Source organism: Kitasatospora cinereorecta (genome assembly GCF_024172095.1).
Taxonomy (GTDB): domain Bacteria; phylum Actinomycetota; class Actinomycetes; order Streptomycetales; family Streptomycetaceae; genus Kitasatospora; species Kitasatospora cinereorecta.
Map to the genome: position 1 here is coordinate 283,868 of NZ_JAMZDX010000007.1, position 56,891 is coordinate 340,758.

At 73.4% G+C, this 56,891-nt stretch carries 51 protein-coding genes and 1 riboswitch (2 of these 52 running past the window's edge); of the genes, 29 read left to right on the forward strand and 22 right to left on the reverse strand.

The genetic code is table 11. The features are described 5' to 3' along the window. The 4 genes from FHR36_RS34060 to FHR36_RS34075 form a co-directional block, all read left to right on the forward strand. Positions 1-477, forward strand: the 3' end of a protein-coding gene (locus FHR36_RS34060; RefSeq protein ID WP_253803696.1) for a ferritin-like domain-containing protein. Its footprint begins 708 nt before the window's first position; 477 of the gene's 1,185 nt are visible here — the last part of the coding sequence; its start codon lies beyond the left edge, outside the window; its stop codon occupies positions 475-477. Next, positions 474-827, forward strand: a complete 354-nt coding sequence (locus tag FHR36_RS34065; protein ID WP_253803697.1) for a putative quinol monooxygenase — start codon at positions 474-476, stop codon at positions 825-827. The genes FHR36_RS34060 and FHR36_RS34065 overlap by 4 nt, the downstream gene beginning before the upstream one ends. A 128-nt stretch (positions 828-955) precedes the next feature. Continuing rightward, positions 956-2,185 carry a GNAT family N-acetyltransferase gene (locus FHR36_RS34070; protein WP_253803698.1) on the forward strand — a complete coding sequence of 410 codons (1,230 nt, stop codon included), beginning with the start codon at positions 956-958 and terminating at the stop codon, positions 2,183-2,185. 216 nt (positions 2,186-2,401) lie between these two features. After that, positions 2,402-3,355, forward strand: a complete 954-nt coding sequence (locus tag FHR36_RS34075; RefSeq protein WP_253803700.1) for an RCC1 domain-containing protein — start codon at positions 2,402-2,404, stop codon at positions 3,353-3,355. A gap of 61 nt (positions 3,356-3,416) precedes the next feature. On the opposite strand, the gene FHR36_RS34080 is transcribed toward FHR36_RS34075, so the two are convergent. Next, positions 3,417-4,310, reverse strand: a complete 894-nt coding sequence (locus tag FHR36_RS34080) for an endonuclease/exonuclease/phosphatase family protein (RefSeq protein WP_253803702.1) — start codon at positions 4,308-4,310, stop codon at positions 3,417-3,419. Positions 4,311-4,518: 208 nt separating this feature from the next. Between FHR36_RS34080 and FHR36_RS34085 the strand changes: the two genes are divergently transcribed. The 3 genes from FHR36_RS34085 to FHR36_RS34095 all read left to right on the forward strand — a co-directional run bounded on the left by FHR36_RS34085 (position 4,519) and on the right by FHR36_RS34095 (position 9,221). Next, the gene (locus FHR36_RS34085; RefSeq protein WP_253803704.1) at positions 4,519-6,063 is read left to right on the forward strand and encodes an FMN-binding glutamate synthase family protein; all 1,545 of its coding nucleotides are present in this window, start codon (positions 4,519-4,521) and stop codon (positions 6,061-6,063) included. A gap of 373 nt (positions 6,064-6,436) precedes the next feature. Beyond that, on the forward strand, positions 6,437-8,047 hold the full coding sequence (locus tag FHR36_RS34090) for a carbohydrate binding domain-containing protein (RefSeq protein ID WP_253803705.1): 1,611 nt from the start codon (positions 6,437-6,439) through the stop codon (positions 8,045-8,047). A 409-nt stretch (positions 8,048-8,456) separates the two neighbouring features. Next, a complete protein-coding gene (locus tag FHR36_RS34095; protein WP_253803707.1) occupies positions 8,457-9,221 on the forward strand; it encodes a maleylpyruvate isomerase family mycothiol-dependent enzyme in 765 nt (254 codons plus the stop codon). Between the two features lie 466 nt (positions 9,222-9,687). On the opposite strand, the gene FHR36_RS34100 is transcribed toward FHR36_RS34095, so the two are convergent. The 4 genes from FHR36_RS34100 to FHR36_RS34115 form a co-directional block, all read right to left on the reverse strand. Then, on the reverse strand, positions 9,688-9,969 hold the full coding sequence (locus FHR36_RS34100) for a hypothetical protein (protein WP_253803709.1): 282 nt from the start codon (positions 9,967-9,969) through the stop codon (positions 9,688-9,690). Continuing rightward, positions 9,966-10,307: an SMI1/KNR4 family protein gene (locus FHR36_RS34105; protein ID WP_253803711.1), complete on the reverse strand. Its 342-nt coding sequence runs from the start codon at positions 10,305-10,307 to the stop codon at positions 9,966-9,968. Before FHR36_RS34105 ends, FHR36_RS34100 begins: the two co-directional genes overlap by 4 nt. Positions 10,308-10,391: 84 nt before the next feature. Next, the gene (locus tag FHR36_RS34110) at positions 10,392-13,181 is read right to left on the reverse strand and encodes a SpoIIE family protein phosphatase (RefSeq protein ID WP_253803713.1); all 2,790 of its coding nucleotides are present in this window, start codon (positions 13,179-13,181) and stop codon (positions 10,392-10,394) included. Positions 13,182-13,300: 119 nt separating this feature from the next. Beyond that, positions 13,301-13,924 carry a sigma-70 family RNA polymerase sigma factor gene (locus FHR36_RS34115; RefSeq protein ID WP_407660879.1) on the reverse strand — a complete coding sequence of 208 codons (624 nt, stop codon included), beginning with the start codon at positions 13,922-13,924 and terminating at the stop codon, positions 13,301-13,303. A 284-nt stretch (positions 13,925-14,208) separates the two neighbouring features. Between FHR36_RS34115 and FHR36_RS34120 the strand changes: the two genes are divergently transcribed. The 6 genes from FHR36_RS34120 to FHR36_RS34145 all read left to right on the forward strand — a co-directional run bounded on the left by FHR36_RS34120 (position 14,209) and on the right by FHR36_RS34145 (position 22,350). Then, complete coding sequence (locus FHR36_RS34120; protein WP_253803715.1) at positions 14,209-18,702, forward strand: LamG domain-containing protein; 4,494 nt, start codon at positions 14,209-14,211, stop codon at positions 18,700-18,702. Positions 18,703-18,768: 66 nt separating this feature from the next. Beyond that, entirely contained in the window at positions 18,769-19,272 is a 504-nt protein-coding gene (locus tag FHR36_RS34125) for a hypothetical protein (protein WP_253803717.1), read from the forward strand. A gap of 58 nt (positions 19,273-19,330) precedes the next feature. After that, positions 19,331-19,474, forward strand: a riboswitch (SAM riboswitch). Positions 19,475-19,673: 199 nt separating this feature from the next. Continuing rightward, entirely contained in the window at positions 19,674-20,387 is a 714-nt protein-coding gene (locus FHR36_RS34130; RefSeq protein WP_253803719.1) for an IclR family transcriptional regulator, read from the forward strand. A gap of 82 nt (positions 20,388-20,469) precedes the next feature. Beyond that, positions 20,470-21,057 carry a hypothetical protein gene (locus FHR36_RS34135; RefSeq protein WP_253803721.1) on the forward strand — a complete coding sequence of 196 codons (588 nt, stop codon included), beginning with the start codon at positions 20,470-20,472 and terminating at the stop codon, positions 21,055-21,057. Positions 21,058-21,159: 102 nt separating this feature from the next. Beyond that, on the forward strand, positions 21,160-21,822 hold the full coding sequence (locus tag FHR36_RS34140; RefSeq protein WP_253803722.1) for a hypothetical protein: 663 nt from the start codon (positions 21,160-21,162) through the stop codon (positions 21,820-21,822). A gap of 228 nt (positions 21,823-22,050) precedes the next feature. Beyond that, on the forward strand, positions 22,051-22,350 hold the full coding sequence (locus tag FHR36_RS34145) for a hypothetical protein (RefSeq protein ID WP_253803723.1): 300 nt from the start codon (positions 22,051-22,053) through the stop codon (positions 22,348-22,350). A gap of 98 nt (positions 22,351-22,448) precedes the next feature. Here FHR36_RS34145 and FHR36_RS34150 read toward each other — a convergent pair whose 3' ends face one another. Both FHR36_RS34150 and FHR36_RS34155 read right to left on the reverse strand, forming a co-directional pair. Next, positions 22,449-23,540, reverse strand: coding sequence for a vWA domain-containing protein (locus FHR36_RS34150; protein WP_253803724.1), 1,092 nt, complete (start codon positions 23,538-23,540; stop codon positions 22,449-22,451). 167 nt (positions 23,541-23,707) lie between these two features. Further along, on the reverse strand, positions 23,708-24,301 hold the full coding sequence (locus FHR36_RS34155; RefSeq protein WP_253803725.1) for a TetR/AcrR family transcriptional regulator: 594 nt from the start codon (positions 24,299-24,301) through the stop codon (positions 23,708-23,710). A gap of 81 nt (positions 24,302-24,382) precedes the next feature. Between FHR36_RS34155 and FHR36_RS34160 the strand changes: the two genes are divergently transcribed. After that, the gene (locus tag FHR36_RS34160) at positions 24,383-25,492 is read left to right on the forward strand and encodes an FAD-dependent oxidoreductase (protein WP_253803726.1); all 1,110 of its coding nucleotides are present in this window, start codon (positions 24,383-24,385) and stop codon (positions 25,490-25,492) included. Between the two features lie 45 nt (positions 25,493-25,537). On the opposite strand, the gene FHR36_RS34165 is transcribed toward FHR36_RS34160, so the two are convergent. The 4 genes from FHR36_RS34165 to FHR36_RS34180 all read right to left on the reverse strand — a co-directional run bounded on the left by FHR36_RS34165 (position 25,538) and on the right by FHR36_RS34180 (position 30,041). Beyond that, on the reverse strand, positions 25,538-26,662 hold the full coding sequence (locus FHR36_RS34165; RefSeq protein WP_253804133.1) for an MFS transporter: 1,125 nt from the start codon (positions 26,660-26,662) through the stop codon (positions 25,538-25,540). 222 nt (positions 26,663-26,884) lie between these two features. After that, on the reverse strand, positions 26,885-27,727 hold the full coding sequence (locus FHR36_RS34170) for a PIG-L family deacetylase (RefSeq protein WP_253803727.1): 843 nt from the start codon (positions 27,725-27,727) through the stop codon (positions 26,885-26,887). Positions 27,728-27,939: 212 nt separating this feature from the next. Next, positions 27,940-28,962: a polyprenyl synthetase family protein gene (locus FHR36_RS34175; RefSeq protein WP_253803728.1), complete on the reverse strand. Its 1,023-nt coding sequence runs from the start codon at positions 28,960-28,962 to the stop codon at positions 27,940-27,942. 164 nt (positions 28,963-29,126) lie between these two features. After that, positions 29,127-30,041, reverse strand: a complete 915-nt coding sequence (locus tag FHR36_RS34180; RefSeq protein WP_253803730.1) for a LysR family transcriptional regulator — start codon at positions 30,039-30,041, stop codon at positions 29,127-29,129. A 354-nt stretch (positions 30,042-30,395) separates the two neighbouring features. Between FHR36_RS34180 and FHR36_RS34185 the strand changes: the two genes are divergently transcribed. The 7 genes from FHR36_RS34185 to FHR36_RS34215 all read left to right on the forward strand — a co-directional run bounded on the left by FHR36_RS34185 (position 30,396) and on the right by FHR36_RS34215 (position 37,943). Next, complete coding sequence (locus FHR36_RS34185) at positions 30,396-31,121, forward strand: DUF4142 domain-containing protein (protein WP_253803732.1); 726 nt, start codon at positions 30,396-30,398, stop codon at positions 31,119-31,121. Between the two features lie 668 nt (positions 31,122-31,789). Beyond that, positions 31,790-32,518, forward strand: coding sequence for a DUF1996 domain-containing protein (locus FHR36_RS40405; protein ID WP_407660883.1), 729 nt, complete (start codon positions 31,790-31,792; stop codon positions 32,516-32,518). A 305-nt stretch (positions 32,519-32,823) separates the two neighbouring features. Then, on the forward strand, positions 32,824-33,465 hold the full coding sequence (locus FHR36_RS34195) for a ferric reductase-like transmembrane domain-containing protein (RefSeq protein WP_253803734.1): 642 nt from the start codon (positions 32,824-32,826) through the stop codon (positions 33,463-33,465). Continuing rightward, a complete protein-coding gene (locus FHR36_RS34200) occupies positions 33,462-34,898 on the forward strand; it encodes an NADH-quinone oxidoreductase subunit NuoF family protein (protein WP_253803735.1) in 1,437 nt (478 codons plus the stop codon). Before FHR36_RS34195 ends, FHR36_RS34200 begins: the two co-directional genes overlap by 4 nt. Before the next feature lie 178 nt (positions 34,899-35,076). Next, positions 35,077-36,090, forward strand: a complete 1,014-nt coding sequence (locus tag FHR36_RS34205) for an SCO0930 family lipoprotein (RefSeq protein ID WP_253803736.1) — start codon at positions 35,077-35,079, stop codon at positions 36,088-36,090. Next, the gene (locus tag FHR36_RS34210) at positions 36,087-36,593 is read left to right on the forward strand and encodes a hypothetical protein (protein ID WP_253803737.1); all 507 of its coding nucleotides are present in this window, start codon (positions 36,087-36,089) and stop codon (positions 36,591-36,593) included. The genes FHR36_RS34205 and FHR36_RS34210 overlap by 4 nt, the downstream gene beginning before the upstream one ends. 519 nt (positions 36,594-37,112) lie before the next feature. After that, positions 37,113-37,943 (forward strand): RNA polymerase sigma factor, encoded by an 831-nt coding sequence (locus FHR36_RS34215; protein ID WP_253803738.1) that lies wholly within the window; start codon positions 37,113-37,115, stop codon positions 37,941-37,943. Between the two features lie 19 nt (positions 37,944-37,962). Here FHR36_RS34215 and FHR36_RS34220 read toward each other — a convergent pair whose 3' ends face one another. Then, complete coding sequence (locus tag FHR36_RS34220) at positions 37,963-38,637, reverse strand: TMEM175 family protein (RefSeq protein ID WP_253803740.1); 675 nt, start codon at positions 38,635-38,637, stop codon at positions 37,963-37,965. A 283-nt stretch (positions 38,638-38,920) separates the two neighbouring features. Here FHR36_RS34220 and FHR36_RS34225 point away from each other — a divergent pair, with 283 nt between their 5' ends. Then, on the forward strand, positions 38,921-40,948 hold the full coding sequence (locus FHR36_RS34225) for a S53 family peptidase (RefSeq protein WP_253803742.1): 2,028 nt from the start codon (positions 38,921-38,923) through the stop codon (positions 40,946-40,948). A gap of 99 nt (positions 40,949-41,047) precedes the next feature. Here the strand turns inward: FHR36_RS34225 and FHR36_RS34230 are convergent, their stop codons facing one another. Both FHR36_RS34230 and FHR36_RS34235 read right to left on the reverse strand, forming a co-directional pair. Continuing rightward, positions 41,048-41,824 (reverse strand): HAD-IIA family hydrolase, encoded by a 777-nt coding sequence (locus FHR36_RS34230; protein ID WP_253803744.1) that lies wholly within the window; start codon positions 41,822-41,824, stop codon positions 41,048-41,050. Positions 41,825-41,912: 88 nt separating this feature from the next. Then, on the reverse strand, positions 41,913-42,530 hold the full coding sequence (locus tag FHR36_RS34235; RefSeq protein ID WP_253803746.1) for a TetR/AcrR family transcriptional regulator: 618 nt from the start codon (positions 42,528-42,530) through the stop codon (positions 41,913-41,915). A gap of 108 nt (positions 42,531-42,638) precedes the next feature. Here FHR36_RS34235 and FHR36_RS34240 point away from each other — a divergent pair, with 108 nt between their 5' ends. Together FHR36_RS34240 and FHR36_RS34245 are read left to right on the forward strand one after the other, a co-directional pair. After that, positions 42,639-43,451, forward strand: coding sequence for an MBL fold metallo-hydrolase (locus FHR36_RS34240; protein ID WP_253803748.1), 813 nt, complete (start codon positions 42,639-42,641; stop codon positions 43,449-43,451). A 135-nt stretch (positions 43,452-43,586) separates the two neighbouring features. Further along, positions 43,587-43,844, forward strand: coding sequence for a hypothetical protein (locus FHR36_RS34245; RefSeq protein WP_253803750.1), 258 nt, complete (start codon positions 43,587-43,589; stop codon positions 43,842-43,844). Positions 43,845-43,950: 106 nt separating this feature from the next. Here the strand turns inward: FHR36_RS34245 and FHR36_RS34250 are convergent, their stop codons facing one another. Further along, entirely contained in the window at positions 43,951-44,778 is an 828-nt protein-coding gene (locus tag FHR36_RS34250; RefSeq protein ID WP_253803752.1) for a helix-turn-helix domain-containing protein, read from the reverse strand. A 73-nt stretch (positions 44,779-44,851) separates the two neighbouring features. On the opposite strand from FHR36_RS34250, the gene FHR36_RS34255 reads away from it, so the two are divergent. Next, positions 44,852-45,676 (forward strand): phytanoyl-CoA dioxygenase family protein, encoded by an 825-nt coding sequence (locus tag FHR36_RS34255; protein WP_253803754.1) that lies wholly within the window; start codon positions 44,852-44,854, stop codon positions 45,674-45,676. A 115-nt stretch (positions 45,677-45,791) separates the two neighbouring features. On the opposite strand, the gene FHR36_RS34260 is transcribed toward FHR36_RS34255, so the two are convergent. After that, positions 45,792-46,637, reverse strand: coding sequence for an SDR family NAD(P)-dependent oxidoreductase (locus tag FHR36_RS34260; RefSeq protein ID WP_253803756.1), 846 nt, complete (start codon positions 46,635-46,637; stop codon positions 45,792-45,794). An 84-nt stretch (positions 46,638-46,721) separates the two neighbouring features. Between FHR36_RS34260 and FHR36_RS34265 the strand changes: the two genes are divergently transcribed. Further along, on the forward strand, positions 46,722-47,183 hold the full coding sequence (locus FHR36_RS34265; protein ID WP_253803758.1) for a MarR family winged helix-turn-helix transcriptional regulator: 462 nt from the start codon (positions 46,722-46,724) through the stop codon (positions 47,181-47,183). 28 nt (positions 47,184-47,211) lie between these two features. Here FHR36_RS34265 and FHR36_RS34270 read toward each other — a convergent pair whose 3' ends face one another. From FHR36_RS34270 to aceA, 3 genes are all read right to left on the reverse strand, one after another. Further along, entirely contained in the window at positions 47,212-48,036 is an 825-nt protein-coding gene (locus FHR36_RS34270) for a 3-hydroxybutyryl-CoA dehydrogenase (RefSeq protein ID WP_407660884.1), read from the reverse strand. A 64-nt stretch (positions 48,037-48,100) separates the two neighbouring features. Beyond that, entirely contained in the window at positions 48,101-49,723 is a 1,623-nt protein-coding gene (gene aceB, locus FHR36_RS34275; protein ID WP_253803762.1) for a malate synthase A, read from the reverse strand. A 103-nt stretch (positions 49,724-49,826) separates the two neighbouring features. Then, a complete protein-coding gene (gene aceA / locus FHR36_RS34280; protein WP_253803764.1) occupies positions 49,827-51,119 on the reverse strand; it encodes an isocitrate lyase in 1,293 nt (430 codons plus the stop codon). Positions 51,120-51,462: 343 nt separating this feature from the next. Between aceA and FHR36_RS34285 the strand changes: the two genes are divergently transcribed. After that, positions 51,463-52,860, forward strand: a complete 1,398-nt coding sequence (locus FHR36_RS34285; protein ID WP_253803767.1) for a short-chain fatty acyl-CoA regulator family protein — start codon at positions 51,463-51,465, stop codon at positions 52,858-52,860. 15 nt (positions 52,861-52,875) lie between these two features. On the opposite strand, the gene FHR36_RS34290 is transcribed toward FHR36_RS34285, so the two are convergent. Together FHR36_RS34290 and FHR36_RS34295 are read right to left on the reverse strand one after the other, a co-directional pair. Continuing rightward, entirely contained in the window at positions 52,876-53,352 is a 477-nt protein-coding gene (locus FHR36_RS34290; RefSeq protein WP_253803769.1) for a VOC family protein, read from the reverse strand. A gap of 101 nt (positions 53,353-53,453) precedes the next feature. Next, positions 53,454-54,713: an MFS transporter gene (locus tag FHR36_RS34295; RefSeq protein WP_253803771.1), complete on the reverse strand. Its 1,260-nt coding sequence runs from the start codon at positions 54,711-54,713 to the stop codon at positions 53,454-53,456. 73 nt (positions 54,714-54,786) lie between these two features. Here FHR36_RS34295 and FHR36_RS34300 point away from each other — a divergent pair, with 73 nt between their 5' ends. Together FHR36_RS34300 and FHR36_RS34305 are read left to right on the forward strand one after the other, a co-directional pair. Continuing rightward, positions 54,787-55,581, forward strand: coding sequence for an AraC family transcriptional regulator (locus tag FHR36_RS34300; protein WP_253803772.1), 795 nt, complete (start codon positions 54,787-54,789; stop codon positions 55,579-55,581). A 158-nt stretch (positions 55,582-55,739) separates the two neighbouring features. Next, on the forward strand, positions 55,740-56,441 hold the full coding sequence (locus FHR36_RS34305) for an HAD family hydrolase (RefSeq protein ID WP_253803773.1): 702 nt from the start codon (positions 55,740-55,742) through the stop codon (positions 56,439-56,441). A gap of 40 nt (positions 56,442-56,481) precedes the next feature. On the opposite strand, the gene FHR36_RS34310 is transcribed toward FHR36_RS34305, so the two are convergent. Next, a protein-coding gene (locus FHR36_RS34310; RefSeq protein WP_253803774.1) for a UDP-N-acetylglucosamine--N-acetylmuramyl-(pentapeptide) pyrophosphoryl-undecaprenol N-acetylglucosamine transferase crosses the window boundary here: on the reverse strand, positions 56,482-56,891 show its 3' portion. The gene runs 763 nt beyond the window's last position; the window shows 410 of its 1,173 coding nt (coding positions 764-1,173); the start codon falls outside the window, past its right edge — the gene reads right to left on this strand; it ends in the stop codon at positions 56,482-56,484.

A 56,891-nucleotide genomic window follows, 5' to 3' on the forward strand; every position in this document is an offset into this window, starting at 1 on the left:
TACGCCCGCTTCCGCGAACTCCAGACCGGGCGGCGCTTCCGCACCGACCAGCAGGCCGACCAGAACCCCGCGGGGGCGATGCTGCTGGTCGACTACACCGCCGTCCAACCGGCGCTGTACGTCCCGCGCAACGGCGACGTCGACGGCAGCCCCGAGGGGGCCGCCCTGGACGCCTTCGACCTGGCGTACTCGCACCTGGTCGACGGCATCTACCGCGCCTTCGCCGGCGAGCCGACGGAGGTCGTCGACCCGCTCGACGTCCACGCGGAGCGGGAGCGGCCGTCGTTGCGACGGGCGGTCCACGCCATGTACGGGCTGAGGAATGCGGCGATCGCCCTGATGCGCACCCCGAACCCGGCGAAGCCCGGGCACACGCTGTGCCCCCGCTTCTCCTACGTCCCGCCGGGCGGGGACCGGGACAAGCTCACCCAGCGGATCGAGAACCGCATCGAGAACCGAGGAGGACCGAACCGATGATCTCCATCGTCACGAAGTGGTGGTGCGTGCCCGGCCGTGAGGACGAGGCGGTGGCCGCCCTGAAGGACCTGGTGCAGCAGGTGGAGGACGGCGAGCCCGACACCCTCATGTACTGCCTGCACACCGCGGTGGTGGAGGGTTCGCTGCCGCCGCCCACCCCGAGCGAGGTGATCTTCATGGGCGCCTGGACCAGCCGTCAGGCCTTCGACGAGCACCGGACCGGTCCGATCTTCACGGACTGGCTGGACAAGCACCTCGACCTGTTCGTCCGCAACGACGGCAAGCTCTACGTCAGCGCCGAGTTCGCCGACCGCTTCGCCGGCTTCGTCCGGGGAGCCGCCATCGGCTGACCGGCGCGGGCAGGGACCCGGCGCGGCGGTAATCCAGTTGACCCGGCGCCACGGCACGGCTGCACTGTGGCGGGGCGCCGCGGGCCGTGGTGCCGGTAACCGGTGACCAGGGAAGGCAGCCGCAGCACATGGACATTCGTCCCACGACCGATCAGGACCTCGACGCCTTCGTCGACACCGTGCACGCCGCGTTCGGGCTCTTCCGGAGCGCCGCGGCGGAGGACGGCGGCGGGGTCCTGTGGTCGGCGTACGAGATGGACCGCGGCCTGCTCGCCGTGGCGGCGGACGGGCGGCCCGTCGGCACCGCCGGCGCGTACACCTTCGAGCTGACCCTGCCCGGTGACGTCCTCGTGCCCACCGCCGGGGTCACCGGCGTCGGCGTTCTGCCCTCGCACCGGCGCCAGGGCGTGCTCACCGCGATGATGCGGCATCAGCTCACCGAACTGCGGGCCCGCGGGGAGGTCCTCTCGGTCCTGCTGGCCTCCGAGGCCGTGATCTACCGCAGGTTCGGCTACGGGCCCGCCACGTACACGGCGCGGCTGACCGTGCCGCGCCACCAGGGGGCCCTGGCCGTTCCCCGGGCCGGCGCGGCGGCGGGGTCGGACAGCGGCTCGGACGCCGGTTCGGTCGAGCTGCGGCAGCGGTCCGAGTGCGGCGAGATCATGGAGGAGGTCTACGACCGGTACCGCCGTACCCAGCCCGGCGCGCTGTCCCGGCCGCACCGCTGGTGGTCCTCGGGCGCGGGCCAGCCCCCGGTCTCCCGGGCGCCGCGGTACGTCGCCGTCCACCGGGACGCCGACGGCACCCCCGACGGGTACGCCAGCTACGTACTCGAGAGCGGCACGCTGACCGTCGACGAGACCATCGCCACCGACGACGCCGTCCACACCGCCCTGGCCCGGTTCCTGCTCGGTCACGACCTGGTCGGCCGGGTCGTCTTCAAGCACGTCCCGACCGGGCACCCGCTGCGCTGGCAGCTCCAGGACTTCCGCGCCGGCGAGGTGACCGGCGACACCGACTGGCTCTGGGTGCGGCTGCTGGACGTCCCGCGGGCGCTGACCACGCGCGGCTGGCTCACGGACGGCGAGCTCGTCCTCGACGTCGACGACCCGTTCCTCGGCGAGCGGGGCCGCCACCTGCTGACCGTCCGGGACGGCAAGGCCGAGTGCGTCCCGACCGACCGCGAGCCCGACCTCTCCCTGGACGTCAGCGACCTGGGCTCCGTCTACCTCGGCGGCACCACCCCGAGCACGCTGGTGCGGGCCGGACACGTCCGGGCCCACCACCCGGGCGCGGCCGCCCTCGCCGACGCCCTCTTCCGCACCGAGCGGCCGCCGCACTGCCTGCACTGGTTCTGACCGCGGACACCGTCGGTGAGGTGTGACGGGCCATCGAATGGCGCAGGCCCGGGGCCGACGGTTCGCCTACGGTCGGACTCTCGTCGAGGATGGAGGCGCCGAACGAATCCCCGTGTCCGCCGCCCGGTGCGGCGGGCCGGCGTTCGCGCGTCCGCGCCGGTCCGACCGCGTGCGTCGGGCCGGCCGAAGCGTCCTCGCATCCTCAAGGAGAGCATCGTGGTCGATTTCGCCGGCCCGCCGACATGGCGGCGCGCTGTCCGAACCGCCTTACTGGCCCCCGGGGTGGCGATAGCCGTCCTGATTCCCGCCGCCGTGCCGGGCTGGGCCGCCGGGACCGACCCCGGGGCGGGCGGGACCGGCGCCGCGGCCGACGGCGGGGGAGCCCCGCTGCCGTACCCGACGGCGCAGGCCCTGGACGGGGAGCGGCCGTTGGTCTCGACCCGGGAGGTCACCAGCCTGTGCGACCAGGCCTCGGCGTGCAGCTTCCGGATGTACGGTGCGCCGCGCGAGTTCATGGGTTCGGTGCTGTCGGTCGGGAACGGGGCGATCAACTGCACGGACGGGGACATGGAGATCGAGCGCACCGTCACCTTCGTGACCAGCAGCACCGACAACATCGGCGGGGAGATCTCCGGCAGCGCCGCCGTGGAGGGCGGCGTGGACACCACCGTCACCGCCGGCGAACGTGAAGCCCGGCATGACCAACGGCACGACCCAGTACGGTCCGAAAAAGGACAAGGGCCCGTCCACCGAGGACAAGGTGCAGAACACCGTGGAGTTCCCGGTGAGCGTGGGCGGCTCCAACGCGCTGCACCTGGGCGCCAAGGCCACGTTCGCCTCGGCCTTCCAGGCTTGCACGCCCAGGAGAAGCGCCTCAAGTCCTGGGGCAACAACGGCTCCGGCCAGCTCGGCAACGGCACGACCGACTACCGGATCACCCCCGTCCCGGTGCCGGACATCAAGGGCGTCCAGCTGGTCGGCGGCGGCCGTGAACACACGGTGGCCCTGCTGGGCGACAACACGGTGCGCTCCTGGGGCAACAACGGCTCCGGCCAGCTCGGCAACGGCACCACCACGGACAGCGCCACCCCGGTCACCACGCTCACCGCGCTGACCGGCGTCGACAAGATCGCCGCTCCGGTGGGCGGTGACTTCAGCCTGGCCAACTGACCGGTCCCGCTGGTACGACACCCGCCCCGGCCCGGCCTGGGCGGGTGTCGTACGGGCGGGACTACAGGGGCAGCTCGACCACCAGGGGCCGGTGGTCCGAGACCGGCATCCTGGGCGCCTGCGCGGAGTTCGGCCGGGGCGAGTCGAGGCCGGTCGCGAGGATGTGGTCGAGCTGGACCCGTGGGCGGTGCGCCGGGAAGGTCGGGACGCGGGCGAGGTCGCGCCAGCCGGGCCGGGGCGTGGACGGGGAGCGCAGTTCGGCGGCGCCGAGCACAGCCGTGGGGAGGGTGCCGCCGAGGTTGAAGTCGCCGAGCAGGACGTGCGGCCGGGGCAGGTCGGCGATCCAGCGGTGCACGGCGAGGAGTTGGCGGACGTTCCAGCCCGGGACGAACGACAGGTGCAGGGCCACCGCCGTGAACGGGCCGCGCGGCCCCTCCAGTACGGCGGCCAGGGCCGCGCGCGGATGGTCGCGGATCACCGTAAGGCCCGCCCCGCCGGCCACCGGCAGCGGCAGGGCGAGGGGCGGCGCGCTGAACCGCCGGGCCCGCCAGCTCAGTACCGGGAGCCTGGACAGCAGCGCCACGCCGTGCGAGGGGGCCCGCCCGTCGTGCCCGGCGCCCGGCGGACCGTACACTCGCAGGCCCGGTTCGGAGCTGTCGGGCCGCCAAACCCGGCCCGGCAGGGACCGCGCATGGAAGGCGGAGGCGTAGCGCCACGCCGCGGCGCCGGTCGCCGCGGCGACCGCCCGCGCCTGGTCGGCGCGGTCCGACCGCTCCTGGAAGCGGTCGAGTTCCTGCAGCGCCACCACGTCGGCGTCGAGGGCGGCGACGGCGTCGACGAGCGGCTGCACGGTGGCGGTGCCCGGGGTGGTCAGGGAGGGGCGTCCGTCGTCCAGGACCTGCCGTCCGTGCAGGACGTTGAAGGTCGCAACGCGTACCAGGGCGGAGCCGTTCACGGTCCGACGCTACCGCAGCGTGCCCGCCCGACTCCCCGTCTGACGCCCGGACCGGCCCCTGACCGCAGAGCGGTCCGGACAGCCTCCTACGATCGAGTCGGATTCGTCGCCGGACTCCGCCGCCCACCCGGGCGCCCGCCGTCCGACACCCCACACGACCCAGCGGCTCCACCGACGGTGATGGAGTCGTCTTCGAGGAGGAACCTCCATGCAAGCCCGGAAGATCGGCGCGGCCGCCGCGACTGCGGTGGCGCTTCTGGCAGCCCGTGACCTCGTCCAGAAGCGGCACGCACTGCTGCGGAACTTCCCGGTGGTCGGGCACGCCCGGTACCTGCTGGAGACGATCGGGCCGGAGCTGCGGCAGTACATCGTGACCTCCAACGAGGAGGAGCGCCCGTTCAGCCGCGACCAGCGCACCTGGATCTACGCGTCGGCGAAGGAGCAGAACAACTACTTCGGGTTCGGGACCGAGGTGGACGTCGAGCACGTCCAGGGCCACGCCTACCTGAAGCAGCGCACGTTCGCCGGCGCCCTGCCCGACTCGCACGACCCGCAGGCCCCGCTGCCCTCGGCGAAGGTCCTGGGTGGCCCGCGCGGGCGTGCGAAGGCGTTCCGGCCGGCGAGCGTGGTGAACATCTCGGCGATGAGCTTCGGTTCGCTCTCCGGCGCGGCCATCACGGCCCTCAACAAGGGTGCGGCGCTGGCCGGCACCCTGCACAACACCGGCGAGGGCGGCCTCTCGCCGCACCACCGCAACGGCGGCGACCTCGTCCTCCAGCTCGGCACGGCGTACTTCGGCTGCCGCAACGAGGACGGCACCTTCAACCTCGACAAGCTCAAGGAGATCGTCGCCGGCGCCCCGGTCAGGGCGATAGAGATCAAGCTCTCCCAGGGCGCCAAGCCGGGGCTGGGAGGCATGCTGCCGGGCGCGAAGGTGACCCCGGAGATCGCCGCGATCCGCGGCATCCCGGTCGGCAAGGACTGTGCCTCGCCGTCCCGGCACTCCGCCTTCGGCGACGTCGACTCGATGCTCGACTTCGTCGAACTGCTCGCCACCGAGACCGGTCTGCCGGTCGGTGTGAAGAGCGCGGTGGGCGAGCTGGGCTTCTGGCAGGAGCTGGCCACGCTGATGGCGCGCGGTGACCGCGGCGTCGACTTCGTGACCGTCGACGGCGGCGAGGGCGGCACCGGCGCGGCGCCGCGGATGTTCGCCGACTCGGTGTCGCTGCCGTTCCGGATGGGCTTCTCCCGGGTCTACGGGACCTTCGCCGAGCTGGGACTGACCGACGAACTGACCTTCATCGGGTCCGGCAAGCTCGGCCTGCCCGAGAACGCCGCGGTCGCCTTCGCGCTGGGCGCCGACATGATCAACGTGGCCCGCGAGGCGATGCTGTCGATCGGCTGCATCCAGGCGCAGAAGTGCCACACCGACAAGTGCCCCACCGGCATCGCCACCCAGAACCCGTGGCTGGCCCGCGGCGTCGACCCGGCGTCGAAGTCCGTCCGGGCCGCCTCCTACCTGCGCACCCTGCGCAAGGAGCTGATGAAGGTCTCGTCGGCCGTCGGCGTCGTCCACCCGGGACTCATCACGCCCAACGACGTCGAGATCATGAACGGCGACTACGAGGCCCGTTCGCTGGCCGGTGTCTACGGCTACAAGGAGGGCTGGGGCGAGCTCGGCCCGGACCTCGCCGCCGAGATCACGGCCCTGCTCACGGGCGCGCCGGCGCCCGGTTGCAAGCCGGCCGTCTGACGCGTCGTCCGCGGTGAGGTCCGTCCGTCCGGCGTACGGATCTCACCCGCGGGCTCCCGGCCTGTCCCATCGTCCGTCCTGACGGCGGCCGTTGACGGCGCTCTGCTTCCGCGCAATTGGTCCAGACCTATTGACGAGCCTTGCCGTCCCTTCCTACGATCCGGTCCGGCACAGCCCCACATGTCCCCACCTCACCCGGAGCCGGGCGTCACGCCCCCACGCGTCGGTCATGTCCATGGCTGTGGTCTATGGGCTGCGGCCGGGGCGCTCGGCGGGAAGGGAGCACAGCATGTTCCGTCGGAGGCCGCGTACCCCACGCCCGCCGGACGACCATCGCGCCGTCCGCAGATCGCCCCTGGACCGCGCACCACACGTGAACCGGACCAGCTACACCCGGACCGGACCGAGCACCCTCACCCGCGTCCTCGCCGCGCTGAGCGCCGCCGCCGTCATCGGCACCGGCATCGCCGTGGCCGGCTCGGTCACCGCCGGCGCCGCGACCACCAACCTGGTGGCCAACTCCGGTTTCGAGAGCGGACTTTCCGGCTGGACCTGCTCCAGCGGCGCCGCCGCGACCGTGAGCAGCCCGGTCCACTCCGGCACCTCCGCACTCAAGGCCACACCGTCCGGCCAGGACAACGCCCAGTGCGCCCAGACCATCAGCGTGCAGCCCAACTCCCAGTACACGCTGAGCGCCTACGTCCAGGGCAGCTACGTCTACCTGGGCGCCACCGGCACCGGCCTCACCAGCGCCCCGTCCACGTGGACGCCGAACAACGCGTCGTACGGCCAGCTCAGCGTCGGCTTCACCACCGGCGCCACCACCACCTCCGTGACCGTCTACGTGCACGGCTGGTACGGGCAGCCCGCGTTCTACGCCGACGACATCTCGCTCACCGGCCCCGGCGGCAGCAGCCCCTCACCGAGCCCGAGCCCCAGTACGAGCACCAGCGCCAGCCCGTCCTCCAGCCCGTCGACCACTGCCTCGCCGAGCCCGAGCAGCAGCACCAGCTCCACCCCGACCGGTGACACCTGCCCGACGAAGCCCCGGCCCGCCGGCAAGGTCCTCCAGGGCTACTGGGAGAACTGGGACGGCGCTGCCAACGGCGTCCACCCCGGCATGGGTTGGGTCCCCATCACCGACAGCCGGATCGCCGCCCACGGCTACAACGTCATCAACGCCGCCTTCCCGGTGATCCTCTCCGACGGCACCGTCCTGTGGCAGGACGGCATGGACGCGGGCGTCAAGGTCTCCACCCCCGCCGAGATGTGCCAGGCCAAGGCGGCCGGAGCGACCCTCCTGATGTCCATCGGTGGCGCCGCCGCCGGCATCGACCTCAGCTCCAGCACCGTCGCCGACCGGTTCGTGGCGACCGTCGTCCCGATCCTCAAGAAGTACAACTTCGACGGCATCGACATCGACATCGAGACCGGCCTGTCCGGAAGCGGCAGCATCGGCACCCTGTCCGCCTCCCAGGCCAACCTGATCCGCATCATCGACGGCGTACTCGCCCAGATGCCCGCCGGATTCGGCCTCACCATGGCCCACGAGACCGCGTACGTCACCGGCGGCAGCGTCACCTACGGCTCGATCTGGGGCGCCTACCTGCCGATCATCAAGAAGTACGTCGACAACGGCCGCCTGTGGTGGCTGAACATGCAGTACTACAACGGCAGCATGTACGGCTGCTCCGGCGACTCCTACCAGGCCGGTACCGTGCAGGGCTTCACCGCACAGACCACCTGCCTCAACAACGGCCTGACCATCCAGGGCACCACCATCAAGGTCCCCTACGACAAGCAGGTGCCCGGCCTGCCCGCCCAGTCCGGCGCGGGCGGCGGCTACATGGCGCCCAGCCTGGTCAGCCAGTCGTGGAACGCCTTCGGCGGCTCGCTCAAGGGCCTCATGACCTGGTCGATCAACTGGGACGGCTCCAAGAGCTGGACCTTCGGCGACAACGTCAAGTCCCTCCAGGGCCGCTGACCTCCGACCGCCGCCCTCCCGCACCCCGGCGCACCGCCCCCACGGGGAACCGCGCCGGGGTGCGCGAGGTCTGAGCATGTGTCAGTGGCTGTTGTCGTTCCGATCTTGAGGGGTCTCGGTCGAACGGGCGTCTCGATCGGGTGAGCTGCTCTGTCGGCCGTGGACAACCCTCCTGAGCTGCCAAGCTGCTCCGACCGCGGGCGAACGCTGAAGAGCCCGGGTCTTGTCCTGTCTCTCCGCGACGAAGACAACAAGCGCGTGTGTCGCCACGCCTGGAAGTGCTCGGCGGATCACTTCTGTTGGCACTGGGCAGATCGGCCCACGGAGCCCCTGGACGCCTGCCCCCACCCGCAGCTCTTTCGAACTTAACCGAGTGCGAGAGTCCCGGTCCGGGTGATACAAGGTCTGCGTGACTGAGCATCTCCACTTCCCCACCCTGCTGCGGATGATTGACGAGCGGTCCGCCGCGTTCCGCGCCGCCGTCGCCGCGGCCCCCAGCCTCGACGCCGACGTCCCGTCCTGCCCGGGCTGGACGCTGTACGACCTGGCGAACCACCTCAGTGAGGGGGACCGCTTCTGGGCCTACATCGTGCTGAACACCGCGCCGGGCGACGAGCGGCCGAGCAAGGACGGGCTGGCGGCGCCCAGGGAGCGCGAGGCCCTCATAACCTGGCTGGCCGACTCGACGGAGCAACTGCTTACCGCACTGCGCGAGGCCGGCCCGGACCGGGGCTGCTGGGCCTGGTGGGAGCCGCTGGCCTCGCCGCACACGGTGGCCGCCGTGGCCCGCCGCCGCGTCCCGGAGTCGCTGATCCACACCTACGACGCCCAGCTGGCCTCCGGTACCCCGCAGGAGCTGCCGACGACCGAGGCGGTCGACGCCATCGAGGAGTTCCTCGCCACCGTCTGCACCGGCACGGTCCCGTGGCCGGGCGAGCCCGCCACCATGGACTACCACGCAGCCGAGGCCGGCTCCTGGCGCCAGACGGTGGACGCCGCCGGTTCCCGCTTCACCCGCCTCACCGCGGCGGAGGCCGCCGAGAGCAAGCCCACTGCCGCCATCTACGGCACGGCGAGCGAGATGGCCCTGCTCATGTACATGCGCATCCCGGCCGGCTCGCTGCGGATGGAAGGCGACGCCGACCTGCTCCAGCAGCTGCAGGACTGGGACTGAGCAACAGCCACTCAGCCCTTCACGAGTCGGTGCGGACCGAGGTAGTACGACAGGGCGGCCAGCGAGGGGCCGTCCGCGACCCGTCCGCTCGCGAGAAGTTCGGCGACCTCCGCCTCCGGCACCCACTCGACCCGGGTGGCCTCGCTGCGGTCGGTGGGCTCGCCGACGTACTCGCAGCCGGTGGGACGGCCGGGGCATCCGGATGACGTGATGGTCGATCCGCCCGACCCCGGGGACGTCGACCTCGTCGAGCCACACCTCGACCCACGGGCTGCCGTAGACCTGGCGTCGGCCGTACGTCTGCCACTCCATCGACCGGACCTCCAAACGCGCGGGCGAGCTGCGAGCCGACTCTCTCACGCGCCCGGCCGGCGCCCCGACGGAGCGTGCTTCCCGCGACGGGCCGATGCCCCCTCGTATGAGGGTCGCTCGCGTCCATGGCGGTCTCTCTCTTGACCGGCGGCACTCAGCCCAGTCCGACCGGCGCCGGGATGAGCGGATCGTCGTTCGGAGCGTGGCAGTTCTCCCCGAAGTCCCACCAGAGCCGGCCGTCCGAGGTCAGGCAGGGGTACATCTCGCGGACGCCGCCCCCGCAGTGGAGAGCCCGCGAAACCTCCTGCAGGTACGTGGCCAGGCCCGGCCACGAGTCGGAGAAGTCGCCTCCGCCGGAGTGCCCGGCCCGGCCCAGCCGCCCGGCCTCGCCTCCAGGGCGAAGGTCGATCACCTGAGCGTTGCCGTCGGCGCTCACGGCCCAGGAACCCACAGGGGGTGCCACCAGGGCTCGTCGTCCCAGGGGCGCGCCACCAGGCCATCGTGGTCCGACGCGATCGCGAGGCACATCCGCCCATGCTCCGCGATGTCTGCCGCGCCGAGCGGTGACTGTTCCGGCAGCAGGCTCGTCCACTCACTCACGCCGTTGTGACAGCTCAACGACTCACGCAGGTCGACGGAGAACCGCACGCCGAGTGACTGTTGAGCCGACTCCAGCTCATCCGCAGCCGCGGGAGGACGGAGCAACGCCAAGGTTGCCGGCGCGTGCACGGCCGGCCAGGCGTCGATCCGCTGCCAGGACGAGGACACCGGCACCACAGCATGCTCACTCGTGCCGCCATACTGCCCGGCCTGTCCGACAGGGCGAACGCTGCCTGATGCGGCACCGGGGCAGGGCGTTCACCAGGCGGGCGCGTGGTCCGCCGGGCGGGGTGGGGTGAGCGGGCGGGTGGCCGTGGGGTGGTTGGGTGGGGCGGGTGGGGGTTCGGGTGGGGCGGGGAGGGGCTGCTCGGCCCAGATGATCTTGCCGTTGGGGGTGTAGCGGGTGCCCCAGTGCTCGGTGAGCTGGGCGACGAGGAAGAGGCCGCGGCCGCCCTCGTCGGTGGTGGCGGCGTACTTCAGGTGGGGGGAGGTGCTGCTGCCGTCGGAGACCTCGCAGATGAGGCTGCGGTCGCGGAGCAGGCGGACCCGGATCGGCTGGGAGCCGTAGCGGATGGCGTTGGTGACGAGTTCGCTGAGGGCCAGCTCGGTGGCGAAGGCCAGGTCGTCGAGGTCCCAGGCGGCGAGGGTGGCGTTGAGCCAGGCGCGGACGTCGGAGACGGCGGCCGGGTCGGACGGGACGTCGCGTTCGGCGACCCGGTCGGCGCCGAGCACCCGGGTCCGGGCGACGAGCAGCGCGACGTCGTCCTGGGGCCGCTCGGGCAGCAGGGCGTCGAGGACGGCCCGGCAGTGCTCCTCGGGCTGCCGGTCGGGGTGGGAGAGCGCCTGGCGCAGGAGTTCCAGGCCGACGTCGAAGTCGCGGGTGCGCTCCTCGACCAGCCCGTCGGTGTAGAGGACGATCTGGGTGCCTTCGGGCAGGCGGCACTCGGCGGTCTCGTACGGCATGCCGCCGGCGCCCAGCGGCGGGCCGACAGGGAGCTCGGGGAAGCGGACGCTGCCGTCGAGGCCGACCAGGGCGGGGGCGGGGTGTCCGGCCGTCGCGACGGTGCAGAGCCGGGAGACCGGGTCGTAGATGGCGTACAGGCAGGTGGCGCCGGTGACGCCGGTGTCGGAGCCGCCGTCGGAGCCGCTGTCGCTCTCCTCCTGGTCGATGCGGTTGACGAGCTCGTCGAGGTGGCCGAGGAGCTCGTCGGGGGGCAGGTCGAGGGCGGAGAAGTTGTGGACGGCGGTGCGCAGGCGGCCCATGGTGGCGGCGGCGTGCAGGCCGTGGCCGACGACATCGCCGACGACGAGGGCGACCCGGCTGCCGGGCAGCGGGATCACGTCGAACCAGTCGCCGCTGACTCCGGACTGTGCGGGCAGGTAGCGGTGGGCGACGTCGAGGGCGCTCTGCGGGGGCAGGGCACGCGGCAGCAGGCTGCGCTGCAGGGTGACGGCCATCGCGTGCTCGCGGGTGTAGCGGCGGGCGTTGTCGATGCTGACCGCGGCCCGGGCGACCAGTTCCTCGCCGAGTGAGCGGTCGCCGTCGTCGAACGGTCCGGGTTTCTGGGAGCGCCAGAAGTTGGCGACGCCGAGGATGTTGCCGCGGGCGGTCACCGGGATGGTGAGCAGCGAGTGCACGCCGTAGTCGACGATCCGGCGGGTCCACTCGGGGTCCTGGGCGAGCCAGCCGTCGGCCACCGACAGGTCGGGCACCACCTGGGACCGGCCGCTGCCGAAGCCGCGGGCCTGCGGGGTGGAGGGGACGAAGTCGATCAGTCGGCCGCGCGGGTAGAAGGGGTGGTCCGGGTGGATGCCGCCGACCGCGACCCGGCGCAGGTTGAGGCCGGTGCCGGTGGGCTCGTCGCCGTGCAGGACGGGGTCGGCGAGGTCGACGGTGACGAAGTCGGCGAAGCCGGGGACGGCGATCTCGACGAGTTCCTCGGCCGTGCGGACGACGTCGAGGGAAGTGCCGATGCCGGTGCCGGCCTCGTACAGCAGGGCGAGGCGGTTGCCGGCGACCTCGGCCCGGCCGGCCAGGGCGCGCAGTTCGGTGGAGTCGCGGATGGTGGCGACCGTGCCCATCGCGCCGCCGTGGCGGTCGGTCGGCCGCTGGTTGACCACGAGCAGCCGGCCGCCGGCCCGGAGCACCTCGTCGGTGGCGACCCGGCCGGACAGCAGGAGCTCGGCGGCGTCGGCGTCGAGGTCCTCCAGGTCGGCGAGGTGCCGGCCCTCCGCGTCGGCGGGCAGTCCGAGCAGGTCCCGCGCCTCGTCGTTGGCGAGGATCAGCTGCTTGTCCTGCCCGACGATGACCACGCCCTCGCGCACCGCGTGCAGGACGGCGTCGTGGTGCTCGTACATGCGGGTCATCTCGGTCGGGCCGAGGCCGCGGGTCTGGCGCTTCAGCCGCCGGGCGACCAGTGCGGTGCCGGTGGTGGCGACGGCGAGGGCGGCGGCGCCGGTGCCGAGGATGAGGGGCAGCTGGCGGTTGCCGGCCGAGGCGACGTTCTTGACCTTGAGCCCGGCCGAGACCAGGCCCGCCACCGAGCCGTCCGGGGCCTTGACGGGGACGACCGCCTGGACCTCGTGGCCGAGCGGGCCGTGGACGCTCTCGGTGTAGATCCGGCCGGCCAGCGACGGGCCGATCGTCCCGACGAACTGCTTGCCGATCCGGTCCGGGAGGGGGTGGGTGTACCGGATGCCGTGGGTGTCCATGACCACAATGAAGTCGACACCGGCCTGCTGGCGGGTCGCCTCCGTGATGGGCTGGAGGATCGCCGAGGGGTTGGGGGACTTCAGGGCGTCGAGCAGGCCGGGGGAGTGCGCGAAGGTCTCCGCGACGGCCACCGAGCGGTTCTTGGCCTCGGTGTCGCTGCCCCGCCGCTGCTCGAGAACTAGGGCCAGGATCGCCCCCAGCACGAGCAGGACCACGACCGCGACCTGGAGCACGAAGACCTGGCCGGCGACGCTCCGAGGACTCTTCCCGAGTGCACTCCTCGCCACCAGCCACCGCTTCGACCTGGGTCGTACCCGGTCGGGCTCTTCGGCCATGTGTCATTGATAACACCGCCGCCGTGGCGACCACGAAGCGTAGCGCCCAACGGTTCGGTGACGGGGGTCGCCGGGCCGCTGCGGCGGGCCGGCCGAGCCGGTCGCTACGGCGGCGCCGGTCACTCGTCCCGCTCGTCTGCGAGGGCGGTGCGCAGGCGGCGCAGCCCGTCCCGCATGCGGGTCTTGACCGTGCCGAGGGGGAGGTCGAGGAGCCGGGCGATCTCACTCTGCGTGTATCCGCCGTAATAGGCGAGGACCAGGGGTTGGCGCTGGGGGCTGCCGAGTCGGCCGAGTGCGGACTGCACCCGCCGGCCGGCCAGGATCCGTTCGGCCTCGTCGGCGGCCGATGCGTGGACGGATTCGTGGATGGGTTCGTCCCGGTGGGCGAGACGCAGTTCGCGGTCGGTGGCGGCCCGCACCGCGCGGACGCGGTCGACGGCGCGGCGGTGGGCGATGGTGAGGGCCCAGGTCGTCACGGTGCCCCGGTCGGGCCGGTACGCGGCGGCGGTGCGCCACACCTCCAGGAGGACCTCCTGGGCGACCTCCTCGGCCTGTGCGGGGCAGCGCAGGGTCCGCAGGACGACCCCGTGGACGGGGGCGGCCAGGGCCCGGTACAGCGGGGGGAAGGCGGTCCGGTCGCCGCGGGCCACCGAGGCGACGAGGCGGCGCAGCCGCTCGGCCGCTTCGGGCGCGGGGCCGGCGGGCGGGTGCCGCCGGGGCGGTGCGGGCAGACGGGTGGACACGTGGCCACGGTGCAGCGGATGGGTGTGCGAGGGCCACTCGCATCATTTGTGCATCGTTCGGTGCCGCGGTGGGCCGCACCACCCCGCTGTTCGGAGGGGGCGGCACCCCGCCGATCGGGGGTGTCAGGGACATGCGCGGACGTGTGAGGATTCCGTCGCCTACGGGGGTTGGCCGTACCGTCCGTCGCGTTCGCGCGACTTGACGGTGCGTCGGGTGCTCGAGACTTGGACAGCTTGCCTCCTCCTGGGCGCGGAAGACCATTCATCCAGGAAATGGCAACAGCATGCACATACGAGTTCCGAGCCGCCCCGCCCGGGTGCGCAGGAACCTGGCCCGGGTGTTGTCGCTCACCGCGCTGGTGACCGCAACCTCGCTGACCATGTCGGTGGCCCAGGCGGCCCCGGCCCCGGCACCCGCCCCCACCGCCGCCCCCCGGACCGACCCGGCCCCGGGCTCCGGCTACGCCGTCCGCGGCGAGGTGGCGCACTACGACTTCGACTACGGCGACGAGAACCGCTCGCCGAACCTGATCACCGGCGGCCCGGACGCCGTCCTCCACAACGGCGCGGTCGCCAACCCGGCCACCGACAACACGATCATCTGGGGCAACCCGGGTCAGACCCGCCGCACCCTGCAGCTCGGGGGTGTCAACCAGTACGCGTCCGTCCCGCTCAACCTGCCGACCGACCAGTCGCTCACGGTCTCGGCGTGGGTGCTGCCGAACAAGGCCGGCGCCGCGGAAGCGGTGATCACCGAGGAGGGCGGCCGGGCCTCCGGCTTCGCCCTGCGGATCGGTGCCGACGGCAAGCCCGAGTTCGCCATGCCGCAGAGCGACGCCGACCAGCCCGGCTGGGACACCGCACGCGGCACCGCCGCCGTCCCGGCCACCGGCGACTGGAACTTCACCCACCTGACCGGCGTCTACGACGCCCAGGCGGGCGAGATCCGGCTCTATGTGAACGGCATGAAGGTCGCCACCGCCAAGCACACCGCGGCCTGGAAGGCCGCCGGCGAACTGCAGCTCGGCCGCGGTCTCACCGGCGGCCAGGGCGCCGACTGGTTCCCGGGGAAGCTGGCCGAGGTGCGGATCTGGCAGCGCGCGCTGCCGGACCTGGAGGCCGCGGACATCGCGATCCCCGACGCGACCACCCGCGGGGACGCCTGCGTCGCGGGCAGCTGGCTGCATGCGGGCGGGCCGAAGGTGAAGGCGCTGGCCGCCAAGGCGCTCACCAGCAACCGCCCCGACCTGCGCCTGACGGCCGGGCAGTACATGGGCTACGGCCCGCTGCCCGCCGCCCGGTTCGACGACCGGGACGCCGAGCAGAAGCTGAGCAGTGCCCAGGACGCCCGCCCGGGTGTGTGGGCGGGGGTGACCAAGCCGTTCGGCGACGGCATCTTCGGCGACGACTACACCGCCTTCCTGAACGCGCCGAACTACTTCGACCCGATGCAGAAGTTCCTGCTGGACACCGGCGAGCGCGACTTCAACCCGCCGCCCCCGCCCGCCCCGTCCAAGGACGCCCTGAACCAGGCGCTGACCGTCGCCCACCAGCACCAGGCCACCGAGCAGAGCTCGATGGGCTTCTACCACTGGTACGCGAGCGACGACGTGGTGAAGAAGTGGTCGGCGTACGAGGTCGCCCGCTTCGTGCGGTTCGGCGGCTTCCCGACCCAGGCGCCGGCCAAGGACTCGGTCGAGTTCCGGACCGAGGTCGAGGACCTGAAGACCCAGTGGGCCGGCTGCGACGCCTGGGACCCGGTGGACCCCAACCACGTCCTGGACGAGGTCGTCTCCACCGCGAGCGCCGAGTGGCAGGCCGAGCAGAACGCGATGGCCAAGCAGCGCGCCGACATCGTCGCCGCCGACAGCCAGGCGTACCAGGACGTGCGCACCGCCTCCGCGGCGATGAACGAGGCCCAGGGCCAGGCGTACATCGTCGGGCGGATGCTGTTCTTCCAGAAGTACTGGCAGGGCCAGCCGAAGAGCAACATCTTCTACCCGAAGCCGGAGAAGCTCACCCAGGCCACCGCCGCCATGGCCAACGCCAAGAAGGCGATCCAGGCGCAGCTGACGATCGCCCAGAAGGCGGCCGCCTCCGCCAAGAGCCAGGCCGACAAGGCGAACGCCGCCCAGGCCGACGCCGGGAAGGTCGCGCTGGCGAGCGGCACGCCGTACGGACGCGGGCTGACCTACGCGCTGCAGTCGGCGCAGGTCACCGGCGCCTCGGCGGCCGCCGCGCAGTCCGCGGCGAAGGCGATCGAGGCCACCCTGAACGCGGTCCAGGCCGGCCAGGCCGACTCCAAGGCGCTGTACGCGCTGATCGACACGCAGAACCACGCCGCCCAGGCGGAGTTCGCCCGGGCCGCGGCCCAGGCGGCCGCCGACCAGGCGCACAACGCGGCCGCCGCCGCGGCCGCCCAGGCCGACCAGGCGGCCCAGAACGCCGCCAAGGCCAAGACCGACCGGGTCACCGCCGAGCAGGCCGAGGCCACCGCGAAGACCGCGGCCGCCGACGCCGACGCCAAGCTCGCCGTGGCGCAGCAGGAACGCGCCAACGCCTCGGCGGCCCGGCAGTCGGCCGAGTCCCACCGGGCCGACGCGCAGGCCCACGAGGCCACCGCCCAGCAGCAGCAGGCCGCCGCGGCCGGCGCGATGAACGCGGCGCTGAGCGCCGAGCAGACCGCCGCCGACAAGGCCGCGGCCGCCCGGGCCGCCGAGGCCCAGGCGGCGGCGTCCCGCGACGGCGCCGCGGCCGCCGAGCACGCCCGGGACGCGGCGCTGTCCCGGCAGAAGGCGCTGGACGCGGCCGCCGCGGCCGCCCAGGGCAGCTCGGACGCGCAGGACGCCCGCCAGGCGGCCAACGACGCCGACTCGGCGGCCGGCCAGGCCACCGACGCCGCCAACGGTGCCCGCACGGCGGCCGACCAGGCCGGCCAGGACGCCATCGCGGCCCGGGCCGACGCCACCCGGGCGACCGCGGCGGCCCAGCGGGCCCGCGCCGCCGCCGACGCCGCCCAGGCCGACGCGGCGACCACCGCGGCCGCCGCCGCCACGTCGCACGCGGCCGCCGCCGACGCCATCGCGGCGTCCGCGGCCGCCGCACAGAACGTCAAGAACGCCGAACAGCAGGCGCAGACCGCGGCCACCGCCGCGGCGGGCGCCCGCAAGGACGCGATCACCGCCCGGCTCGAATCGGACCACGCGTCCGCCGACGCCGCCCGGACCGCCGGCCAGGCGTACGCGGCCGCGCAGTACGCCGCGGCCACCCGCGACGCCGCCACCGCGGCGATCGACGCCGGCAACAACGCCGTCGCGCTCGGCACGCCGTACCGGGCCAGTGACATCTCGGCCGGTCTCGCCGTCCTGGTCGGCGAGGAGAGCAAGACCATCGCCCAGCAGCAGGCGGACGCGGCCAAGGCCCGGGCGGACGAGGCCGCCAAGGCCGCGAAGGCTGCTCAGGCCGCCGCCGACAAGGCCAAGGCCGACGCCAAGGCCGCCGCCCAGCTGGCCGCCAACGCGGCCGCGGACGCCGCCAAGGCCGCGGTGTCCGTGCAGCGGGCCCGGGAGTCCGCCGCCCAGGCCGCCGCCGAGGCGAGCGCCGCGCAGGCCGCCGACGCGGCCACCACCACGTACAACAACCAGGCCGCGGCCGACGCCATGGCGGCGTCGATGGCCTCGCGGGACGCGGACTCCGACGCGGGCGCCGCCCGGGCCGCCGCGACCGACTCCGAGCGGGACGCCGCCGCGGCCCGCGCCGCCGCCACCACCGCCGAGGGCAACGCGGCCACCGCCCGCGGTGCGGCGTCCCAGGCGGACAAGGACGCCAGCTCCGCCGAGCAGGCCGCCGCCAACGCCAAGTCCATCGCCACCCAGGCCGATGCCGACGCCAAGGCCGCCGAGGAGCAGCAGCGCAAGGACGACCAGGCCGCCCGCGCGGGCCAGCTCGGCCCGAAGACCGCCGTGCCGGGCCTGACCCCGGAGGAGGTCGCGGCGCTCCGGGCCCAGTGCGGCCAGGAGTGCGTCGACGAGTACAACCAGGCGATGGCGCAGGCCAACGAGGACGTCCTCGACTGGGTCGTGCAGAACGGCGGGCAGATCCTGCTCGACGTGCTCGGCGTGACCGATGCCGAGAAGTGCTTCAGCTCCTTCGACGTCGAGAGCTGCCTGTGGACGGCGGTCAACCTGGTCGCCCTGATCGAGGTGGTGGGCAAGCTCCCCGCGGTCAGCAGGGCGATCATCCGGATCAGCGAGGGCATCACCAAGTTCCTCGAGGAGGTCCGGCTGGCCCGGCTCACGGTCGACCGGCTGCGCGAGGTCATCGAGGCCGCCAAGCTGGGCGAGTGCGCGGTGGAGGCCGCCTCCGGAGCCGCCGCCGTGCGCTCGATGGCCGCGATGGCCCCCCGGGCGAAGAAGGCCAAGTTCTGCGGCATCAAGTGGGTCGCCAAGCTGGACCCCGACTTCTGCGCCAAGGGCATGCACATCAACCTCAAGAACGGCGCCGAGGTCAGCCTGCTCACCGACGCCGCCGGCGAGATGATCGGCAAGGTCGGCCGGCCCGCCCCGGTCGACGCCACCCAGAAGGAGATCGACGCCACGCTGGCCGAGATCCGGGGTGACAAGACCCTCCAGGACAAAATCGTCGCGGTCGGCCGGGACGCGATAGCCCAGTTCAACACCCCCGGCAACAAGAAGGGCACCTGGGGCGGTCCGTGGAGCTGCGGAAACAACCGCGCCGCCGAAATCGAGATGCTGATCCAGGCCGTCAAGAAGCTCTGACGGAAGGGGTCGCAGCAGTAACGCGGTGAACCGTGCGCCCATGATGCCCTGTGGCATCATGGGCGCATGCACATGCTGACCGTGCTCACCGAACTCGGCGCATCCGGCGCGATTTCCGGAATCCGCCCGCTGGGCGCGTTCGAGGACGTCACCGAACGGCTCGGCCCGCCCGAGAAATCGGGCCGCACGGTGGACGACCGGCCCTGGCCGCAATGGTTCGGCTACGGCGACGTTGTGGTCGAGACCTGCGCGTGCGGCGTCATCAACAAGGTCTCCCTCCGCACCTGGTACGACAGCGTCCGAATCCCCACCGGTACGCCCGGGAAATACCGGACGATCGCCCCCGCCACCACCTTCCGGGAACTCGGTGCGGCCTTTTCCGCCGCCGGAGTGGAATGGCGCCCCATGGCGCAGGCGCACGGGCTCGACCAGTTCACGATCGAAACGGAACCGGCCCCGCCGGCCGGCGTCTCGGTCTATTTCACCTTCGACACCGAATCCGTTCCCGACCGCGCCGACGCGACGCTGTACAGCGTGTTCGCGGTGGAGGCCGTCCACCTCTGTCCGTGAGGGGTGCCGTGAGGGGTGGTGGTGCAGGGCGCCCGCGGAGTCTTGTATGGTTCCTCGCGAATCATCCAGAGGGGTGGAGGGACCGGCCCTACGAAACCCCGGCAACTCCCCGGACGACTCGGCGTCGGACATGTGCGCCGCGCCGCCCGGGATCAGTGCCAACTCCGGCCTGCCGCCAACGTGGCGCGGGTAAAGATGAGGAGACACGGTGTTCTCTGTGCTGTCCTTCGCCCGGGTGCTGACCGCCCCGGCCCCCTCGCGTACCCGTCTCACGTCCGGCGCAGCCGATCGGCCGACCCTTCCGGCCCGTTCCCGCTGACCGCACCCGCTCCCCGCCCCCGGAGCCCCCGCGAGCCCAACCCACCCCGTGCTCGCGGGACTTGAGACTGGAGTACCCACCCATGGAGCACACGAGCGGCGTCGGCGTCCTCGACAAGGCCACCTCGATCCTCGACACCCTCAGAGCCGGCCCCACCACCCTGGCCGGCCTGGTCTCGGCCACCGGCCTGGCCCGTCCCACCGCGTACCGGCTCGCCGTCGCGCTCGAACACCACCGTCTGATCGCCAGGGACCTGCACGGCCGGTTCGTCCTCGGCCCGCTGCTCGGCGAACTCTCCGCCGCCGCAGGCGAGGACCGGCTCCTCGCCGCCGCCAAGCCCGTCCTCGCCCGCCTCCGCGACGCCACCGGCGAGAGCGCCCACCTCTACCGCCGCCAGGGCGAGAACCGGATCTGCGTTGCTTCCTCCGAACGGCTCTCCGGCCTGCGCGACGCCGTCTCCGTCGGCACCGTTCTCTCCATGAAGGTCGGCTCCGCCGCCCAGATCCTGCTCGCCTGGGAGGAACCCGAACGCCTCCACCACGGCCTGCGGGGCGCCCGCTTCACCGCCACCGCCCTCAGCGGCGTACGGCGGCGCGGCTGGGCCCAGTCCGTCGGCGAACGCGAACCCGGCGTCGCCTCCGTCTCCGCCCCCGTCCGCGGCCCGTCCGGCCAGGTCCTCGCCGCCGTCACCGTCTCCGGACCGATCGGCCGCTTCACCCGCCAGCCCGGCGCCCACCTCTCCCGGGCCGTCGTCGACGCCGCCGACCACCTCACCGAGGTCCTCCGCCGCCCCTGACCCGTACGTGGCCGTCCAACTCGCCGACGCCACAGGGGGCATCCGGACCCGCGCCGCCCCGACGCGGCACTAGCCTGCGGACATGGCGATCAACGGATTCGGGCCCACCGAGCTCCAGCTCGTCCTGCTGCGGAGAATGGCCGACTACCATCCCGAACTGGTCGAGGACGCGGTCCGGCGGCTGGGCGCCACCCGGGCCGGGATGCGGGAGGCCAACAAGCGGTGGCAGGCGATGCTCCGCGCACCCCGCTTCCCCCGCGGCGGCGCCCGGTACACCGCCGTCCTCGGACCACCCGGGTCGACCCGCGCGCGGCGGATCGGCGACCTCCGGTGCACGGCACGCCAGTGGACCCTGCCGCTCTGGCCCGACCTGCGCTTCGAGACCCTGATCGGACCCGCCGAGCTCGGTGCGCCGCTCCTGAACGAGTGGCTGGTCCGGGCCGACGATGTACCGGTCCCACCCCTGCACTCGCTCGCCGACCTGACGCCGTGGAGCTGCGTGGTGGGCGACATCGGCGCCGCCTTCCCGCCCGCCGTCCCCCGCGAAGGCAGCGCGCCGACCCGGTTCCGACTCGACTTCGCCGCACCGGACCCGGACGGGCGGGTGCGAGCCTGCACGGCCGACTTCACCTGGGGCCTGCTCCAGGAGGTCCGGTCGGCGGAGCCGTGATCCTTCGGAAGAAGACCTGGTGACACATGTATGGGACGAAGGCTGGAGACATCTGTGCGGGACGGTTACTCCGAAGGGTTCCTCACGCGGCTGGCGCGTGACATGCATCCGGTGGACCTGATGTGCCTCTACCTGCTGCACGGCTCGGTCGAACGGATCCCCGGCCTCCCGGTCGACCGGGAGACGCTGTCGTTCGAGCACCTCAGCCGGCACGTCGCCGACGCGGACCGTGCCGGCCACGGCGACGCGGACACGTTCTCGCTCCACGTCAGGAGGAAGGTCCGAGGACGGCTGTACGGCCTGGAGTTGAGGCTCCACTTCCTCGCCGGTGAGCTGTGGCACGACGCCGTGGTCCCGTTCGGCGCGACCGTCGATCTGCACCGGTTCCTGCAGCACTTCCGTCGGCACTACGCCTCGGGCGGAGCCCCGGGCGACTGGGACTTCGACGTGTACACCGACGTCCGTGATCTCCGACAGGGTGCCGTGCTGTTCGGCAACCGGCGCGAGGTCTGGTTCGACGTCGACCGGGGACGGCTCGCCACCGGCCGCCTGACCGGCAATCAAAGGCTGGGGACGAGGACCCCCGCACCGCACGCGGGAGCAGTGATGTTCCCCGACCGCCAGGCCGCCGTCGACGGCACCTCGGCCGAGGCGCGGGCCTACCGGCGGCAGGTGGCCAGGCTGCGCGATCCCCTTCCCCTGGGGGTGAGCCGGCCGGTCCGCCCCGAGTTCGGCACCGGGCCGCGGCGGCGCGGCGCGGGCTGATCGACGGCCGGGTCGCGGGGCCGGACGCATCGTGTACCGGGCGGAGGGGGCCCGTGGGTGCGGGGTCGCGACCCTGCGCGCTCTGTGGGTGGGAGCGCGAGGCGCGGAGGATGGAGGTGCCGGGGGAGCCGGTCGGGTGACACCGTCGGTCGTCGTGGGGTGCGCGCGGCGACGGACGGGGGTTGGCTGGTCGGGCAGGTGCACGGACTTCGAGCAAGGAGAACGACGATGGCTGTGGTGATGTCGATGCTGTGGGCCGAGGCGACGCCGGAGCAGTACGACACCGTGCGGGCCGCGGTGGACTGGGAGGAGGTGCCGGCGGCCGGGGGACACGTCCACGTGGCGTGGTTCGACGCGCAGGGCCTGCACGTGACCGACGTGTGGGAGTCCCCGCAGGCGTTCGAGGCGTTCATGGCCTCGCGGCTCGCTCCGGCGATCGAGAAGGCGGGGATCACCGGTACGCCGGAGGTGTCGTTCGCCCCGCTCCACCGCCGGTTCGTCGCCCCGGGCGTCACCGGCGCCCAGTAGCGGGAGCGCCGTAGCGCCGCGGGCCCGGCCCGGCTTTCGTCCAGGTGGTCGAACCACCGGGGAAGCCGGGCCGGGCCGCCTGCCGTGCGGGCCGCCGATCAGAGCATGACGAGCAGCTTGGTGCCGGTGACCAGCTTGCGGTTGACGGAGGTCGACTGGACGAACACGGTGTACGACGGGTTCTCGCCGGGCTTCACGGTGGCTTCCGACTGGGGCAGCCCGAGGAGCCGGCGGGCGGCAGGGCCGGAGAACACCCGGCCGGTCATCCGTCCGGTGGCCGGGTCCTTCTCGGCGACGGCGAGCTGCTTGTTGCCCTGGATTTTCTCGCGCTTGGACAGCTCGTAGAAGGCGCAACCGGTCTTGTACGGGTGTCCGGCGCTGGTGACGAATTCCCGGATCGGGGTCTGCTGGTCGACGGGGATGAGGATGTACTTGCCGGTGTCGAGCGCGTCGAGGCTGGCGTTGACGTCCGCGGTGCTGAGGTCCTGGCCCATGGCGAAGAGGTTCCGGGTGCCGCGTACGCCCTGCTCACGGCCGCGCAGGAAGCTGGTGGCCGCGGACTTGACGGTGCCGATGGCCTCCTCGACGCCCTTGCTGGAGTCGGCGTCCCAGATGGCGATGTTGCCCGCGGGGAAGCCGTACTCCTGGGCGGTGCGCTTGGCGAGGGAGTTCGGGACGAGGATCGCCGAGGTCCAGTGGTCGGGGAGGTCCTCCATGGCGCCGCGGATGCGGCCCATCCACTTCTGCAGGACGGCGGCGCCGCGCCCGGAGCCCATGCGGGTGTGCATCGTGCCGCTCTCCGAGCAACCGGACGCGTTCTCCTCGCCGTCGGTGACGACGACCTGGAGGAAGGAGTGCTCGCCGTAGCCCTCCCAGATGTTCTTCAGGTCGTCGATGGACTTCACGGCGGCCTCGATCAGCGCCGTGGCACCGTTCTCGACCGCATAGAGGCCGCGCAGTGAGGGCAGGTGCTTGACGTCCATGTCCCAGACCAGGTTCTGCACTTCGTGGTCGAAGGCGTAGAGGCTGATCCGGGTCTCGTGGCCGAGCCGGTCGGATTCCTCCTGGAGGCCCTTGACGAATTCGTCCACGACGCGAATGAGCTGGGCCGAGTGCTGACGCATCGAGCCGGACTTGTCGACCACCAGCGAGACGTGGTTGACCTTGTGCTTGATCCTGTTCGCGGCCATGGTCCCATCCCCTTTTCCACACGTTCGACAGATGTCGGGAGCGCGTTTCGACGCGTTTTCCGGCGCCTTTTCGGCGCCCCCCTTCGACGTTGATTCCACTTTATGGGGGACCACTGACAATGACGGGCGGTCAGGCGCGGGGCGGTTCGGGACGGTTCGGGGCGGGGTCAGCCGGCCGGGTGGGACGCCGCCCAGCCGTGTTCGAGCAGTGCGAAGGCCTCGTCGGCGGCGCGGCGCGGTTCGGGGTGCCGCTGGATGAGGCTGCGGGACTCGAGGGCGAAGCGGGCCAGGGCGGCGCAGCTGACGTCGTCCTCGGGCGCTCCCACGGCCTCGGCGATGGCCCTCGCCAGGGCCGCTTCGTGGCGCGTCCACATCCGGTGGGCGTAGTCGCGCAGCGCGGGGGTCTCCTGCACCATGCGCGTGAAGTCGGCGAACCGCGGGTCCGCGGCATGGACGGCGAACCGGCTCTGCCCCAGCAGGAGGTGCTCGCGCAACGCCTGCGGGATCGACTGGCCGGGAGTGCGCTCGCGCACGGCGGCGACGAGGGCTGCCTCCTGGTCGTCGTCCTCGTCGAAGACCAGGGCTTCCTTGCCGGAGAAGTGTTTGAACAGCGTGGTCACCGAGACGTCGGCGCGGTCGGCGACGTCCTTGACGCCGACCTGGTCGTAGCCGCGCTCGAGGAAGAGCTCCAGTGCGGCGTCGGCCAGGGACTGGCGGGTCTGGGCCTTCTTGCGCTCGCGGCGCCCGGTCGGTTCGGTCACGTGCCCACCTTACTCCAAGGTGTATCCGTGCCGAAAGTGTAGTCGTTGCACTTATTGAGCGACTGTGCTTTCTTGGTGGTCATGAACTCAACTCCTCATCCCCGCATCGCGATCGTCGGCGCCGGCCTCGGCGGCCTCACCTGCGCCCGGGTCCTCCAGCGACACGGCCGCTCCGTCACCGTCTTCGAACGCGAGGCGTCCGCCGACGCCCGCCCCCAGGGCGGCACCCTCGACATGCACGCCGACACCGGCCAGGCCGCACTCGGTGCGGCGGGGCTCCTCGACCGGTTCCACGCCCTCGCCCGCCCCGAAGGCGACGAGTGGCGCGTGCTCGACTTCGCCACCGCCGCCCTCCTGACGCGGCAGGGGCCCACCCCCGACGGCGGCCGGCCGGAGATCGACCGGGGCCTGCTGCGCGGGCTGCTCCTGGACTCCCTCACCGAAGGCACGGTGCGGTGGGACCGCGCCGTCAGCCGGGTCACCCCACGGGCCGACGGCACCTGCCGGCTGCACTTCGGTGACGGCACCGCCGAGGACTTCGACCTGGTGGTCGGCGCCGACGGCGCCTGGTCGCGGGTCCGCCCGGCCCTGTCACCCGCCGCACCCCACTACACCGGTGTCACCTTCGTCGAGACCGGATTCGACCACTGCGACACCCGCCACCCCGACCTCGCCCGGCTGGTCGGCAACGGCTCGATGCTGGCGAAGGGCGTCGGCCGGTCCCTGGTCGCCCAGCGCAACAGCAACGGCCACATCCGCGCGTACATCGCGCTCCGGGCACCGCAGGACTGGCACCTGGCCGCCGGCATCGACCCCGGCGACCGGCAGGCCGTGCAGGCGCACATGCTGCGGATGTTCGACGGCTGGGACGATAGCCTGCGCTACCTCCTGCGCAGCGGCGACAGCGGGTTCACCCACCGGGCCCTGTTCGTCCTGCCCGCCCCGCACACCTGGGAGCACGTTCCCGGCGTCACCCTGCTCGGCGACGCGGCGCACCTGATGCCCCCGGTCGGACTGGGCGCCAACCTCGCCATGCTCGACGGCTCCGACCTCGCCCACGCCCTGGTCGCCGAATCCGACGTCGGCGCCGCCGTCCGCGCGTACGAGAGCATCATGCTGCCGCGCTCGATCGAGGCCGCGACGGCCAGCGCGCAGGGGCTCGACCACCTCGTTCCCGCGACGGCCTCCTGAGCCGGCATCACCTCGGTCAGCTCCCCGACCGGCGGCGCCGTGCGGTCAGGACCGGGTGCGGGCGCGGTGGAGGAGGTAGGCGCCGGAGGCGGCGGCGAGGACGGCCATGCAGGCGGTGAAGACCAGCCCGGCGTCGGCGAGGCCGAGGGGTTCGCTGAGGAGGCCGACGCCGATGACCGGGATGGAGATGCCGAAGTAGGCGACGACGAAGAGGGCGGAGAGGGCGCCGCCGCGGTGTTCCGCGGGTGCGGCGGCGGCGACCTCGCCGACCGCACCGCGCAGTCCCATGCCCTGGCCGATGCCGCCGACGACGGCGCTGAGGACGAGCGGCGGCAGGGTGGTCCGCGCGAGGGAGAGGGCGAGCAGGGCGAGGCCGGCGATCAGGACCAGGCAGCCGAGCGGGATGGAGCGGGCGGTGCCGAGCCGGGGCACCAGGAGTTGGCCGAGGGTGGAGGAGAAGAAGGCGACGAAGACGATCAGGCCGACCACGGCGTGGTTGTGGATGCCGAGGCTCTGGGCGAGGAACGCCGGGGTGACCGAGGTGAAGACGCCGAGCAGCGCGAAGCCGGCGAAGGCGGCGATCCCGGCGGGGACGAACACGCCGCGCACCTCGGGCGGCAGGGTCGGTCGCCGGGGGCGGGCGGTGCGCAGCGGGCGGGCGTCGGGGACGGTCTCGGGCAGGAACCAGGTGACGGTGAACGAGGCGGCCAGCAGCACCAGGTGGACGACGAACGGCAGGGTCAGCGGGTGGGCCGCGTACTCGGCGAGCAGGCCGGAGAGCAGCGGGCCGCAGCCCAGGCCGCCCATGTTGGCGGCGGTGGCGACGAAGCCGGCGCGGGCGCGGCGTCCGGGCGGTGCGAGTTCGAGGATGTACGCGGTGGCGGTGCCGGTGAACAGGCCGGCCGACAGGCCGGAGAGCAGGCGGCCGACGCAGAGCAGGGGCAGGCCCTGTTCGGCGAGGAAGGCGACCGCGCTGCCGGCCGCGAGGGCGAGGCCGCAGAGCAGGACGGGGCGGCGGCCCACGGAGTCGGAGACGTTGCCGACCAGCAGCAGGACGCCGATGACGCCGAACGCGTAGATGGCGAAGACGACCGTGACCGTCAGTTCGGAGAAACCGATCTGCTCCTGGTAGAGGCCGTAGAGCGGAGTGGGCAGGGTGGTGCCCGCCATGCAGACGGCGAAGGCGGCGGCGGCCTGGAGGTAACCCGTGCGACTGGTGGGCGTACGGCCGCCGGCCGCCGGTTCGGTGGCCGTCCGGCCGGTCGGGCGATCCGTCATCCGGCCACGGTAGTGGACCGGCCCCGCCGGGTGATGGCCCGGCGGGGCGGGATGCGCCGGATGGCGGTCGGCCGCCACCCGGGGGAGGGGCCGGTCGCGGCCGGTGCCGGGGGGTCAGCGCAGGCCGGCGAAGAGGTCGTTCTCGGGGACGGCGGCGCCGGTGGTGTCCCGGACCCGGACGAAGGTCTCGACGCCCATCAGGTCGGTGAACCGCTCCTTGCCCATCTTCAGGAAGAAGATGTTCTCGCCCTGGCTGGCGTGCGCGGCGAGGGCGTCGAACTTCTGTCCGCCGAACTCGGTGGTGTCCACCCAGGTGGTGATCTCCTCGTCGGGGAGACCGATCTCCGGGAATTCGACCACGGCCTCCGCCTCGGCCGGGTCCGGCTCCTCGAAGTCGGCCCCGAACTCGCGCATGACCTCGCCGAAGCGTTCCATCATCGAGCGCGGCGCGGTGGTCCAGTACACCTTCGGCGTCAGGTCGGTCAGCTCCAGGGCCGCCATGGTGATGCGGTTGGCCTGGATGTGGTCGGGGTGGCCGTAGAAGCCGTTCTCGTCGTAGGTGACCACGACGTCGGGCCGGTAGTGCCTCATCAGCTCGGCGAGGCGGGCGGCGCCCTCGGCGACCGGCGTCCGCCAGAACGAACCGGGCGCGTCATTGGTGGCCCAGCCCATCATGCCGGAGTCGGCGTACTCCAGCAGTTCCAGGTGGTCGACGTCGAGCACCTGGCAGCTGGCCTCGAGTTCGCGGCGGCGCAGCGCGGCGACGGCGGCCGGGTCGTGCCCGTCCTCGCCGGGCTTGACGCCCCCGGGGCCGTCGCCGCAGCCGCCGTCGGTACAGGTGACCAGGACGGTGCGGATGCCCTCCGCCGCGTACCGGGCCAGGACACCTCCCGTCCCGGTGGCCTCGTCGTCGGGGTGGGCGTGCACCGCCATCAGGGTCAGGGGCCGGTCGGCCATGGGGATCTCCTCGGTTGGACGCGTTCCTGCTCCTCAACTCCACCGGCCACCGCAGGCATTCCCCGGACGGTCCGTCAGTGTGCGGCGGGACCGGCGGGACGGGCCCGGTAGGCGGATCGGGCTGCTGGACAGCGCGACCACCCGGGAAGGGGCGGGCAGCGGGAGGGGGTCGCCGTCGGTTCCCTCATGACTCCATCGGCATCGCGGTGCCGTCAGGGCAGGTCGTCGGCGAGGGCGGCGACGAAGGCGGCGAGTTCGGCCTGGGCGACGGGGTCGGGGACGGTGTGGGAGAGGACCGCGTGGGCGAGGGCGATGTGTTCGCGGATCCGGGCCTCCAGCCAGGTGCGGCCGCCGCACTCCTCGATCAGGTCGGCGACCTGGCGGAGCCGGTCGAGGGTGGGTTCGGCGGTGTCGTCGTAGAAGGCGGCGAGCTGGTCGCGGGCGGGTCCGGCGGCCTGGAGGGCGAAGGCGGCGAAGGCGCGGGACTTGCGGCGTCGCAGGTCGGCGAGCGGGTCCTCGAGGTCGTCGCGGGCGGTGCCCCAGATGCCCTCCCAGTCGTCGTAGAAGGCCATGGCCATGCCGGCGTGGTAGCCGAAGCGTTCGGCGGCGGCCAGGCCGTCCGGGTCGGCGCCGCGGACGAGGGCGCCGGCCAGGCAGACCCCGGCGGTGGGCAGGGCGATGGTGGATTCGAGCAGTTCGAGGGAGTGCTCCAGGCTCATCCGTGAGGTGCCCTCGGACTCCAGGTCGCGGACCTGTCCCGCCGAGCACTCGCGGATGGCGACGGCGGCCAGGCGGATGAGTTCGGTGGAGACGGGGTCACCCTTCTCGGCGAGGAGCTCGAAGGCCAGGCAGTGGAGGGCGACCCCGACCTGGATGGCGGCGGGCCCGCCGAAGGCGTTCCACAGGGTCGCTCGGCCCTTGCGGACCATTTCGCGGTCGATGATGTCGTCGTGGACCGTCCCGGCGGCCGACATCAGGGTGCCGGCCACGGCGGCGGTGCGGACCGGGTCCCAGTCCTCGGGGCGGCTGCCCGCGCAGAGCAGGGCGACCAGCGCGGGTCGCCGCCGGAAGCCGACCGGGGCGGTCGGTCGGCCCTCGGTGTCGACCCACCCGAAGTGGTACTCCGTCATCCGCCGAACGGGCTCGTCGAGCCGCGCCACGGCGTCGCGCAGCGCGGGCTCCATGTAGGCGATGACGTCCTGGGTGATCTGCTGCGAGGTGCGCACGGTCTGCACTGGGGGTCTCCGACACTCTCGGGTGGCCACGGACGGGCGCCGCGCGCCTCCGCGGGGGAAGCCGGCGCGGCCCTGCTGCCATGACGCCCGGTCAAGGCCGCGCCCGCAACCGGGCGCGGCCCGAGCAGACGAGGCCCCAGGGCAGACGACGGCCGTGGCGGAGGTCAGGCCGGTGCGGTGGCCGCGGCGGCGCGGGCGACCTCGCGCAGCAGCGGGAGCAGCAGCTGCTCGGACGCGGTGAGCGGGCGGGCGAGGGTCCAGCTGGCGGTGACGGTGCGCGGTTCGGGGGACGGATGGACGGTGAGTTCGGCGAGTTCTCCGTGGCGCACGTCGAGCCGGACGGAGCTGCGCGGCACCAGCCCGATCCCGAGGCCGAGCCGGACGGCCTCCTTGACGCCCTCGGTGCCCCACAGGTCGAGGGTGCGGGCGCCGGCCAGCTCCCAGCCGTGCAGCAGGTCGGTCAGCTGGCGGCGGGTCTGCGAGCCGCACTCGCGCAGCAAGAAGGTCTCGCCGGCCAGGTCGGCGGGGACGAGTTCCTTGCCGGCCAAGGGGTGGTCGGCCGGGCCGATCAGCACCATCGGGTCCTCGGCGAGGCGTTCGGAGCGGTGCCGGCCGGGCGGCAGCGGGCCGCCGCTGAGGCCGATGCCGGTGCGGCCCTCCTCCAGGGCCTCGGCGAGCCGGTCGGCGGTGGTCACGTCGAGGGTGACCTGGGTGGCGGGTTCGCGGCGCTTCAGTTCGCGCAGGACGTGCGGGAGGAACTGCCCGCCGATGGTGCTGGTGCTGCCGATGACCAGGGGCTCGCGGTTGAGCTGGGCGGCCGCGTGGACGGCCTTGACGGTGCGGTCGGCGAGCGCGAGCACCTCCCGGCCCTGGGCCAGCAGCACTTCGCCGGCGAGGGTGGGGCGGATCTTCGGGCCCGAGCGGTCGACCAGTTGGGTCCGCAGGGCGATCTCCAGGTTCTGGACCTGTTTCGAGACCGAGGACTGGCTCAGGAACAGGACCTGGCTCGCCGCCGAGAACCCCTCGCACTCGATGACCTGCGCGAATATCGCCAGCTGATTGAGGTTCAGTCGCATCATGGCCTCGCTCGCGTCCGGACGGTGTGGGACACAGGGGGGCCGGCGCGGAACCAGGGGGCCCGGCCGGGTAGGGCAATGTACCGCGCACCGAGGTCCGCGCCACAGCGCGGTTCCACCGGTGCCCGTCGGACGTGTGCGCTCGATTTCCCCTGCCCCGCACACGGTCTGACGGATGGTCGGGTCAGTGTGACCGCAGCCGTCCCCGGGATGCAAGTGATGTGTGCCCGCCGGTAAAGGATTGGCAAAGGAGCGGGACGAAACCCCGGATCCGGCCTCTTTTCACGGTGACCGGCCCGCCCGTGGTGGCGGACTTCCCGGCCCGGTGCCCGACCACGGCCCGCGATACCGAAATGGATGGGAAAGCCGATGTCCCCTTCGAGGAAGAAACGCGGACCCGGAAGCAGCGCCTATGCCTTTCAGGTCCCGATCGGCATTCCGCGCTCCTTCGCCACCCTGTTGGTGATCGTGGCGATGGCGTCGACGCTGGTGGCGCTGGTGGTGCCGATTGCCCGGTCGGCGGGCTCGTACAGCATGCCCAAGGCCCAGGAGTCGCCCGCGACGGTGCAGACGCCGACCGGGCCGCTGACCGCGCTCGACCGGGACTTCGTCAAGCGGGTCCGCTGGGCCGGGCTGTGGGAGATCCCCGCAGGTCGGATGGCCCTTGCGAAGGGGACCACCCCCGAGGTGAGGACCGCCGGCCAGCACCTGGTGGACGGGCACACCGAGCTCGACCGGGACACCCTGGACACCGCCCAGACGCTTGGGCTGTCCGTTCCCGACGAGCCCAACGACCAGCAGAAGGGCTGGCTGAAACAGCTGGAGGCGGCCCAGGGCGAGGAGTTCGACCGGTTGTTCGCCAACATTGTGCGCAATGCCCACGGCCAGGTGTTCGCCGTCGTCGCCCAGGTGCGGGCGAACACCAAGAATTCCGCGGTCCGGGATCTCGCGACGATCGCCAACGACACGGTGCTCGACCACATGACGGTCCTGGAGAACACCGGGCTGGTGACATTCGCCGCAGCTGCCTCTTTCCACGGCCTGCCCGGCAGGCCCGAACCCGTTTCGAGGGTGAGCATATGAGGATTCACAAACGCGACAAAGCCAGGCGCAGGGTGTTCGCCCTGCTGCTGGCCGGGGTGGTGGCGGTCAGCGGCGCGTCCGTCCTCGCCGCGGCGGCGTTCGCCGGCCAGCGCCCGTGGTGGTCGCAGCAGCAGGCCGGCGCCAACGGCCAGGTGGGCACGGTCGCCTGCGGCGACGTCGGGGAGGCCCTGGACACCGTCCCCGAAGCCGCCCAGCCCGACGTCGACCGCGACCTCGCCGACCTGGACGTCCAGGTGGCCGACGCCTACCGCAGCCTGGCGGAGCCCGGCGCCGGAGGCGGCGAGCAGCGCGTGATGGGCGCCCTCGCCCAGAAGCGGTCCGCCACCCTGCAGAAGATCGCCGCCAACGCCGGCCCCGACTCCGGCCTGCCGAAGGACCTCAGCGGCCTCGCCAACTGCGCGGTCCGGCGCGACCTGGTGGTCGACGCCTCCGCCCGCGACTTCAGCGCCGACGGCCGCGGCGGCACCACCCCCGACAAGAACGCCGCGTCGGCCGCGAAGTCCGGCGGCCTCGGCCGCAGCTTCGTCGACATCAGGTCGGTCGCCCCCAACACCGCCAAGCCCGCCCGCACCGGAAACGCCAACGGCACCTTCACCTCCCAGTGCGGACGCAACGAGAACCGCCACCTCAACCCCGACAACGTCATCGTGGCACCCGGCGTGAGCAACGGCGCCCACCACATGCACGACTACGTGGGCAACAAGGACACCGACGGCTTCTCCTCCAACAACAAGCTCGCCGGCGCCGGCACCACCTGCACCAACGGCGACCAGTCCGCCTACTACTGGCCGGTGCTGCGCGTCCTCGACGGCACCAACGAGAAGGACGCCAAGGCCCCCGGCGGCGGCAAGGACCGCAACATCGGACGCATCCTGCAGCCCGCCGAGGTGGGCATCACCTACACCTCCGCCACCGGCAACAAGGTCCAGCCGATGACCCGCTTCCTGCGCATCGTCACCGGCGACGCCAAGGCCCTCACCAACGGACCCGCCAACGCCCACGCCTCGTGGAGCTGCACCGGCTTCGAGGACCGCCAGCTCGCCGACAAGTACCCGATCTGCCCGAGCGGCAGCCGGGTGGTGCGCACCCTGAAGTTCCCCGACTGCTGGGACGGCAAGAACATCGACAGCGCCAACCACCGCACCCACACCGCCTTCTCCAAGAACGGCAGCTGCCCGAAGAACTTCCGGGCCATCCCGCAACTGACCGAGCGGGTCGCCTACGACGTGCCCACCGGTGTGCGCTTCGCCGTCGACAGCTTCCCCGAACAGCTCCACAACCCGATCACCGACCACGGGGACTTCATCAACGTGATGAGCCGGAACCTGCTGGACCAGGTGGTGAGCTGCATCAACGAGGGCCGACGCTGCGGATGAGCCCCACCGGCCGCCGGGAGGGTCCCGGCCGCCCGGATCGAGCAGACCACGGAACACGGGCGGAGGTCCCGGTGATGTTGACAGGGCAAGGACGCCGAGCCTGGCACTCGGCCGCCGGACCGGCGCGGGCGGGACGAGCCGCCGCGACGGGCCGGGCGGGCAGAGGAGACCGGGCGACGCGGGCCCGTCGCGACGGGCAGGCACCGGGCGACACCGGAGCGAACCGTCCGGAGGGCGCGGGCCGGTCCCGCCGGGGCCCGTGGTCGCTGCTCCCGTGGCTGACCGCAGGCCTGGCACTGACCGCGGTGCTGGTCAACGGCGCACTGCAGGCCTTCCTCGGGGTCGCCGCCGGGGTCCTCGCCCTGGTGTCGTTCTCCTCCGCCGTCCTGTGGGGGCTCGCCGCCACCGACCGGCTGGTGCTCTACCCCGTGCACCGCCTGGCCGCCCAGGCGATCCACCGGACGATGGGCATCGGGGGCGTGGTCTTCCTCGTCCTGCACGTGTGGATGAACCTGATCCAGCACCAGATCGGCGCGCTGGCGGCGTTCGTACCGTTCACCGACCCGCGCAAACCGGTCCTGATGGGCCTCGGCGTGCTGGCCGGCTACGTACTGCTGGCGGTGGCCTTCGCCGGCGCGGCCCGCGGCCTGCTGGCCCGCACCGGCGAGGCCCGCCGGTGGCGGATCGTCCACATCCTCGCCTACCCCGCGTGGGGCGCCGGCCTGATCCACGGGCTGAACGCCGGCCGGCTGCCCGCCTCCTGGGTGACCGTCATGTACGGCGCCGCCGTGGTCGGCGTGATTCTCGCACTCGGCCTGCGGCTCGCCCTGCAGGAACGCGGTGCGCAGGGCCGGAGCGCCGTCCCGCGCCGGCCCGAGACGGTCGGCCGGCCGCCGGCGGGCACCACCGCCGGCGCCGGCTCCGGCAGGGGACGGCGGGTGGGATGAACGGCGCACCGATCGCCTGGCTCGGCCGGCCCGTCCTGTTCGCCGGCCTGGAACAGATCGAACGGCTCGACCACCGCGACCACCTGGTCGTCCACGGCCGGCTGCCGTCCATGCCGATCGACGAAGTGGCCGACCTGGCCGAGAACGTCGACCTGCGCGGCCGCGGCGGCGCCGGATTCCCGTTCGCCACGAAGATCCGGGCCGTCGCCAAGTCGGCCGCCCGGCGCCGCGCCCGACCGGTCGTCGTCGTCAACGGAACGGAAGGAGAACCGAGTTGCCTCAAGGACGCCGCCCTGCTGCTGCGCACCCCCCACCTGGTCCTGGACGGGGCCCTGCTGGCCGCCGACGCGCTCGATGCCGAACAGGTGGTGCTCGGAGTCACCCGCGCCGACACCGAGCAGTCGCTGCGCACGGCGCTCGCCGAACGCCGCTCCACCCCGCTCCCGGTCTCCGTCGCCCGGCTCCCGGAACGCTTCGTCTCGGGGGAGGGGAGCTCCCTGGCCCGCGGGGTCACCGGCGGGCTCGCCCTCCCGCGCGGCGGCGGCGTACGGACCAGCGACAGCGGAGTCGGCGGACTGCCCACCCTGCTCTCCAACGCCGAGACGTACGCCCAGCTCGCGGTCGCGGCCCGCCTCGGGGCGCTGCCGTACCGTGAGGTCGGCCTGCCCTCGGAACCCGGAACCGTCCTGCTGACGCTGGCCGGCTCGCAGGTGGTGGAGACGCCGACGGGCGTCCCGCTCGGCGAGCTGCTCGCGATGTTCGACCTCGACATCGGACAGGGAGTCCTGACCGGTGGATTCCACGGGACCTGGCTCACCCCCGAGGCCGCGGCCACCGCCGTGATCTCCCGCCAGTCCCTGCGCGGCCTCGGCGGAGCGCTCGGTGCCGGAGCGATCCTGCCGCTGCCGCCCACCACCTGCCCGCTGGGCGAGGTCGTCCGGGTCTCCCGCTGGCTGGCCGACGAGACCGCGGGCCAGTGCGGGCCCTGCTACCTCGGACTGCCCGCCCTGACCACCGCACTGGAGGAGGTGGTGCTGGGCGGTGGCCGCGCCGCCCTGCAGAACGTCGAGAACCTGATGCGGGCCGTCACCAAACGCGGCGCGTGCAGTCACCCCGACGCCGCCGCCCGGTTCGTCGCCTCCGCCCTGGAGGTCTTCGACGAGGACCTCCAACTGCACTCCCAGCAGTACGGCTGCGGCCGGCCGGTCCAGAACGTGCTGCCGCTCCCCGCCGAGGAGAGCGCTGCCAGCATCGTCGTGGACTGGACGCTCTGCGAGGCCCACGGCCTGTGCACCAGCGTCCTGCCCGAGGTCATCAGCCTGGCGGCGGACGGCTTCCCCTCCGCCGCCGTCATGCCCGTCCCGCCGCAGCTGCTCCAGCGGGCGGCCCGGGCGGTCGACCGGTGCCCCGCGCTGGCGCTGAAGATCCGCTGAGCGCCGGCCCACCGGCCCCGGTCCCTCTCCGACCGCCCACCCGTCCTCTCACCCGTACCCGACCACACACGCCCGACCGAACCGACCGTCCGCACGTCCGAACACCCCGCCGACCGGCCGGGCCGGACCTCCCCTCCGGCCCGGCCCGACCGGACCGACCGAAGACAAGGAAGAGACCTTGACGACGACGACCAAACGCTACGGCCTGGTGGCCCTCTGCCTGCTGCTCGCCGGCCTGGTGCTCATGGCGACCCTCAACAGCTCCAAGAGCAGCGCCAGCCCGTCCACCCAGGCGGCCGGCTACGGGCAGGCGGCCGGCTCGCCGGCACCGGCCGGCGGGTACGGCTACGGCGACTCCTCCGCCTCCCCGGCCGCCGGCGCCATGAAGCCCGGCGGACAGCTCGCCGTCCGGATGGACGCCCAGCTCGGCGCCGTCCTGACGGACAGCCAGGGCTTCACCCTGTACCGCTTCGACAAGGACACCGCCAAGCCGCCGGCGTCCAACTGCTCCGGCGGCTGCGCCACCACCTGGCCGCCGGTCGGCAACGACGCGGCCACCGTCGCCGGCACCGGCGTCGAGGCGGCCAAGCTCGGCGACCTCACCCGGGCCGACGGCACCCACCAGCTGACCGTCGGCGGCTGGCCCGCCTACCGCTACGCCCAGGACACCGCCCCCGGCGACACCAAGGGCCAGGGCGTGGGCGGCACCTGGTTCGCGCTGGCCCCGGACGGGACCAAGGCCAAGGCCGCCGCGTCCGGCGACACCCAGGCCACGCCCGCGCCCGCCAACACCGCCACCGCGATGCCCCAGCCCACCCAGCCGTCCCAGTCGGGCGCCCAGCTCTCCCTGATGAACCACCCCCAGCTCGGCCAGATCATGGTCGACGCCAACGGCATGACCCTGTACCACTTCGCCAAGGACACCGCCTGGCCGATGAAGTCCAACTGCGACGCCACCTGCCTGAAGACCTGGAAGCCCGCCCCGCCGGTCGAGGCGAGCAAGATCAAGGGCATCGACCCGAAGCTCGTCGGCAAGATGCAGCGCCCGGACGGCTCCTGGCAGTTGAGCATCAACTGCACCCCCGCGTACACCTACACCGGCGACCAGAACCCCGGTGACGCGCTCGGGAACGGGATCGGCGGAGTCTGGTCCGCGATCAACGCACAGGGCAAGGCGCCGACCGGCAAGTGAGCACCCAGCGAGCCGCGTTCGCGGCGGCGGCCCGGCGCCGCACCGTGCTCCAGTGGGCCGCACTGGCCCTGCTGTTCCTGCTCGGCATCGCCGAACTCCTCGGCGGCGGCGGTTGGCCCGGGTCCGCCCGGGCCGCCGGGCCGGCGACCGGCCGCATCTCCGTGGAGCAGCTCGCCGGACGGATCGGCTGCCGGGCCGAGATCACCGCCGACACCGCCGACCTGCGGCAGGGCCTGTGCACCTCGTCGGGGGAGGAGGTGTGGATCGCCACCTTCCCCACCGCACCCGCCCAGCAGGCGTGGACCTCGCAGGCCGAGGACTACGGCGGCTCCTACCTGGTCGGCGACGGCTGGGTGGTGGTGCTCTCCGACACCACGGCAGACCGCCTGCACGGGCTGCTGGGGGGCGAGATCCTCGCCGGGGTCGACCACACGGGCATGGACCACTCCGGTGCGGGCCACACCGGCCCGGACCGGTCCGCAGCGCCGGCGCAGTCCGGCTGACCGAAACCGGAAACGACGACAGGGCGAGGGGTTCCACCGGCCATGGCCGGTGGAACCCCTCGCCCTGTCGTCGTCCGGTGCGGGGCCGCTCCGCGTCGTGGCACAGCGTCACGAACGCTATCCCACACGGAGGTTCAACCATGCCGACACGGCCTGAACCTTCCCGAAATTCACCCGCCGCCGCACTTGACGCGGAGCCGTCAGACACTCGGTGGAGGCTACTGATCGGTACCGGAGGCATATGCGGCACCAGCCGTGCGCGGCCGCGCCCACGTGCACGCGAATTCCCCACATTCGGATCCGGAATCACCCGCTGCGCCTACGCTCCGCCGACGGTTGCCCCGAAACCCGTGGGACTGGTGTGCTGTGGCTCTTCCTGCCACACCGTCCCGACGGCCCCAGCAGACAACGCCGTCGATGCCCTTCATCCAGGCAGTTCCGTTCCGGCCCCTGCGGCCGACATGCCGGCCAGGCCCGCGAACTCCCCTCGTGAGAAGGCCAGAGCTGAGGAGGAACAAGGTGACCCCTGCTACCAGCACCACCCGCGAGTCGGACCTGAGCGCGCTGAGCGCGCTGAGCGACGCCGAACTCGCGGAGGCGCTCGGATCCACCCCGAGCGGAACCTCTCGGGTCCGCGAGGTGATGGCCGAGGTCTTCACCCGCCACCACGGCGCCGTCCTCGCCTACGCCCGCCGCTACAGCCGCGACGCGCAGACCGCCCAGGACCTCGCCGCCGAGGCGTACGCCAGCACCTACCAGTCCGTCGCCCGGGGCCGCGGCCCCCGGCACGCCTGGCGCCCCTACCTGATGGCCTGCGTCCGGCGCACCGCGATGGAGTGGAGCGCCCAGAGCCGCGACCGGGTCCTGCTCCCGGAGGACTTCCACACCTGGGCCGAGCACCTGGCCGACGAGGCCGAGACCGAGGGCGCCCTGCTCGCCGCCGAGGAGATGGCCCTGGTCGCCCGGGCCTTCCGCGACCTGCCCGAGCGCTGGCAGGTCCTGCTGTGGTTCTTCGTGGTGGAGGGCGAGTCCGCCGCCACCGTCGCCCAGCGGATGAGCATGACGCCGAGCGGGGTGCGCTCGCTCGCCGCCCGCGCCCGCGCCGGGCTGCGCGAGGCGTACCTGCGCGCCCACGTCGAGGAGGGCACCACCATGGAGTGCCGCTACTTCACCTCGCTGCTGACCGGCGACGCCCGGCGGCCCGGCCGCCGGCGCGGCAAGGAGCTGGCCCGCCACCTCGAGGAGTGCCCCGGCTGCGGCCGGGTCGCCGAGCAGTTCCGCCGCGCCGACCGCCGGCTCGCCGCCGCCGCCCGGGTCCCCTCCCGCCCCGACGTGGCCGCGGCCTGCTGACACCGCGGACCCCGGTGGCTCAGTACCGGTCCAGCGGGCGGACCCGCGGCGCCAGGGCCGAGTTGAGCTGGAGCGCAATGATCAGTCCGACGCTCAGACAGGTGCTGACCGCACCCAGCACGACGGCCAGGGCGTACAGCGCCTGAGCCACCACGATCCGGCGCTCGGCCGCGGCGCGCATCCCCGCCGTGGCCGGCCCGCCGTCCCTGATCAGCCCGGCCCGGGCGGCGTAGCGCAGGCTCGCCAGCAGCAGCGCCCCGAGCATCAGCAGGTGCAGCCAGTACACCAGCAGCGCGACCCGCAGCGCGGTGTACTCGGCCAGCAGCGAGGTGGAGAACGGCATCACCGCGACCACCAGCAGGAACGCCAGGTGGATCCAGGTGAGCCGGCGGTCGCTGCGCTCGAAGTGGTTGAGCTGGGTCTGCCGGCCGATCCAGAAGATGCCCAGGGTCAGGAAGCCCAGCAGGTACACCAGGACCCGCGGGGCGAGCCCGACCAGGGCGGACCACAGCGCGTGCTCGGCGTGCCAGGCCCCGGCGGCCCACAGCGGCCCCGCTCCGCCGGGCGGCTCGATCGACGGCACGTGCAGGTCGAGGACGAGCAGCGTCATGGCGACGGCGAAGATGCCGTCGCTCAGCACGGCGAGGCGCTCCAGGTTGCTGCCCGCGAAACGGTGATAGGTGTTGCTCAGCACGACTCCCCCTCCCGTCCCGCCGGTCAGTGGATCTGCCCGGTGGGACGGACCACCACGGTGTCGGCGGCGCCGGTGCCATCGGCTCCGGCGGTGATCGGCGTGGCGGGCGCGCCCGCGGTCGGTGCGGTGTCCATGTTTCCCCCGTGAACCCGTGAAGTCGTGAGGCTCCGTCATATCAGACGGGTGCAGCCGGACCCGTCGTGTGGGGCGGGGGTGTGAACTTGCGGGCCGGACGCGCGGGTGATCACCGGGAGTGAGGCGGACATACCGTAGTGGTAGCGGTATGACCCGTCGTCACCGACTCCTCGCCGCGGCCGTCGCCGCCCCGCTGATCGCCCTCAGCCTCGCCACCGCCGCGCCCGTCCAGGCGGCCTCCTCGCCGGACAGCCGGCGCGTCCTCCCGGGCACCCACCCCGCCTGGGCCGAGCCCTCGGCCGACCAGGGGCCGGTGCAGTCCGCCGCGCCGGTCAGCGTGCGCATCTACCTGGCCGGCCGCGACCAGGCCGGACTGGAAGCCTTCGCCCGGGCGGTCTCCGACCCGCACTCCGACCAGTACCGCCAGTACCTGACCCCCGAGGAGCTCAAGGAGCGCTTCGGCACCAGCCCCGAACAGGTCGCGGCGGTCCGCGGCTGGCTGGCCTCGACCGGCCTGACCGTCACCGGCGAGACCGAGCACTATCTGGTCGCCTCCGGCACCGCCGAGCAGGCGCAGCAGGCGTTCGGCGTCCAGCTGCACTCCTTCCGCCGCGGCGCCGAGACCTACCAGGCACCCGACGCCGACGCCTCCGTCCCCTCCGACGTCGCCGGCGCGGTGCTCGCCGTCTACGGGCTGAACACCGCCCCGCACCAGGTCCACCACGGCGGCGGCGAGGGACGGCCGGGCGCGGCCGCCGGGCCCGCCCGCCGCGACACCCTGCCGGGCCCGGCCTCCGCCTTCGTCAACTCCGGCCCGTTCTCCGACTACTACGGCTCCAACCCGGCGACCGGCACCCCGCCCGCGTACGGCCAGGTGCAGCCGTACGCCCTGCACGGCTACGACGGCGCCCACCTGCGCTCCGCGTACGGCGCCGCCGCCACCGGGCTGACCGGTGAGGGCGTCACGGTGGCGATCATCGACGCCTACGACTCGCCGACCCTCGGCGACGACGTCACCACGTACGCCGCGGCGCACGGCGACGCCCCGTACGGCAAGGACCAACTGCTGCGCTACGACCCGCTGATGTGGACCCACACCCAGGCGCCGTCGGATGCCGACCCGACCGGCTGCGGCGCCCAGGGCTGGTACGGCGAGCAGACCCTGGACGTGGAGGCGGTCCACGCCGTCGCGCCCTCCGCCGCGATCCGCTACGTCGGCGCCACGTCCTGCCAGGACCCGGACATGATCGACGCCCTGCAGCGGGTGGTGGACGCCCACCTGGCCGACATCGTCAGCAACTCCTGGGGCGAGGCCGAGAGCGACAGCGACCCCGCCCTCGACCCGGTCTACGGGCAGATCTTCCGCAGCGGCGCCGCCCAGGGCATCGGCTTCTACTTCTCCAGCGGCGACGACGGCGACGACGAGGCCGCCACCGGCAAGAAGCAGACCGACATGCCCGCCTCGCTCGACTGGGCCACCGCGGTCGGCGGAACCTCGCTCGGCCTGGACCGCGACGCGGCGTACTCCTTCGAGACCGGCTGGGGCACCCACAAGGCCGCGCTCGCCGCGGACGGCCAGAGCTGGGTGAACTTCCCCGGACCGTTCACCAGCGGCGCCGGCGGCGGCACCAGCGCCCGCGTCCCGCAGCCCGCCTACCAGCGGAAGGTCGTCCCGACCTCGCTCTCCGGCGCCAACGGCGGCCGCAACCGGGTCGTCCCCGACATCGCGGCCGTGGCCGACCCCAACACCGGCTTCCTGGTCGGCCAGACCCAGACCTTCCCGGACGGCACCGTCAGGTACAGCGAGTACCGGATCGGCGGCACCAGCCTCGCCGCCCCGGTGATCGCCGGCCTCCAGGCGCTCGCCCAGCAGGCCGCCGGCTGCGCACTCGGCTTCGCCAACCCGGCGATCTACGACCGGTTCGGCAGCAGCTCCTACCACGACGTCACCGACCACCCCTTCGGACCCGACGTCGAACTCGCCGAGGTCCGGGTCGACTTCGTGAACGGCGTGAACGCCGCCGACGGCACCGCCACCTCGATCCGCTCGCTCGGCAAGGACTCCTCCCTGCACGCCGTACCCGGCTACGACGACGTCACCGGCGTCGGCACCCCGACCGCGGACTACCTCACCTCCTACGCGGACGACCACCGCGCGCGGCCGCAGCAGCACTGACCGCGGCCGCACCGCGGCGCCGGCCTTCCCACGCGGAAGGCCGGCGCCCTTGCCGGTGCCGCAACCGCGTCCCGGACGAGCTGCGACCCGGCGGTCGCCTCAGCCGCGGCGCAGCCGCGCCAGCAGCCCCGGCAGGTCCGCCACCGAGTCGAGGACGTGGTCCGGCTCGCCGCTGCCGTGCCGCGGCCCGCCGGCCGCCTTGCCGGTCCGCACCAGCACGCCCGTGATCTCGTACCGCTGCGCCGCGAGCACGTCCGACTCGATGTCGTCGCCGACCATCACCGCCTGTGCCGCGCCCACCCCCAGCCGCTTGAGGGCGCCCGCGAAGAACGCCTCGGCCGGCTTGCCGAGCACCTCGGCCCGGACGTCCGCCGCGTACTCCAGCGCCGCGACGAACGCGCCGCTGTCCAGGCGCAGCCCGGCGGCCGTCCGCCAGTAGGCGTTGCGGTGCATCGCGACCAGCCGGGCCCCGCCGCGCAGCGCGTTGAACGCGCGGTCCAGCGCCCGGTAGTCGAACTCCGGCCCGGCGCCGCCGACCAGTACCACCTCGGCCTCGGCCGGATCCTCCACCAGGTGCAGACCCGTCAGGTCCTCCCGGATGTCCCCGCTGTTCAGCAGCAGGCAGCGGCTGCCCGCGAGCCGGGCGGCCGCGGCGGCCGGCGCGGTGAGCACCGAGTCGACCCCGACCGGGAAGCCGGCCGCGGCCAGCGTCTCGGCGATCGAGGTCCGGGTGCGGGAGGTGGTGTTGGTGAGCAGGACGTACGGCACGCCGTCGTCGTGCAGCTCCCGCACCGCCGCCACCGCGCCGGGGAGCGGCAGCCAGTCAATGGTGAGGACGCCGTCGATGTCGAGCAGCGCCGCCTCGGCCCGTCCCATGCCCCGACCCTACGTTCGCCGCCGCTGGTCCGCGCCCCCGGCGCACCGGGCGGACGGGGGATGCGCATCGGATGGCGGGGTGGTGGGTTCAGGGCGCGGGAGTGACGGGTGGGGACGCGAGCAGGCGGGTGACGGCGCGGTGGGCGCGGTCGGCGGCGAGCGGGTCGTGCCAGAGCTGGATCGCCTGGTCGGCGGAGAGGGCGGTGCCGGCGAGTTCGAAGGCGAGTTGGTCGGGGTCGGTGGTGGGAGGCAGTTCCCCGGCGGCGAGGGCGGCGGCGATCTCGCCGGCGACGAAGGCGTTCCACCGGGCGAGCGCCTCGCGGATCCGGTCGCGGACCGGGCCGGGGCGGCCGTCGAACTCGGCCGCGACGGAGGTGAGGAAGCAGCCGCCGTGTCCGGCGGAGCCCATGTAGGCGATCCACTCGGCGAAGGCCCGGGCCAGCCGGCCGGCGCCGGGTGTCGCGCCGGCGAGCGGAGCGGTGACGCGGGCCCGGAAGCGGTCCACGGCCTCGTCCACGACGGCGAGTTGCAGGGACTCCTTGGTGCCGAACGGGCCGATCACCCCGGCTTTGCTCATCCCCAGGTCCTCGGCCAGCCGGCCGATGGTGACCGCCTCCAGGCCGTCCGCGACCGCGAGGGCGAAGGCGCGGTCGACGATCCGGGCGCGGGTGAGGGCGGTCTCGGCGACGGACTTGCGTGGGCTCATGGTCCGAGCTTAACCTGACGACCGTTCGCTAATAGCGATCGATCGTTCGCTAATGCTGCCCCTGCCTGCCGCCATGCCGCGGGCCGTCCATGCCACGGGAGTGCACCCATGCGGATCCACCACCTCAACTGCGGCTCGATGCGTGCCGTCGAGTCCGGCGGCGAGAGCCTGCCCGCCGTCTGCCACTGTCTGCTCGTCGAGACCGACCGTGACGGCCTGATCCTGGTCGACACCGGCCTCGGCACCGCGGACGTCGCCACCCCCGAACGCACCCTCGGTGCCGAGTTCCTGGCCCGCGCCCGGCCCGTCCTCGATCCCGCCGAGACGGCCCTGCGGCAGGTCGTCGGACTGGGGTTCGACGCCTCGGACGTCCGGCACATCGTGCTCACCCACCTCGACCTCGACCACGCCGGCGGGCTGCCCGACTTCCCCGGTGCGAAGGTCCACCTGCTGGAGGACGAGCACCGCACCGCACTCGGCGGAGCCGGCCGCCACCCCGAGGACCGGATCCGCTACCGCCCCGACCACTGGGCGCACCGGCCCGACTGGGCGCCCCACCCGGCGGGCCGCGGCGAGTCCTGGTACGGCTTCGACGCCGTCCGCCCGCTCGACGGCGTCGATGCGGAGGTGCTGCTGGTGCCGCTCGGCGGGCACACCGCCGGGCACGCCGCGGTGGCCGTTCGCGACGGTGGCCGCTGGCTGCTGCACTGCGGCGACGCCTACTACTTCCACGGCGAGGTCGACCCGGACGCGCCGCACGGCCACCCGGGCATGGACGTCCTCCAGGAGCTGACCGAGGTCGACCGGCCGCTGCGGCTGGCCAACCACGCCCGACTGCGCGAACTGGTGCGGCTGCACGGCGGCGAGGTGACCGTGTTCTCCGCCCACGACCCCTGGGAACTGGCCCGGCTGACCGGCTGAGAATCGCTTCGGCGAACGGTGCAACATTCCCCGGCCCCGGCCCGTGGTAACCGGGTGAGAGATCCGCCCGTCCGGAGGGAGACCCGAGATGCCAGCCGAGTGCCGCGCCCGCCTCGCGCCGAGTGAGGTGGCGCGGTGAGTCCGTGGCTGTGGCTGCTGGTGGTGCTGACCGCGCTGAGCGGGTCGGCCCTGACCTGGTGGGCCCTGGACGTCAAGTTCTGCCCGGGGCTGGAGGTCTGGCTCCGGCGGCGCCAGCGCCTGCGCGCCGAGCGCCGGGCCCACCCGCGGCGCTCCCGGCCCTCGCCCCGGGCGCGGGCCGCCCAGGCCGCCGCCGACCTGAAGGTCTGCGAGCGGATCTGGCGGCTTCCCGTCCGCGAGGCCGACCGGGGCTGAGCCAGGGCTGATCCGGGCCGAGCCGGGCCGAGCCGCGCCGGGTCGGGCTGCTGGGCTGATGCGCCGGCGGTGGTCTTCGTGTGCGGGGCGTCCGCGAAGACCACCGTCAGGTGCCGGAACTCTCCGAGGCGCGGAACTCGACGGGGGCCATCCCGGTTGCCGCGCGGAACCGCCGCGAGAAGTACAAGGGGTCGGTGAATCCGACGCGGTGGGCCACCTGGCCGACGGGCAGATCGGTGGCGCCGAGCAGTTGCCGCGCCAGTTCCATGCGCCGCCGCTCCACGTGCGCCATGAGCCCCGTGCCGAGCTGGGAGGCGGCAAGGTGACTCAGGCGGGAGGGCGACAGTCCGGCGATCCGGGCCAACGAGGTGACGGTGTGCGGGCGGCCGAGGTGGTCACCCACGTACTCGAGGACGGCCAGGAGCCGGGGGTCGAGCACCGGTTCGCGCGGATTGCGGGTGTCGCACCACAGAAGGGCCTCCTCGACGGCGTTCATCGCCAGGAGAGCGTCGTGCCGCAGCCCGGACCGAACAGCGGAGACGCCCCGGTCCAGGGCCTCGACGACACGCCTGCAGGTGGCGCGGTCCAACGCGATGCTCCGTACGCCGGGCGCGGCCGCGGGCCAGTCGATCAAGGGGATCCACTCCGGGCGCGGATCCAGGTGCGCCCAGCGGAACGACCAGTGGCCCGCCGCGCGGTCCGTGCCGTAGTCGTGCGGGGTGCCGGGCCCGACGAGGACGACCCGGTACGGTACCGCGAGCACGTCGATGCCGTCGGAACACCGCAGCCGGCCGCGCCCGGCCACCGTCACGAACAGCACCCAGTCGCGCGTCCCGTCCGGCCGCACGGTGCGGTAGTCGAGACCTTCCTCGAACCGACCGCAGACCGCACGCCTGGTCGGCGAGGTGATGCCGGCTGCTCGGGGAGATGCCACCACAGCAGGATCCTCCATGGGGACGGCGAGTCGATCTATACCCCGAAGCGGGGCCCGCGCCGACGATTGGACCATGAACCACACCATTCCTTCCTCCCCCATGACCGACCTCGCCGTTCTGCGGGACCGCTACGACCGCGACGGCGTGGTCCATGTCGAACAGGTGCTCTCCCGGGCCGAGACCGACGAGATCCGCGCCGTGTTCATGGCCCAGGTCGAGGCCGACCGCTTCGTGGGCGCCGTCGAGGAAGTCACGGACGACGACGTCCTCGCCCGGTACCCCCGCTTCCTGAACCCGCACCGGCGCCCCGAACTCGAGGTCGGCCGCCGAGCCCGCGCACTGATGACCGACGCCAGACTGCTCGACCTGGTCACCGCGCTGATCGGACCGGCGTACGGAGCCCAGTCGATGTTCTACTTCAAGCCCCCCGCCGCCCGTGGCCAGGCCCTGCACCAGGACGGCTACTTCCTGCGCTCGCACCCCGAGACCTGCATCGCGGCCTGGATCGCCGTCGACGAGTGCGACGCCGCCAACGGAGCCCTCCAGGTCGTACCGGGCAGCCAGGCCATGGAGGTCGTCTGCCCGCAGGACGCGAACCCCGCGGAGTCGTTCACCGACAAGGTGGTCCACGTCCCGACCGGCCTGACCGTTCAGCAGACCCGGATGCGGGCGGGTGACGTGCTGCTCTTCCATGGCAGCACCGTCCACGGGTCGCTCCCCAACACCACCGCCGACCGCTTCCGGCGTTCGCTGATCTTCCACTACGTGCCGCAGACCAGCACCGAGATCGCCGGCTACTACCTGCCGCTGGTCAGCCCGGACGGCAGCGAGGTCACCATCGCGCAGGCCGGCGGTGGCGGGCCGTGCGGGGACCAGTGGGCGGGAGCCGCGCACTAGGTGACCGATGCCACGGACACTGGCGCGGGCCTGCTCGACGGCAAGGAGCTCGTGCGGATCGAACGTCCGCCGGCCGATGGGTACGCGGACGGCGGACACTGCGTGCCGACCGAGGTCAGGCGACCCAGCCGCCGGTCATGGCCTGGACGGCGGAGCCGTCCAGGTCGGCCAGCTTGGTACCGACGAACTGACGGGCCTGGTCGGAGGTCTGGATCCGGAACGCGGGCCGCTCGGCGGTGAGCGCCGCCACGATCGGGGCCGCGGCCTCGGCCGAGGTCTGGGCGGCGGAGAAGGCGGCGAGCGTGCGCTCCACGTAGGACTTCAGCGCGGGGGCGTACGGTCCGGCCGCCGCCAGCAGGGCGGGCACGTCGATGCCCTGGCTGGTGATGAACTCGCTGGCCACCGCGCCCGGTTCGACCACCGTGACGTGCACGCCGGTGGTCGCCGCGACCGGGGCCAGCGACTCCATGAACCCCTCGACGGCGAACTTGGCGGCGCAGTACGCCTCGTTGAACGGCTGGCCGACCACGCCGCCGACGCTGGTGACGGTGACCAGCCGGCCGCCGGAGGCCCGCAGGTGGGGCATGGCGGCGCGGGTCACCTCGACCACGCCGAAGTAGTTCACCTCCATGGCCCGGCGGAACGGGTCGGTGCCCAGCTGCTCGACCGTGCCGACCAGGCCGGCGCCGGCGTTGTTGACCACGGCGTCCAGTCGGCCGTGCTCGGCCAGCACCTCGGCGATGCAGGCGTCGACGGAGGCGGGCTCGGTGACGTCCAGGTGCTTCAGCTGGATGCGCGCGGCGACGCCGGCCTGCTCGGCCGCCGCCAGCAGCGGGCCGGCCTTGGCGGTGTCCCGCATCGTGGCGACGACGTGCAGCCCCGCCTCGGCGGCGGCGACCGCGGCGGCCAGGCCGATGCCGGAGGAGGTGCCGGTGATCAGGACGATGCGCTCGGTGCTCATGGTGGTTTCTCCCGTGGGTTTGCGTGTGTGCACACACACCGTACGACTGTGTGCGCGCACACGCAAACAGGTACGGTGGTGGCCATGACGCGCTCCGACCTCACCCTGGGGGAACTCTCCGCCCGCGACCACGCCTTCTACGGTCTCGTCTGGGCCGGCGCCACGCTCACCGCGCACGTCGACCGCGCGCTGACCCGCGCCCACGCGCTGCCGCTGTCCTGGTTCGAGGTCATGCTCTGGCTCAACGGTTCGGACGAGCCGGTCGCCGCGTCCGAACTGGGGGAGCGGACCCTGCTCAGCCGCAGCCAGGTCTCCCGGGTCGCCGACTCCCTCCAGGAGCGCGGGCTGCTGGAGCGCGTCCCCTCACCCACCGACGCCCGCTCGATCAGGATCACCCTCACCGACGCCGGCCGCCGCGCCTTCGCCGAGGCCGACGCCACCCGCCGGGCCGCCCTCGCCGAGGTCTTCGACGACCGCCTCGACGACCACGACATCGAGGCCCTGGAGACCGTCTGGGCCAAGCTCAAGCAGAAGCCCCTGCCCTGAGCCCCTGCCGCCGGCCGCAGGGGCCGGGTCAGCCCTCGCGGTGGGAGTGGAAGCCGCGGCCGGTCTTGCGGCCGAGCAGCCCGGCCTCGACCATCCGGGACAGCAGCGGCGGCGGCGCGTACAGCGGTTCCTTGTACTCCTCGTACATCGAGCGGGCGATCGCCTCGACGGTGTCCAGGCCGATCAGGTCGGCGAGCCGCAGCGGGCCCATCGGGTGGGCGCAGCCGTGGACCCTGCCGGCATCGATGTCCTCCGGCTCCGCGTGCCCGGCCTCGGCCATCCGGATCGCGGACAGCAGATAGGGGACGAGCAGCGCGTTGACGACGAAGCCGGCGCGGTCGGGGGAGCGGATCACGTGCTTGCCGAGGACGCCGGTCGCGAAGGCTTCGACGCGCCGCGACACCTCGGGGCGGGTGTGCAGCGACTCCACGAGTTCGACCAGCGGCATGACCGGCGCCGGGTTGAAGAAGTGCAGGCCGAGCACGTGCGTGGCGCGGGTGGTGGTGATGCCGAGCCTGGTGACCGGGATGGCGGAGGTGTTGGTGGCGAGGACGGCCTCGTCGTCGCCGAGGACCTTGTCGAGGCCGCTGAGCACCTCGGTCTTGACGCCCTCGTCCTCGACGACCGCCTCGACCACCAACTGGCGGTCGGCGAGGGCCTCGAGGTCGTCGGCGAACAGCAGGTGCGCCCAGGCGTCGGTGCGCTGCCGCTCGTCGATGCGGCCGCGCTCGGCGGAGCGGTGCAGGGAGCGGTCGATGCGGGCGCGGCCGGCGCGCAGGGCGGTGGCGTCGCGTTCGCACACGACGGTGTCGAGCCCGGCGCGGGCGAAGACCTCGGCGATGCCGGAGCCCATCTGTCCGGCGCCGACGACGGCGACGCGGCGGATGTCGTTCACAGGTGCCTCCAGGGCGGACGGATCAGGCCGCGGTACGGACCTTGACCAGGTGGCGGGCGTACGCCTCGGTGGTGAGGAAGGACGGCAGGTCGGGGCCGAGCGCGGTCTCCTCCAGCACCCGCACCGCGTCGTCCACCAGCTGCGGGTCGGCGCCCTCGGCGAGCAGGACGGCCCGCTCCCGGTCGATCAGCCTGCGCACCAGGTCCGGGGTGACCAGGGCTCCGCCGGTGAGCCGGGTGCAGTGGTGCTGCCACTGCCAGAGCTGGCAGCGGGCGATCTCGGCGGTGGCGACGTCCTCCATCAGGCCGAGGACGGCGACCGCGCCGGTGCCGCCGAGCCAGGCGGTGAGGTAGCGCAGGGCGACGGCGACGTTGGAGCGCAGGCCCTGCTCGGTGGGCAGGCCGACGGTGAGGCGGTGGACGGCGAGCAGGTCGGCGGCGGTGACCTCGACGTCCGCGCGGCTTCGGTCGAGCTGGTTCGGGCGGTCGCCGAGGACGGCGTCGAAGGCGGTACGGCAGGTGTCGACCAGACCGGGGTGGGCGACCCAGGACCCGTCGAAGCCGTCGCCGGCCTCCCGCTCCTTGTCGAGCCGGACCCGGGTGAGGGCGACCTCGTTGGCCTCCGGGTCGCGCTGCGGGATCGCCGCGGCCATGCCGCCGATGGCGTGGGCGCCGCGCCGGTGGCAGGTGCGCACCAGCAGGTCGGTGTAGGCGCGCATGAACGGTTGGGTCATGGTGAGGAAGGCCCGGTCGGGCAGGACGAAGCGGGGGCCGTGCGCGACGAAGTTCTTGATCAGGCTGAACAGGTAGTCCCAGTGGCCCGCGTTGAGTCCGGCGGCGTGCTCGCGCAGCTCGTAGAGGATCTCCTCCATCTCGAACGCCGCCGTGATGGTCTCGATCAGGACGGTGGCCCGGACCGTGCCGTGCTCGATGCCCAACTCGGCCTGGGCGTAGGTGAAGACGTCGTTCCAAAGGCGGGCTTCGAGGTGGTTCTCCAGCTTGGGCAGGTAGAAGTACGGGCCGCTGCCGCGGTCGATCTGCCGCCGCCCGCAGTGGAACAGGTACAGGCCGAAGTCGACCAGCGCGCCGATCGCCGGGCGGCCGTCGACCAGCAGGTGGGCCTCGTCCAGGTGCCAGCCGCGCGGGCGGACCACGATGGTGGCCGGGGTGTCGCCGATGCGGTAGCGGCGGCCGTCCGGGGTGGTGTCGTCGATCCGGCGCTCGACGGCGTCGAGCAGGTTGAGCTGACCGGAGACCAGGTTGTGCCAGGTGGGGGCGGTGGCGTCCTCGAAGTCCGCCAGCCACACCTTGGCACCGGAGTTGAGCGCGTTGACGGTCATCCGGCGCTCCGGCGGGCCGGTGATCTCCACCCGGCGGTCCGCCAGGCCCGGACCGGCGCCGGCGACGCGCCAGTCGGGGTCCTCGCGGACGGCCCGGGTGCGCGGGAGGAAGTCCAGGGTGCCGCCGTCGGCGAGGGCCGCGGCATGGCGCCGCCGGGCGGCGAGCAGCTCGGCGCGGCGGCCGGCGAAGGCCCCGTGCAGGCGGGCGACGAAGTCGAGCGCCCCGGGGGTGAGGATCTCCTCGAAGCGGTCCTCGCTCTCGCCGAGGATCTCGACGGGCATCTCGGTGCGGCTGGTCGGGCTCATCCGGGTCTCCAGGAAGGTGGGGCCCGGGGCCTCGTCCCTCAACGAGGCCCCGGGCGGGGCGGTGCGGCCGTGGAGCCCCCCGTCGGGGCGGCCGCGGGGCGGGTCAGTGGAACTGCTCGGCCTCGGTGGAACCGGTGAGCGCCAGGGTCTCGGCGGTCGGGTTGAGCGCGGTGGAGACCTGGTCGAAGTACCCGGTGCCGACCTCGCGCTGGTGCCGGACGGCGGTGTAGCCGTCCGCGACGGCGGCGAACTCGGCCTCCTGGAGGTCGACGTAGGCGGTCATACCGTGCTCGGCGTAGCCGCGGGCCAGCTGGAACATCGAGTGGTTGAGCGCGTGGAAGCCGGCCAGCGTGATGAACTGGAAGCGGTAGCCCATCGCGCCCAGCTCGCGCTGGAACTTGGCGATCTCGTCGTCGTCCAGCGCGGCCTTCCAGTTGAACGACGGCGAGCAGTTGTACGCGAGCATCTGGTCCGGGTACTCGGCCTTCACCGCCTCGGCGAACTCCCGGGCCTGGGCCAGGTCCGGGGTGCCGGTCTCCACCCACAGCAGGTCCGCATACGGGGCGAAGGCCAGGCCGCGGGAGATCACCGGGGCCATGCCGGGCTCGACCCGGAAGAACCCCTCGGCGGTGCGCTCGCCGGTGCAGAACCGGGCGTCGCGCTCGTCCACGTCGGTGGTGAGCAGGTTGGCGGCCAGCGCGTCGGTACGGGCCACGATCAGCGTCGGCACGTCCGCGATGTCGGCGGCGAGGCGCGCCGCGTTCAGGGTGCGGATGTGCTGCGCGGTGGGCACCAGGACCTTGCCGCCGAGGTGGCCGCACTTCTTCTCGGAGGCGAGCTGGTCCTCGTAGTGGATGCCGGCCGCACCGGCCGCGATCATGCCCTTGGTGAGCTCGAAGGCGTTCAGCGGGCCGCCGAAGCCGGCCTCCGCGTCGGCGACGATCGGCACCAGCCAGTCCGGGCCGTCGTTGCCCTCGGCGGCGTCGATCCCGTCGGCGCGCAGCAGCGCGTTGTTGATCCTCCGGACCACCTGGGGAACGGAGTTGGCCGGGTAGAGGCCCTGGTCGGGGTAGGTCTGGCCGGCCTGGTTGGCGTCCGCGGCGACCTGCCAGCCCGACAGGTAGATGGCCTGCAGTCCGGCCTTGACCATCTGGACGGCCTGACCGCCGGTCAGCGCGCCGAGCGCGTGGAGGTAGTCCTGCTCGTGCAACTGCCGCCACAGCCGCTCGGCGCCCCGCCGGGCCAGCGTGTGCTCCTCGCGGACGGTGCCGGACAGCCGCACGACGTCGGCCGCGGTGTAGCTGCGCTCGACGCCGGCCCAACGGGGGTCCTGCGCCCACCGCGCGGCGAGCTCCGCCGCCTGCCGCTCCTGCTGCTGCCGAACCGACGTCGTCATGGTCTGCTCCCGAGGATGCTCGTTGCGAAGGATGTGACACCCCTCACCGGGCGAGGGGTGGGCGGGCGGCCGGGCGGTGCCGGGCGGCGGTGCGAGGCCGCGGGACGTGGTCGCCCGGACAGCCCGTCCAGGCGTGACCGACCTGGTCGTTCGGTGCTGTCGGGTGCGCCTCCCGGCCGCAGCACCGACTCTGGCACCCCGCGGCGCGACCGTCATCCATGGACCGTTGCCACGTTCTGCGAAGCCGGAGCGGCGAATCAGCGAAGCTTGCGAATGATCAACAGGTCTAATTCCGGCTAGGCTGCCGCATCATGTTCGCCGGTTCGACGAGCGGGGAGAGCGCATGAGCAAGGCGTTTGCCGGGGCGCGGCTGCGCCGGTTGCGGGAAGAGCGAGGGCTGAGCCAGGCTGCCATGGCCCGGCTGGTCGAACTCTCGCCCAGCTACCTCAACCAGCTGGAGCACGACGCCCGTCCGCTCACCGTCCCGGTCCTGCTGCGGCTGACCGAGGCGTTCGGCGTCGACGCCGGCTGGTTCGCCCCGCCGGACAGCGCCCGGCTCACCGCCGAACTCCGGGAGTCGCTCGCGGAGGAGATCGCCGGCGGCCGGATCACCCCCGGCGACCTCGACGAGGTAGCGGCCCGACTGCCCGCCGTGGCACGTCTGCTGACGGAGGTGAGCCGCGAGCGGCGTGCCGTCGCCGAGCAGCTCGCCGTGCTCGCGGGCGAGCGCGGGCCCGCGGCGGAGACCCTCACTCCGCACGAGCAGGTCCGCGAGTTCTTCTACCGCCGCAAGAACTACGTCCACGCGCTCGACACCGCCGCCGAGGAGTTGGCCGGAGCGATCCGGCTGCGGCGCGGTGAGGTGCGCGCCGTGCTGGCCGGACGACTGGCCGACGGGCACCGGGTCCGGGTGGCCGCCGGGGGTGAGCAGCTCCACCGCTACGACCCGCACACCCGGGTGCTCAGCCTGTCGGACCGGCTGCGGCCCGGCCAGCAGGCGTTCCGGATGGCCACTCAGCTCGCCTACCTGGAGTACGACCCGCTGCTCTCCGAACTCGCCGTCCAGGACAGCCCGGAGGGCTCCACCGCCTGGTCGCTCACCCGGATCGGCCTGGCCAACTACTTCGCCGCCGCCCTGGTCCTGCCGTACGCCGCCTTCCACGCCGAGGCGGAGCGGTCCCGGTACGACATCGAGCACCTCGCCGACCACTTCGGCGTCGGCTACGAGACGGTCTGCCACCGGCTCAGCACCCTGCAGCGGGCGCGGCTGCGCGGGGTACCGTTCTCCTTCGTCCGGGTCGACCGGGCGGGCAACGTCTCCAAGCGGCAGTCCGCCACCGACTTCCACTTCTCCCGCACCGGCGGCACCTGCCCGCTCTGGAACGTGTACGAGGCCTTCGCCTCACCCGGCCGGGTCCACGTCCAGGTGGCCGCGATGCCCGACGGCCGCCGCCACCTGTGGACCGCCCGTACCGTCACCCGCTCACCCGGCGGCTGGGGCCGCCCGGGCAAGACCTTCGCCATCGGGCTCGGCTGCGAACTGCGGCACGCCGCCCGGCTGGTGTACTCCGACGGCCTCGACCTGCGCAACGCGGCGGCCGCCACCCCGATCGGCCTCGGCTGCAAGGTGTGCGAGCGGCCCGCCTGCCCCCAGCGGGCCGCCCCCGCCATCGGCCGGCCCCTCGCTGTCGACGAGCACAGCAGCACCTTCGTGCCGTACCCGGTGCGCGTCGGGCAGTGAAGGCGCCCGGCCGGATCAGGAGCCGTGGTCCTCGGAGCGCATCGCCGCCTCGGCGCGCCGCTGCAACTTGTCCTCCGGGACGTCCTCCACGTGGGAGGCGATGCTCCAGCGGTGGCCGAACGGGTCCTCGAACTGGCCGGTGCGGTCGCCGTAGAACTCGTCCCGGACGTCCCGGAGCGAGGTCGCCCCGGCGGCCAGCGCCCGGGCGAACACGGCGTCCACGTCCTCGACGTAGACGTGCAGGGTCAGCGGCGTGCCGCCGATCGACTTCGGCCCGCGGAAGCCCATGTCCGGGAACTCGTCCGCGAGCATCAGGACCGCGTTGCCCAACTGCAGCTCCGCGTGGCCGATCCGACCGTCCGGCCCCGGGATCCGCACCCGCTCGGTGGTGCCGAGGACGGCCGCGTAGAAGTCGATCGCGGCCGCGGCGCCGTCGACGCACAGGTACGGGGTGACGCGCGGATAGTTGTCGGGCACGGGCTTGACGCTCACGGGCTGCCGCCTCTCCGGTCGGTGGCGGTCCGCCAGGTGCGGGCGACTCCGTGGGCTCGGGCGGGCCCGGGGCCCCGGGACCGGCGGACCGGGGTACCGCCTCAGCGTGGCACGCCCCCGCCGGCGACCGGGCCGGCCACACGCCGCGCGGCGCGGATCCCACCCGTCCGGCTGCGCCCCGCCGCCGGGTCCCGGTCCGGGAGGTGGGTGACCAGCAGCGCCGCGCCGCAGGCGGCCGCGCCCGTGCCGGCCACTCCGAACCAGCCGGCCGCCTGCCAGGCCAGCGTGCCGGCGAAGGAACCGGCGGCGATGCCGAGGAAGCGCAGCGTGAAGTAGCAGGCGTTGAGCCGGCTCCGCATCGCGGGCCGCAGCGCGAACAGGGCCTGCTGGCAGCCGACCTGGTTGCTCCACGTCCCGACGTCCAGCAGCACCGTGCCGGCGATCAGCCAGCCGAGGCCCGTCCCGCCCGGGAGCAGCACCGCCCAGCCGGCCGCGACCGCCCCGATCATGACGGTCTGCCCGGCCCGTCCACCCAGCCGGTCGGTCAGCCGTCCGGCGAGCGGCGAGACCACGGCGCCGGCCGCGGCCACCAGACCGAACAGGCCCACCGTGGCGGAGCCGAAGCGGTAGTGCTGCACCAGGAGGAAGGTCAGCGGCGTCCAGAACGCGCCGAAGGACACCCCCACCAGCGCACCCGCCACCACGATCCGGCGGACCCGCGGATCGGCGGCGAAGATCTTCGGCACGGACGCCAGCGCCGTCCGGTAGCGGAGCGGCGCCGCCGGGGGAGCCGCCGGCAGGTGCCGCCGCAGCGCCGACGCCAGCAGCACCGTCGCCGCACACGAGCACCAGAACACCGCCCGCCAGCCCGCCACCGACGCCAGCGCGCCCGCGTACGTCCGGGAGGCGAGCACCCCGACCAGCAGCCCGGCCTGCACCGTGCCCACCGTCCGGCCGATCCGCTCCCCGCCCGCCAGCGCGACCGCCAGCGGCGCCACCAGTTGCGGAACGGGCGAGACCACCCCGAGCAGCAGACCGGCCACCAGCAGCCAGAACGCCGTCGGGGCGAGCGCGCACGCGGCGAGCGCCACGGCCGACGCCGCGGTGAGAACGGTGATCAGCCGCCGCCGGTCGACCGCGTCACCGGCCGGGACCAGCAGGGCCACACCGGCCGCGAACCCCACCTGGGTCGCGGTGGGCAGCGCGCCGAGCGTCCCCACCGGGACTCTCAGCGACGCCGCGGCCTCCGCGAGCAGCGGCTGGCTCAGGTAGACGTTGGCGGCGGTCACCGCACTGGTCACGGCCAGCAGCGCGGTCAGCCGGGCACCGCCGCGGCCCGGTCGCATCAGGGATTCGCTCACGTGAGGAGACGTTAGGGACCGAGCGATGTGGCATGCTGTCGCCGATGCGCCGTCCACTGTCGAAAGTGTGCCAATGCACGGCAAGAGCGAAGACCGCGACGACTACCAGCTCGTCCCCAGACCGGTCGCCGCCATGGCCCGCGACCTCCCCGACGGCCACCACATCCCGCCGCACCACCACCGCCGCGCCCAGCTGATCTACGGCACCAGCGGCGCCGTCACCGTCGCCACCGACCAGGGCACCTGGGTGGTGCCCGCCACCCGTGCCGTCTGGGTCCCCGCCGGCACGACCCACGCCATGACCTGCGCCGGAGCCGTCCGCATGCGCACCCTCTACATCGAACCGGCGGCCGCCCCGCCCCTGCCCACCGGCCCGCTGGTCGTCTCCGTCCCGCCCCTGCTGCGCGAACTCATCGAGGAAGCCACCCGGCTCCCGATCAGCTACGAACTCGACGGCCGCGACGGCCGGTTGATGGACCTGCTGCTCCTCGAACTCGAACCCCACCCGGTCGCCGCCCTGCACCTACCCGCCCCGACCGATTCGGCGCTGCTCGCCCTCTGCACCGCCATTCGCACCGACCCCGGCGCCCGCTGGACCGCCGACTCCGCGGCCGCCCACGCCCACCTCAGCGTCCGCAGCCTGCACCGCCGGTTCGCCGCCGCGACCGGCGTCCCCCTCGCCCACTGGGTACGCCAGGCCCGGCTGATCACCGCCATGGCACTCCTCGCCCGCGACACCCCCGTCACCACCGTCGCCGCCCACCTCGGCTACGCCACCCCGAGCGCCTTCACCGCCATGTTCCGCCGCGCCCTCGGCCACGCGCCCAGCACCTACTACCGCACCGACGCAGCCGACCGACCCGCTTGAGGAGGTCGGGCCGGCCGGCTGTCGCGTACGCCGCTGCGCGGTCGGCGTCCGGTGACGATTCAACCCGCGACCCCTCGTACCGACCACTGGCGCCGCACGCCAGGCGGAGAACCGGTATTCGGACGATCACCCAGGCGATCCGCGCCTATGCTGCCGGAATGATCAAGCCGGTGGAACTCGTCATCTTCGACTGCGACGGCGTACTCGTCGACAGCGAACGCATCGCCGCCCGCGTCCAGGTCGCCCTCGGCGCCGAACTCGGCTGGCCGCTCACCGAGGCCGACGTCGTCGAGCGGTTCATCGGCCGTTCCCACGCCGCCATCCGCGAACAGGTCGCCGAACGCCTCGGCGACCGGACCGCCACCGTCTGGGCGGAGCGCTTCGAACAACTCCACCGCGAAGCCGTCGACACCGACCTCGCCCCCGTCGACGGGCTCCCCGAGGCACTCGACGCGATCACCCTCCCCACCTGCGTCGCCTCCAGCGGCACCCACCGGAAGATGCGCCACACCCTCGGCCGCACCGGCCTCTACGACCGCTTCGCCGGCCGGATCTTCAGCGCCGCCGAGGTCACCCACGGCAAACCCGCCCCCGACCTCTTCCTCCACGCCGCCCGCCGGATGGGCGTCGACCCCGCCGCCTGCGTGGTCGTCGAGGACAGCCGCCCCGGCGTCCTCGCCGCCCGCGCCGCCGGCATGCGAGCCCTCGGCTACGCCGGCGGCCTCACCCCACCGGACCGCCTCCACGGCCCGGGCACCACCGTCTTCCACGACATGCGAGAACTCCCCGCCCTCCTCGCCGGCCACTCGACGAGCGGTTCCGACGTGACGAGTGGTCATGGGCGATCAGTGAGCGGGTGACCGGCGCGCCGGGCAGGTGGTTCCTGGCCGCGCCGTCGGGTCAGTGACCTTGCGCCTCGGCCAGGAGCACGTCCACCAGCCGCTCGGCAGCGTCCGGGCGGCCCTGCGCCCGCGCCTGCTGGGCCATGTGCTCGCGGCGGCCGGGGTCCGCGAGCAGCGGGGCGACGGCCTGCTGCAGGCGTTGACTGGTCACCTCGCCCAGCAGTGCGGCCGCGGCACCCGCCTCGTGGAGGTGCTGGGCGTTGTGGGCCTGCTCGTTGCCCGCCGAGGAGGCGAGCGGGACGAGGACGGACGCCTTGCCCAGTGCGGTCAGCTCGGCGATCGTGCCGGCCCCGCTGCGGGAGACCACCACGTCGGCCAGGGCCAGCAGGTCGGGAAGCTCGCCGCCGACGAACCCGGTGAGCAGGTAGCGGCCCGCGAGGTCCGCGGGCAGCTCGGCGGCGCGCCGGC

What these genes read in the sequence shown, in the direction of transcription:
- FHR36_RS34065 (WP_253803697.1), top strand. Translation starts at nt 474, where the DNA reads ATGATCTCCATCGTCACGAAGTGGTGGTGCGTGCCCGGCCGTGAGGAC.
- FHR36_RS34070 (WP_253803698.1), top strand. Translation starts at nt 956, where the DNA reads ATGGACATTCGTCCCACGACCGATCAGGACCTCGACGCCTTCGTCGAC.
- FHR36_RS34085 (WP_253803704.1), top strand. Translation starts at nt 4,519, where the DNA reads ATGCAAGCCCGGAAGATCGGCGCGGCCGCCGCGACTGCGGTGGCGCTT.
- FHR36_RS34110 (WP_253803713.1), bottom strand. Translation starts at nt 13,181, where the DNA reads ATGGCCGAAGAGCCCGACCGGGTACGACCCAGGTCGAAGCGGTGGCTG.
- FHR36_RS34120 (WP_253803715.1), top strand. Translation starts at nt 14,209, where the DNA reads ATGCACATACGAGTTCCGAGCCGCCCCGCCCGGGTGCGCAGGAACCTG.
- FHR36_RS34125 (WP_253803717.1), top strand. Translation starts at nt 18,769, where the DNA reads ATGCACATGCTGACCGTGCTCACCGAACTCGGCGCATCCGGCGCGATT.
- FHR36_RS34130 (WP_253803719.1), top strand. Translation starts at nt 19,674, where the DNA reads ATGGAGCACACGAGCGGCGTCGGCGTCCTCGACAAGGCCACCTCGATC.
- FHR36_RS34135 (WP_253803721.1), top strand. Translation starts at nt 20,470, where the DNA reads ATGGCGATCAACGGATTCGGGCCCACCGAGCTCCAGCTCGTCCTGCTG.
- FHR36_RS34140 (WP_253803722.1), top strand. Translation starts at nt 21,160, where the DNA reads ATGCATCCGGTGGACCTGATGTGCCTCTACCTGCTGCACGGCTCGGTC.
- FHR36_RS34145 (WP_253803723.1), top strand. Translation starts at nt 22,051, where the DNA reads ATGGCTGTGGTGATGTCGATGCTGTGGGCCGAGGCGACGCCGGAGCAG.
- FHR36_RS34150 (WP_253803724.1), bottom strand. Translation starts at nt 23,540, where the DNA reads ATGGCCGCGAACAGGATCAAGCACAAGGTCAACCACGTCTCGCTGGTG.
- FHR36_RS34160 (WP_253803726.1), top strand. Translation starts at nt 24,383, where the DNA reads ATGAACTCAACTCCTCATCCCCGCATCGCGATCGTCGGCGCCGGCCTC.
- FHR36_RS34165 (WP_253804133.1), bottom strand. Translation starts at nt 26,662, where the DNA reads ATGGCGGGCACCACCCTGCCCACTCCGCTCTACGGCCTCTACCAGGAG.
- FHR36_RS34170 (WP_253803727.1), bottom strand. Translation starts at nt 27,727, where the DNA reads ATGGCCGACCGGCCCCTGACCCTGATGGCGGTGCACGCCCACCCCGAC.
- FHR36_RS34180 (WP_253803730.1), bottom strand. Translation starts at nt 30,041, where the DNA reads ATGATGCGACTGAACCTCAATCAGCTGGCGATATTCGCGCAGGTCATC.
- FHR36_RS34185 (WP_253803732.1), top strand. Translation starts at nt 30,396, where the DNA reads ATGGGAAAGCCGATGTCCCCTTCGAGGAAGAAACGCGGACCCGGAAGC.
- FHR36_RS34200 (WP_253803735.1), top strand. Translation starts at nt 33,462, where the DNA reads ATGAACGGCGCACCGATCGCCTGGCTCGGCCGGCCCGTCCTGTTCGCC.
- FHR36_RS34225 (WP_253803742.1), top strand. Translation starts at nt 38,921, where the DNA reads ATGACCCGTCGTCACCGACTCCTCGCCGCGGCCGTCGCCGCCCCGCTG.
- FHR36_RS34230 (WP_253803744.1), bottom strand. Translation starts at nt 41,824, where the DNA reads ATGGGACGGGCCGAGGCGGCGCTGCTCGACATCGACGGCGTCCTCACC.
- FHR36_RS34235 (WP_253803746.1), bottom strand. Translation starts at nt 42,530, where the DNA reads ATGAGCCCACGCAAGTCCGTCGCCGAGACCGCCCTCACCCGCGCCCGG.
- FHR36_RS34240 (WP_253803748.1), top strand. Translation starts at nt 42,639, where the DNA reads ATGCGGATCCACCACCTCAACTGCGGCTCGATGCGTGCCGTCGAGTCC.
- FHR36_RS34255 (WP_253803754.1), top strand. Translation starts at nt 44,852, where the DNA reads ATGAACCACACCATTCCTTCCTCCCCCATGACCGACCTCGCCGTTCTG.
- FHR36_RS34260 (WP_253803756.1), bottom strand. Translation starts at nt 46,637, where the DNA reads ATGAGCACCGAGCGCATCGTCCTGATCACCGGCACCTCCTCCGGCATC.
- FHR36_RS34265 (WP_253803758.1), top strand. Translation starts at nt 46,722, where the DNA reads ATGACGCGCTCCGACCTCACCCTGGGGGAACTCTCCGCCCGCGACCAC.
- FHR36_RS34270 (WP_407660884.1), bottom strand. Translation starts at nt 48,036, where the DNA reads ATGGGCTCCGGCATCGCCGAGGTCTTCGCCCGCGCCGGGCTCGACACC.
- aceB (WP_253803762.1), bottom strand. Translation starts at nt 49,723, where the DNA reads ATGAGCCCGACCAGCCGCACCGAGATGCCCGTCGAGATCCTCGGCGAG.
- aceA (WP_253803764.1), bottom strand. Translation starts at nt 51,119, where the DNA reads ATGACGACGTCGGTTCGGCAGCAGCAGGAGCGGCAGGCGGCGGAGCTC.
- FHR36_RS34285 (WP_253803767.1), top strand. Translation starts at nt 51,463, where the DNA reads ATGAGCAAGGCGTTTGCCGGGGCGCGGCTGCGCCGGTTGCGGGAAGAG.
- FHR36_RS34300 (WP_253803772.1), top strand. Translation starts at nt 54,787, where the DNA reads ATGCACGGCAAGAGCGAAGACCGCGACGACTACCAGCTCGTCCCCAGA.
- FHR36_RS34305 (WP_253803773.1), top strand. Translation starts at nt 55,740, where the DNA reads ATGATCAAGCCGGTGGAACTCGTCATCTTCGACTGCGACGGCGTACTC.